The sequence below is a fragment of the Gluconacetobacter diazotrophicus PA1 5 genome, assembly GCF_000067045.1.
Lineage (GTDB): Bacteria > Pseudomonadota > Alphaproteobacteria > Acetobacterales > Acetobacteraceae > Gluconacetobacter > Gluconacetobacter diazotrophicus.
In genome coordinates this window covers 2,864,462-2,922,132 of record NC_010125.1, presented here as the reverse complement: position 1 = coordinate 2,922,132, position 57,671 = coordinate 2,864,462, and the positions used below count along the sequence as shown (strand labels likewise).

Genomic DNA, 57,671 nt, shown 5'->3' with positions numbered 1-57,671 from the left:
ATGGGCGGTTCCGCTCCGACATCGATCGGCCTGGCGGCTTCCGCGGCGAGGGCCGGCGTCAGGCTGGTCTGATCGACCTCGCGGATGTCGAGCGGCACGCGGCAGCGCGGATCCTCCGGCTCGAGGATCTGCTGGCAGGCGATGCCGTCGATCTCGGGGAAGAGGGTGCGCAGGCTCTCGTGACGGGCGACGACATCGCGCAGCGCGGCCTGCATGGCGACGACGTCGAGCGGGCCGTCGAGGCGCAGAGAGAGCGGCATGTTGTAGGTGGGCGAGGGTCCCTCGAGCTGATAGAGGAACCACAGGCGCTGCTGGGCAAAGGACAGCGGCAGGACCGGCGGGCGGGCCATGGGCGCCAGGGCCGGCCGGCTGCTCTGCCCGCGGCCGGCGTCGATCCTCTCCGAAAGACCTGTGACGGTCGGTGCCTCGAAGAGGGCGCGGATGGGCAGGTCGGCGCCGAGGGTGGCGCGGATGCGGCTGACGAGGCGTGTGGCGAGCAGGGAATGCCCGCCGAGATCGAAGAAGCTGTCGTCGATGCCGACGCGGTCGACGCCGAGGATTTCGGCGAAGAGTGCGGCGAGGACGGCCTCCTGCGGGGTGCGCGGGGCGCGTCCGTCGCCGGCCGGGGTGAAGTCCGGGGCGGGGAGGGCCTTGCGGTCGAGCTTTCCGTTTGGCGTGAGGGGCAGGGCGTCGAGGACGAGGATGGCGGCGGGGACCATGTAGTCGGGCAGGACGGCGCCGAGGGCCCGGCGCAGGGCGGCGGGCTCCAGGGCGGCGTCGTCGTCCGGGACGACATATCCGACGAGACGCTTGTCGCCTGGGCTGTCCTCGCGGGCGATGACGGCGGCGGCGCGAATGCCGGGCTGTTCGCCGAGGCGGGCCTCGATCTCGCCGGGCTCGATGCGGAAGCCGCGGATCTTGACCTGCTGGTCGGCGCGCCCGAGGAACTCGATGTTGCCGTCGGGGAGGTAGCGGGCGAGATCGCCGGTGCGATACATGCGCGCGCCGGGCTCGGGGCTGAAGGGATCGTCGAGGAAGCGCTCGGCGGTGAGGTCGGGGCGGTTCAGGTAGCCCCGCGCCACGCCCGCGCCGCCGACATACAGCTCTCCAACCATGCCGAGCGGTACCGGTTGGCCGTAATTATCGAGTATGTAAACGCGGAGATCGGGAATGCGGCAGCCAATCGGACTGCCGGTCTGTTCGGCGTCGTCCGCTGTGAGCGGGCGGTAAGTGACGTGGACTGTCGTTTCGGTGATGCCATACATGTTTACCAGGCGCGGCGCATCGTCCGGGCGGACGGCATACCACTTCCTGAGCATGGATGGTTCCAGGGCCTCGCCGCCGAAGATCACGTAGCGGAGCTGATCCGTCAGTCCATCCTCGGCCTGGGCGTCGATAAATGCCTTGAAAGCCGATGGTGTCTGGTTGAGCACGGTGACACCCTGCTCGCAGACCAGACGATGGAACTCGGCCGCCGACCGGGCGACAGCGTGGGGTACGACCACCAAGCGGCCGCCATGGCGCAGTGCGCCCCATAGCTCCCAGACCGAGAAGTCGAACGCGAAGGAGTGGAACAGGCACCAGACGTCCTGCGCGTCGAAGCCGAACCAGGCCTGGGTGCTGTCGAACAGCCGGGCCACCTGGGCGTGTTCGACCATGACGCCTTTGGGCGTTCCCGTGGAGCCGGAGGTATAGATGATATAGGCGAGATTTTCGGGACGAAGTCCGATTGTCCTGGTGTCCGGATTCGTGTCTGGCCGTGAGGTCCAGTCACCCCGGTCAGCGTGTAGGTCGATGACCGTCAGCCCGTCCAGCGTTTCGGCACCGAGCGCGTTCCGGCCCGCAGGATCGAGGATCACCACTTCGGGTGCGGCGTCGGCAAGGATCAGGCCCAGCCGGCTCGACGCAGCCGCCGGATCCAGGGGCACATAGGCGCCGCCCGCCTTGAGGATGGCGAGCAGTCCCACCACCATCTCGATGCTGCGTGCCGCGCACAGGCCGACCCGCATGTCGGGCTCGATCCCGAGCGCGATCAGATGGTGGGCGAGCCTGTTTGCCCGTGTGTTCAGCTCACCATAGGTGACGGTCTGCTGCCCGAACGTCAGCGCGATCGCCGCAGGGTCGCGTGCCACCTGTTCCTCGAACGCCTCATGCAGGCACAGGTCCGGCGCAAGCGGAGCGGCTACCTCGTTCCACGTTTCCAGGAGCAGTGTGCGCTCATTGGGATCGAGGACGTCGATGTCGGCGATGTGGGTATCGGCGCTTTGGGCCATGGCATCGAGGACGCGCTGCAGGCGCTGGGCGATGCGTTCGACGGAGGCCTGATCGAACAGGTCGGTGTCGTATTCGATCTCGCCGTCGAGGGCGCTGCCGTTTTCGGCAAAGGTGAAGGTCAGGTCGAACTTCGCGCTTGCGGTCTCGGCGGGGAGGTAGGCGACATCGAGAGCGGGCAGGGCGATGTGCGTCTCGGCGGTGTTTTCCAGGGCGAGCATGACCTGGAATAGCGGATGGTGGTTCTGGGCGCGGGCCGGGTTGAGGACCTCGACCAGCTTCTCGAACGGCATGTCCTGATGGCCATAGGCGGCGAGGCTGGTTTCGCGCACGCGGGCGAGCAGTTCGGCGACGGTTGGATTGCCGGCCAGATCGGTACGCAGGACGAGGGTGTTGACGAAGAAGCCGACGAGATCGTCGAGGGCGCTCTCGGTGCGTCCGGCGATCGGGCTGCCGATGGCGATGTCGTCGCCGGCGCCGAGTTTGCCGAGCAGGATGGCGAGCCCGGCCTGGAGCACCATGAACAGGCTGGCGCCGCTGCGGCGGGCCAGTGCGTGCAGGCGTCGCGCAGCGCGCATTCGAGGCGGTACCAGCTGATTGATCAGTATATGGATCCCCGCGCAGGTGGCGGGCCCAGGCGGCGTGTCGTCCGGGACGACATATCCGACGAGACGCTTGTCGCCTGGGCTGTCCTCGCGGGCGATGACGGCGGCGGCGCGAATGCCGGGCTGTTCGCCGAGGCGGGCCTCGATCTCGCCGGGCTCGATGCGGAAGCCGCGGATCTTGACCTGCTGGTCGGCGCGCCCGAGGAACTCGATGTTGCCGTCGGGGAGGTAGCGGGCGAGATCGCCGGTGCGATACATGCGCGCGCCGGGCTCGGGGCTGAAGGGATCGTCGAGGAAACGCTCGGCGGTGAGGTCGGGACGGTTCAGGTAGCCCCGCGCCACGCCCGCGCCGCCGATATACAGCTCTCCCGCAACCCCTCCGGGAACGAGCTGCTGGCCATTGTCCAGAATATAGATCCGCGTGTTGGCGATCGGACGCCCAATCGGCACGCTCGAGAGTGCGCCGACATCGCCCAGGCAACTCCATGCGGTCACGTCGATGGCGGCTTCGGTTGGACCGTAGAGGTTGTGAATTCCTGCATCCGGCAACAGGCTGTGGCAACGTTGCAGGACGCCGGCCGGCAGCGCTTCGCCACTACAGATAACGCGCCGAAGCGAGCCGCATTGCTCCGGTTTACCCTCTTCGAGAAACAGTTCGAGCATAGACGGAACAAAGTGCAGCGTTGTCACCTGCTGTTGTTCGATCAAGCTCGACAGATAGGCCGCGTCCTTCTGTCCGTTGGGTGCAGCCAGTACCATTCTGGCGCCCGCCATGAGTGTCCAGAAGAACTCCCAGACTGAAACGTCGAACCCAAAGGACGTTTTCTGTAACACTGCGTCGGAGGCAATGAGGCAATAGGCGTTCTGCATCCAGGTGAGCCGATTAATCAGCGCTCGGTGCTCGTTGGGCACCCCTTTTGGCACGCCAGTGGAGCCTGATGTGTAGATGACATAGGCGACATTGCGCGATGTCAGGCCAAGTTGCCGGGGATCAGGATCGGTATCGGACCGGGTGTGCCATGTGGCGGCGTCGGCGTGGAGATCGATGATGCGGATGCGGTCGCGCGCATGGTCTCCGACGGCGCGGCGGCCCGTGTCATCGAGAAGGAGGATGGCGGGCCGGGCATCGTCCAGGATCTGGCACAGACGCGCGGTGGGATAGGCGGGGTCGAGGGGAAGATAGGCGCCGCCGGCCTTGAGGATGGCGAGCAGTCCGACGACCATGGCGACGGATCGGTCGAGGCAGATGGCGACCGGTTGGTCGGGTTGGACCCCGAGCGCGATGAGATGGTGGGCGAGGCGATTGGCGCGTGCGTTCAGGTCGGCATAAGTGATGCTGTCTTCACCGCAGACCACGGCGGTTGCGCCTGGCGTTGCGTATACTTGGCGTTCGACCATCTGGTGGATGCAGAAGTTGGCCGGGTAGGGCGCTGCGGTGTCGTTCCAAGTCTCCAGCAGGAGTGTTCGCTCATTGGGGTCGAGAACGTCGATACGTTCGATCGGTGTCTGCGGATTGTTCTCTAATGCCTCCAGCATTCCTTCAAGGGCACGCTGCATGTAGCCGCAGATCCGCTCGGGATCGAGGGGAGCGACCACTTGGGTGGTCAAGCCCAGCGACGTGCCGAAATCCTCGACCGAAAGGGTCACGGGGTAATTCGTCCGCTCGTCCGCCCCGAGGAATTCTACGCCGTCGAGCAGTGTGGCGAAGGCGTCAGCACTCCGGTCGATATTCTGGTTGTGTCGATAGTTGAGCAACGCGCTGAACAACGGTGTCGCGGGTGGCACTGCGCTGCACTGGCGAGCCAGCGACAGCGAGGCATGTTCGTGGCGGAGTAGCCCGGCGAGCGCGGCATGTGTGTCCCGCACGCCCTGCTCGGTTCCGGCCGCCTCGAGTTTCAAGCGGAGCGGCAGTGTATTGATGAACAGCCCCATTGCACGGTCAGCGCCGGTTCCCGCATCCATCCGGCCAAACAAGACGGTACCAAACACCACATCCTGTCGTCCGCTGGTAGCCGCGATGACGCGTCCCCAGGCGAGGTGACACAGACTTGCCAGACTGACACCGAGCCGCCGAGCCTGATGGCGCAGGCGGTCGTTGAGAGCTTGTGGCAGCATTCTCGTGGCTTCTGCTGTCTCTGCTCCATCGAGATGAACGTCCGCTAGACCGAAGGGAAGCGTGGGCTCATCCATATCGGCGAGCATGTCGCGGAAGAACGCTTCATGCTCGGCTTGGGGCACGCCAAGCCGGGTTTGGGCGACGAGATTACGGAACGGTTGTGGTGGTGCGAGGGCATCTGGGCGCTGGGACAGAAGTGCGAGCACCTCGGCATTCATGACATCGAGAGTTGAATGGTCGCCGATCAGATGATGGAGTTGCTCGACAAGGATCCAGCGGTCGTTTGGCTCATCACGTGCGATGGCGAAGCGGAGCAAGGGCGGTTGCCCTAAATCGATGCGGCTGACGCGCGGGTCAAAGCGCCGCACGAGTTGGTCGGTGACGGGACCATCGGTCGGATCGAGCTTCAGTTCGGTGACGGAAAGGTTGGCTTCGCGCAGGACGACCTGCGCGGCGTTGGAAATACCTTCCCAGATGAAGCAGGTGCGTAGGACGTCATGGCGGTCGACAATGGTTTGGATAGTTTCGAGATAGTGGTCGAGCTTCTCCCTGTCGGCAAAGGCCATCTGCCCGGCCAGCAGATAAGGGTCGCCCCGTTCGGCGAGCAGGTGATGGAAGAGGATGCCGTCTTGCAGGGGAGTGAGGGCGTAGATGTCCTGAATATTGCCGATGCCACCCGGTACTAGTGCGCCGATGCGGTTGATCTCGGCTTGGTCGAGATCGATCAGAGGTAGCATGTCAGGCGTTATGGCGTCCGTGCCATACGGAATGAGATTCGGCGGCGTAACGACGATATGGCTGTCGCCGAGGCAGCGGGCGAGATCGGCTAGGACGGGAGCCCCGAAGAGGGTTCGGACTTGCGTGGCCAGACCGATGCGGCGCAGACGCTCCATCATCTGGACGGCGAGCAAGGAGTGGCCGCCAAGTTCGAAGAAATTGTCGTATCGGCCGACGCGGGACAAGCCGAGCAGATCCTGCCAGATGGCCGCCAGGGCCATTTCCGCGTCACCTTCTGGCGCGACATACTCGCTTCGGTCGAAGGCGCTGTCGTCCGGGGCGGGGAGGGCCTTGCGGTCGAGCTTTCCGTTTGGCGTGAGGGGCAGGGCGTCGAGGACGAGGATGGCGGCGGGGACCATGTAGTCGGGCAGGACGGCGCCGAGGGCCCGGCGCAGGGCGGCGGGCTCCAGGGCGGCGTCGTCGTCCGGGACGACATATCCGACGAGACGCTTGTCGCCTGGGCTGTCCTCGCGGGCGATGACGGCGGCGGCGCGGATGCCGGGCTGTTCGCCGAGGCGGGCCTCGATCTCGCCGGGCTCGATGCGGAAGCCGCGGATCTTGACCTGCTGGTCGGCGCGTCCGAGGAACTCGATGTTGCCGTCGGGGAGGTAGCGGGCGAGATCGCCGGTGCGATACATGCGCGCGCCGGGCTCGGGGCTGAAGGGATCGTCGAGGAAACGCTCGGCGGTGAGGTCGGGACGGTTCAGGTAGCCCCGCGCCACGCCCGCGCCGCCGATATACAGCTCTCCCGCAACGCCAAGGGGAGCAGGTCTGCGTCCAGCATCAAGGATGTAGATACGAGCATTGAAGACGGGCCGTCCAATCGCAAGGGCCTGCCGCGCGTCTTTGATTCGCTTGGATACGATAGCGTCGACGGTGGTCTCAGTGGGACCGTAGCTGTTGAAAAGCTGGTGCCGCTGGAACCAGATTGTCGCCAAATCCAGTGATAGTGCTTCGCCGCCAACGTTGATCACGCAGTCTTCGGGCACGTCATGCGGCGAGATATTGGCAAGAAAAGCCGGTGTTGTATCGAGATAATTGATCGCATAGCGATGCAGAAGATCCGTGAATTGGCCGCGGTCCAGCAGATCACGCCGGTCGACGACAACAAGCGTGCCGCCCGTCAGCAGCGCGGAACAGATCTGACCGACTGAAGAATCAAAATTGATCGATGCGAACAATAGAACACGGCTGTCTGTCCCCAGATTGAAGCGATGCCGCTGACAGGCAGTGTGGCTTGCCAGGCCGCGATGGGTAACCACAACCCCTTTCGGGGTGCCCGTTGATCCGGAGGTATAGATGATGTAGGCAGCATTCTGTACGGATAGTTCGGCAATGCGTGAGCTATTGTCGGGGCTTATCTCTATACGGATATCCGATCTCGGCATGAGTTCTGGCGAATCGGGAAATAGAATTCGGTGATCGGATGAAAACCCGCCCTTACGCACGGCGCTTTCGGCCGTAATAATGGCATCTGGCGCGCAATCGGCGATAATGAACTGCAGTCGATCGGGAGGATAATTGGGATCCAGCGGGACGTACGCAGCACCTGCTTTGACAATACCCAATAGTGCGATGATCAGTTCATTCGAAGGGGGTAGGCATAGAGCGACGCGATCTTCCGGCCCGATACCCCGGGAGATTAGTCCGTAAGCAATCTGGTTCGCCCGTGTATTCAACTCCAAGTATGAGAGTGCAGAGGATCCGCATCGCAGCGCGATTGCCTCTGGAGTTCGTTGAACCTGCTGTTCAAACAGTTCCGGCAGTGTCGCGAACTGAACTGGGTAAGACGTTTCGTTCCACGTTTCCAGGAGCAGTATGCGCTCATTGGGATCGAGGACGTCGATGTCGGCGATGTGGGTATCGGCGCTTTGGGCCATGGCATCGAGGACGCGCTGCAGGCGCTGGGCGATGCGTTCGACGGAGGCCTGATCGAACAGGTCGGTGTCGTATTCGATCTCGCCGTCGAGGGCGCTGCCGTTTTCGGCAAAGGTGAAGGTCAGGTCGAACTTCGCGCTTGCGGTCTCGGCGGGGAGGTAGGCGACATCGAGAGCGGGCAGGGCGATGTGCGTCTCGGCGGTGTTTTCCAGGGCGAGCATGACCTGGAATAGCGGATGGTGGTTCTGGGCGCGGGCCGGGTTGAGGACCTCGACCAGCTTCTCGAACGGCATGTCCTGATGGCCATAATGCGGCGAGTGCTTGGGTTCGCGCACGCCGGGCGAGCAGTACGGCGAACGGTTTTTCGGGACGAAGTCCGATTGTCTGGTGTCCGGATTCGTGTCTGGCCGTGAGGTCCAGTCACCCCGGTCAGCGTGTAGGTCGATGACCGTCAGCCCGTCCAGCGTTTCGGCACCGAGCGCGTTCCGGCCCGCAGGATCGAGGATCACCACTTCGGGTGCGGCGTCGGCAAGGATCAGGCCCAGCCGGCTCGACGCAGCCGCCGGATCCAGGGGCACATAGGCGCCGCCCGCCTTGAGGATGGCGAGCAGTCCCACCACCATCTCGATGCTGCGTGCCGCGCACAGGCCGACCCGCATGTCGGGCTCGATCCCGAGCGCGATCAGATGGTGGGCGAGCCTGTTTGCCCGTGTGTTCAGCTCACCATAGGTGACGGTCTGCTGCCCGAACGTCAGCGCGATCGCCGCAGGGTCGCGTGCCACCTGTTCCTCGAACGCCTCATGCAGGCACAGGTCCGGCGCAAGCGGAGCGGCTACCTCGTTCCACGTTTCCAGGAGCAGTGTGCGCTCATTGGGATCGAGGACGTCGATGTCGGCGATGCATGCATTAGGACGCGCAATAATCTGCCGTATTACCGATCGGAAGATGCGTTCGAGTGACGCAATGCGATGCCCTGCGTTCGGCCACCGAGCAGAATCGATAATGATCTCAAAATCAGTCCCATCGAGACTCGGATACCTACAGAAAGTAATAGCGTAGTCTTCGTGCGGTCCGCTGATAAGCGTGCGTCCTATACTTTCTTCGCCGCCAAATTTTACCCTGTTGTCGAAATCGATAACATTAACGGAAGGTCCGAACGAGTGTATTCCTTTGGGCAGCATATCCCTGGCGATGCGCTCGCCACGAACCCGACTATGACGGAGAATACGCCGGGTATGACGTGCTACGTTGCGGACGACGTCGGCGAAAGTTGTTGATGGAGTAAACGTGGTCCGAAGCGGGACAACGTTACTGACAAACCCAGGCATGGTACGGGTTTCGCGCGTTCGTCCTGTCACCGGCATGCTTATCGCAATGTCATCGAAGCCGGAGATCCGATGGAGGAAAACCATGACGCAGGCAATGGTCCCGGTAGAGAACTGACTGCCAAGGCGTCGCACCAAGTCAACGAACGCCACACGCTCGGCTGTACTCAGTGTGAACCGTCGCTGATGCTCAGCAATCCCGGTTGTAGGTAGCCCATCAAGTAGAGCGCCTGGGTATTCCCAACCCGCCAGATAATCCCGCCAGAAGGCGCGGCCGGCTGTTTCGGCATTCGACTGATGGTAGGCGGCGTCCGCGCTCAGGAATGAGAAAAAATCACCGAACCACGGGGTTGGCGTCGGCTCGTTAGCTGCATAGGCACGATAGAGTTCGGCGAGCCGTCCCGAAATAAGACCAATACTCTGGCCATCCATCAACAGATGGTGGTAGCGCTGGTAGAAGATAAACCGCTCCCGAGCGATCCGAAATAGATTGAGAGTATAGAGGCGATCCTCCTCGGGATCACAAGTGTTGCGGGCATCGGCGTCCATCCATGTCCGGACGAACTGATCCGCATCATCTCGGTCGCTTAGGTCTGCATAATGGTATTTTAAAGAAGAAGCGTTCTGAAAACTCTGAATGATTCCGGATTCGGTTTCGACAAAGCGCGCGCGTACCGCAGTTGCTTCAGAGGTCACCCGGTGACAGGCTTGTCTGAAGATCTCCGGTTCGATCTTACCACGAATCTCAAGGAACCCAGCAATATTGTAAGTTTGCTCGGGCTGTAGCACAGTCGAGAGCCACATCTCGTGCTGGGGCTCGCTTAACGCGAACTCCACATCACCTTCATGTGCCCGCGTCGAATGCACGGCGGAATAATTGACATCGACCTCGCGTGATGCGCTGTCTGTTTCAGAATGGTTCATGCCCACAGGTGCCTCACGAGACACTCACCGCGAATCCATCGTTGTACAAGATCGCCTCTTGACCAGAGCGATTCGGCGCTCGGATATAGAAACAAATAGTAAGTGATAGATCTCATGTATTGTAGCGGTGAGAAGATAGGTCAATCATGCCAAGTGCGTCTTTATACACGGTAATGTAAATGATGCGGCATTGGCTCGATCGCTTATGTCAACTGACTACTGGAAAGCGTCCTCTAATAGCCAGTTTATACATACTAAATTCATGGCGGCCGATCATTCATACACGTGACCACTAATTGATTTCAATGCTCCTGTAACCCCCCAAAACCGGGGGGTTGACGCGACGTGGGGCCAGAGACCTTTTTATGGAAAGGACGTACTGGTTGTTTCAGATTTCGTGAAGTTTTGGCGTCACGCCTCGCCGAGGCGCGGGTGGCGAACCAAGAGGACGAACAGTGAAATATATTCTTGAGGATTCTGGCTTACACCCAAATAATTGCGTGATGTCCTCCATCCTTCCTCATGACGTTGTCGTCGAGGAACTGTGGGGAAACGCCCGAATAGATCCGCTTTTGGCGCAGGAGAGGGTCCTCGCCGAACGTATGAACTCTCGTCGCCAGCAAGAATTCTCCGCCGGTCGTGCTGTTGCACGGCGTGCCGTACAACGACTGGGATTGGAGCCATTGCCCTTGCTGAAGGGGGCAAATGGAGCGCCACTATGGCAGGATGGTGTCGTCGGGAGTATTACGCATTGCGAACAATATTGCGCCGCTGCGGTCGCTTCAAATTCGGCTTATAGGGGTATCGGAATCGATGCCGAACCCAATAAGCCACTCCCCGAAGAAGTGCGGCCTTTTATTTTGCATCCTTACGAGGTAGCGTGGATTGCGTCAGCGCCCGCTTCAGCCATGTCATGGGATACGATGATATTCAGTGCAAAAGAAGCATTCTATAAGCTATGGTCTTCCGTGACTGGATTTTGGTGTGACTTTAAAGACGGCTATGTACAAATAGACCGGGCGAAGCGGGCGTTCTCGCTGTCATTTCAAGACAATGGCAGAATGAACAGACTCACCAATTGTCATTCAATGTCGGGGATGTTTCATCTCTCCAATGGTATTATCTTAACGACTGTCGTTGCTAATTGGTGATGATTATCTTTGCTCCGCCATGTTTGGTAGCGTCGGAAAGCTCTGGGCTTGACGGCGACCCGAATTGTTGGCCACGTGCACAGGCAGCAGCGTGGGGGCTGTGTGGCCGCGCCACGAGCGAAAAGCTCGATTCACTGAATTTCGGTGCGGAGTGCGCAGCGGCACACGATGGCCCCTTGACCCCCGGGCCGCTCTACGTTCGCTTCGGCGTTATCGGCGGCGACTCGTGCGACAGAATACTTACGGAATTGCGCGCCACCCATCGGTTAGCGAGCGAGGTACCTGTGCGAATAACAGCAATACTGGTAGAGAAGGCCGCTGGCACTTCTCTCGATGTACGAAACGAAATTCTTTTGCGAGTCGCCGACGGTGGAGTCCTCGAGACGTTGCATCCAGATGAATAAAGGGTTGGTAAAGACCCGGAGCCACGAGCTAAACGTCGACATTGGCTTTGTGCACCTTGATAGCTTGGCCCGCCGACACCGCGTTCGGACTGCCTGTGTCAGGGGAAGTCGATGACATTCGCGCGCTCGGCTTCGCCGGACGGATCAGATTAATGGACGTTGCCTTCTAGGTCGTCTGAAGCGGAGGAGCAGTCTAGCGTCAACGACGCATGTGTGCACTGGGCGGCATTCCAGCTTTTCGACCTCTAAGCCGCCATCCGACGTGCCGACCCAAGGAAATTGGATAGATTCATGAACGACCGAGTTCACATTATTTGGGACAATTCGAATATTTTCCACTCTGGCCGATCAACTGGAGACATACTGGAACGGAGAACCGATGGTTTCAGAATATACTTCGAGAACCTAATTGATTTAGCAGCGGACGGCCGGCCGATTGAACAGGTGTTTTGCGTTGGCTCAGTACCGCCCCCAACGAATAGCGTTTGGGGGCATATTGAGAGGCTCACGGGTAAGAAACCTGAGCTATTTGAACGAGGCGCCGCCTCGGGCCGTGAGCAGGCGGTAGACCAGGCCTTGCAAGTGAGGATGTTACGTCTTGGTTTTGACTATCGACCGCCTGAGACGATCGTTCTTCTAACAGGTGACGGTAGTGGATACGAAGACGGCACGGGCTTTTTCGCCGATGCCGAGAGGCTACACAACTTCGGTTGGAAAGTGGAAGTCCTCGCGTGGCAAAATCATTGCAAACGGGAGATGCGTAACTGGGCGGAAACAAACGGCGTCTTCGTACCGCTAGATGATTTTTATTCGTCCATCACTTTTCTCGAAGAGAGGCGCCGAGCGAGGGCGTTAGATCTTAGGCATCGCCCGCGTCTGCACGAACTGTGACGGCGCGCCGGGAGGCTGCTGTATTCCCCGCGTAATTGGCGGTTCTGTGGAGTCCGACAGGAAGCCGATCCTGGGTCACCTCACCGGCCCACGCGAACTAGAAAGGGTTGAATTGGCGATCCACCAATGCGCCATAACACTGAGTTTTGCATTATTGGAGAGATTTCGTGGCGACTACGCTCGATATTTTTTTGCACTCCGTCAGCCATCGCAATGTCGTCTTGGAACGAATTTCATCGTCTTTACAAGAACAAGGGGGCGGTATATTGGTCGATCGTCATGATTTTAGTAAACTGTTTGGATACATAAACTTTTGTGACGGGACACGAATCCGGGCAGAGGAGTGGTTCAACGGTCTGGCGAGTCGGGCATGCGGGCAGCTCAGAATCAGCTATGCGTCACGTTATCCCGGCAGTAACGACCTTCTACATCTTAGCGTAGGCTAATCTGATTTATAATAACTCCCTCGTCATGCAAGAAGAGAAGAACGATGCCTGTCAATGAGCCGACCCTCGAAGTTCGTGCCGTGTCACAGGACACTCCGGACGCCGCGAACTTGGAGGATGATATTTCAAGAGCGATAGCAGCGGGAAGGCGGCGACTTAGTCGAGACGCCTCTCTCGGTGCAATTATAATAGCAGCAATGGTAATATTGCCTATTATAATTCCTTTTCTTGTTCTTGTAATTAGATGGGATGAGCAGAATCTTTACTATACCAATCCCGTGGTGGCAATTGCAATCGCACCATCCCTGCTTGCGATAATCGCTTTCTTTATGCACCGAGTGGAGCGCCCATCTATTAAAATAGCGGAAATTGTTGATATTGTCGGAAATATATGGACGTTCCTCGGCGCGTTGTATGTAGTTCATGCCGCCCTGGACCCCGCGTCAATGCATATTGACGCTCAGTTGGGTGCTATTGCCCGTACCAGCACAATATATTTTTCCATTGGTGTCTCGGTTTTGTTAACGAGTATAGCTATGAAAATTGGAGTATCATTTTCGAAACTTCTCCCGCCCCGACCCCGGTCACCTCTGGTTGCCTCTGAGTCTCGCGATTAAAGATGAATGACGACAGGGCGACCTGGCCGCTGCGCCGGTCCGACTGAAGCGGGCGACTGCGGCATCTGGAGCGATGCGACGGGCTAATCTACGACACCGGTATAGTACCGTTGATCGCATGTGACCGGGCGGTTCCCCGATCGCCATGCAGCGGGAGGACGAAGTGACCTGCTACCGTCTGCATAGCGAGCAAATCATGACTGACCAGCAGATGACCGGACCGGCCGACTAGCCGATCATCTCGGACACGTCGAGTATCGGCCTCACCACATTGGTGTGCGGGACACTGACTGTGCCCAGAACTTCCGAATGCGCTGCGCCGCTTCTCTCACATCGCGCCTCCGGAAATAAGCTGCTGCACTACGTCACTTATGGCACAATGAAAGTTTCGATGCACGTATGAGCTTAACGCCTAGGGAGGCGGAGAAACGGCTTCCTTTTCAATCCGGGGCGCGAAGTCTTCGCTTGAGGACGAATGGCGATCACTGGTAAATCGTCGTCCTTTACGACCAAGAACGTGACAAGTCGGTGATCCAATACCTCAAATTTGGAAAGGTCATTTCTTACCTGCCTCGCTAAAAAGAAAGCATATACATTCCACCCTTGAGTCTTCTCGTCATCGACTATCTTTTTCTGCTCTTGCCGCATTGCTTCGAATATGTCGATAAATGCCACGCGAGTGCGACGGGACCAGTTCTGGATTGGAAGAACGATCTTGTATGGTTCGATCACTGTCCGCTTTTTCTTATCGTCGTCGTTAAGACTTTCGTCCCATTCGGGCCATACGGCGGCGTTCAGAGCAATTTCCATCAGGTCCGAATGCTCATTCGTGTCATTCCTCCGGAAACTTATCGGGCAATAGAGTACTTTCTGAGGAAAGGCCTTATATCCATTTGAATGACCAAGTCTTTGAAAGCAGGTTCTATAGGAATGTCCTTCGCAGTCTCGAATGGAGAGGCCGTGATCTCTTTCGTCGGGGTAGCCACAGAAGACTTCCGCGACACGATGCAAAGACGATGCCGTCGATGCGTGCGACTGCCTCGTGTACAGCGCATCTGAATTGTGTCGATTGCTATTCGAAGCGCTGTCGGTCTCTTCGAATTCCTGTTCCGCAGAACTTGGCACTTGGGGGCGACGCGACGCAAGTCGCAAAATGGATGGTATAGCCTCCGGTACGCCAATTCGTCCTCTTACAGGTCGAATGCGCCCTCTTTTTGAAATGACGCGCATTCCGTCATACGCGCAATCCAATTCGTGGGCGCTTTCCGCGCGAAAATACGGCGAGACTTTGAATTTACCTTCTTTTCCGCATGCGACGGGGAACATCTCAACGTGACATCCTGGACATTGCCATGGTCCCGGAACTTCCTCCTCGCTTAGAGCAAGCGTCCTCGCGTCAAAAATCTCACCAGTCTCCACTTTTTGGGCCAAATCGGGCAAGGCGGCTCTCTATCCTGAAAAAATAATGGAACAAATCAAATCTATGTCGGAAGTCATGAGGCGTCCACCATTGTTTGCCGCGCCTCGCGAGATAGCTTCGCTCTCTGCCGCCGGTGGCCGAGAAGACAAGAATGCGCTTCTGGTCGTCGACGAAGGCGGGCGCCTCGCCGAGATTGGCCGACGAGGCCCGGTTCTCGGCCGTAAGACGCTCGCCCTTCCGAACTACGCGTCGCGGCCAGCCGGTGATGCGGGTCGCAGTCGTTCTTGGAGTGTCAATAGTCGGGAAGTGACCGCGCCTGAGCCTCGGCGGAAAGCGCGTTCCTGAACTCGTCGTCAACTCTATCCACGGGCCGCGTTAGTTCGGCCTGATCTTGACGTGCTCCCCGAAGATACAACCATTTTGAGTTGGAATTTTCCACGTATGATCCCGTAATCGGGATGATGAGAGTTTCATGAAAGCATCGAAGTTCGCCGAGGTGCAGATCGCGCTTGTTCTGAAGCGGGCGGAAGGGGAGGCCCGTCGCCGAGATCTGCCCGAAGGCAGGCATTTTGGATGCGATGTTCTACAACTGGCGGAAGAAATATGCCGGCCTGATGCCGTCCGAGATGAAACGGCTGCGGCAACTCGAGGACGAGAACGCGAAGCTGAAACGGATCGTGGCGGAGCTGTCGCGCGACAAGGCGATGCTGCAGGACGTGCTGTCAAATAAGCTTTGAGCAACCGTCTTGGAAATCAAGCAGTATGCCCAGAGGAATCCCAGGTCGCGCGATGTTTGGCGATGGCGTTGATCATCGTCAGCAGCTTGCGCATGCGCGCCACGAAGGCCACCTTCTTGCGCTTGCCTGCGGCGAGCAAGCGGTCGTAGCAGGCCTTGAGCGCGGGATTATGGCGAACAGCCGTGAGAGTGGCTGTGTACAGGGCCTGCGCACATCGGCACGACCGCCCCATATGGAGCGCTGCCCGCGCATCTGACGGGAGTCGCGGTTCCTGCGGGTCTGCCCTGCGCGCATTATATACTGGCAGCTATGCGCCTGGCTGGGATCATTCCACCTGTCAAAGCGACTAGTAAAAGCGGCCATTTGGCTGGCATACTGCTATAGCTAAAAAATCGGCTAATCCGAGTAAGGCACTCAAAGTCTTAATGTGGTTTGACGGGGCGGGGGGGGGCGATGAGCGAACCAATTGATGATATCACGAACTGGTCTACGAAATTGTCGCCTTGGCGACGTGACTGCTTGAGACGTTTAGCGCTCACCGATGATCTCGTCGCGGATGACTTAAGTGAATTGCTGGGAATGGTGAAGGCGGCTGTCGGCCTCCCCACCGGCGCGGGACAACCCGCACCAGTCCCCTTTGAGAAGGCTCACTTTCGCAGCGCCTCCAAGCACTCGATCGCCCTCAAAGGGGTCGCAAACGTTGAGAATATCAATCGGCTAATTCCCAAAGCAGGCCTAACCTTTTGTCCCAATAATCTGAGCGTCATTTACGGCCGCAATGGCAGCGGAAAGAGCGGATTCGTGCGAATCCTGCGCACAGCTTGTCGCACTCGGATCGAGAACGCCGCGAAGCTGCGGGTACTGGCTGATGTTTATGGCGATGCGCCGGGGCCCCAGTCCGCCGACATTCTCGTCGACGTCAACGGTGTTGAGACGACGGTTACCTGGACGCCCGGCATGATTGCCGATCCGGCGTTGATGCATATCTCTGTCTTCGATAGTGCGTCCGCGCAGCTTTACGTTGATGGCGGCAACCAGATTCGGTTCCTGCCTTTCGGACTCGCGCTCCCGCACCGTCTCAACGCCGTCGCACTTACACTGAAAGAAGAGTTGGAGCGTGAACGTGCGAAGGTTGTAGGCGACAAGGTCGCGCTTACCAACGTCGTGTTCAACCCTGTCCGCGATACCGCTGCTCAAAAATTTGCCCGCTGTATCACGAAGGCGACGACCGTCGAGGCAATCGAGAAGGCGTCCGACTTCTCCGCAGACGATGAGTCTCGGCTCACCGAGGTCACACGCACCTTGGCGGCCGGCGCAGTGGCGGTTGCGGATGTCTCTGCGCTCGCCGCTTGGTCCGCTTCGCTGCTTCAGGAAGCAAAGACCGCTCTCGCCTCCTTCAGCGACGAAAAGCTGGAGGAGTGGGCGGCGCTCAAGTCGACCGCTGTGGCAGCACGCGAAGCCGCCGCGCTTGCCGCAGCCACGCTCTTCACGGACGAACCCCTTCCTGGAATCGGAAGCGCGACGTGGCGCGCGATGTGGAAAGCCGCGCGCGATTTCTCGGTCGCGGAGGTATACAAGGAAACAGACTTCCCGGTGATCGCGGTCGATGGTGCGCCAGCATCCTGTGTGCTGTGTCAGCAGCCGCTCGGACCTGCTTCCGCTGAACGAATGACACGCTTTCAGGCCTATATGGACGACACGCTCGGTGCTGCCGCGACCGCGGCCGAGAAGGCGGTATCGGAGGGACAAAGCGGTCTTCCGGCATTCAAGCTCTTCCATGCGGCCGACTTTGCCGACCGGATCGAGCAGGTCCGCCAGCGCGATGCCCGGTTGGCAGACGACCTAGTTGGGTTCGGTAAGGCGCTTGCCGCGCGCCGATCAATAGCGATTGCGCGTCTTGCGGGCGAGGAAGCGCCGCCGCCGCCGGGACTCGTCATCCCGATTGCAGCAGCGTTGGGCGTGTTGACCTCTAGGCTCACCGGTGAGAAAGAGGCCCTAACCAAGGCGGCCGACAGTGAAGAGCGGGCCAAGCTTGCGCAGGAAAAAGCCGAGCTTGAGGATCGAAAAATCCTGTCGACCCACCGTATTAAGCTGCTCAAGCGCCGAACCCTCCTAATTTCGGACGCCGCCTATGCGGCCGCGCTCGCCGAGGTACAGACGACTGGGATCACCAAACGAGCGAACGAGCTCGTAGATACGCATCTCACCGCGGCGGTTGTCGAGCGCTTCGCCGCAGAACGCGACCGTCTCGAAATCAACCATCTCAAGGTTGGTCTCACCCGTAAGAGCGGCCAGACCAAAGCGGCCTTTGATGTCAACCCTCAAACCAAGCTAACGAAGGTGACATCGGAGATTCTGAGTGAGGGCGAACAACGGGCGCTTGGTCTGGCAGGTTTCCTCACCGAGGTAGCGCTAACCGAAGGCTCGGCTGCCATCGTCGTGGACGACCCCGTGTCCTCGCTGGATCGCGAACGCTGCATGCTCGTAGCGCAGCGTCTCGCCGAAGAGAGCATGCATCGCCAGGTCATCGTCTTCACCCACGACATCATCTTCTTTAACGAAATGTGCCGTGAGGCCGATAGGCTCGGCATCGAACCCGTTACAACCGCGCTTTTCAGCGACAAAAAGGCCGCCGGTCAGATCGATGCAGGTGGTGTTAGTTGGAAGGGGGCCAAGGTGAACAAGCGGATTGGCCGGATCAAAGACGCATTTGCGCCGCTCCCGAAGTTACATCAGTCGAGTCCCGCAGCCTATGAAATGGCCGTCAAGAACCTCTATGGTCGGCTGCGCGATACCTACGAGCGAATTGTCGAGGAGATTATCTTCTGCGAGATCGTCCAGCGCGGTGTCGATATCGTGCAAACGCAGAAACTCCGTATGGTGCATCTCTCGCACCCTTTGGCCATCCGCTTCCATGAGGGAATGACCAGGGCCAACACGCACAGCCATGACAATCCGGCTTCTGAGACGGTTGCCGTTCCTCAGCCATGCGAATTCTTGGCAGACATCGCGTTCGCCGAGAATCTGGTCAAGGACTTGAAGACAGAAAGCCAGACGGCCGAAGCAGCGCGGCCGCAAATGAAGCTCAAGGGGTGAACGCGATGGCGAAAGGAGTTTCACTCTCGAATGGACGAGATTGGTCTTCACAAAAGGGTGCAACTAAGTATTTTTGCCAAATTCGTAACCGGTATGCCGACAAAGTTCCAATTGATGCAGAACAGGACCATGCAGATCATCTCTCGCTGCTTGAGCGCTACGACGCGGCGCATGGCGAAGGAGACTCAAGATCGGCGGCGGTGTCGATTTCTCTGAAGTTCGCACCCATCATGGCTCAGGTGGACCGACACGCAGCTTTTGGGTGCACCGCGTCAATGGAACCGAGACCGACTTTAGCTTCCCGTGGGCGATTCGCGGCATTCTCAAACCTCAAGCTCAGGAATTCTCTGATGCTTGCAGGGTGTCTGTGGACCAAGAGCTGAAAGCTGCGAAGCGGCGCTTCTTTGCCACGTATGCCGACACCACTGGGCTAGTGCCGTGCGAACTTAGCGGAGGCCGCCTCGAAGCATTGGCGTCAGACCTGCGGCCTATGCTGTGCATGGCCTCCGGCGCAAGGCGCAACCTACGGCGGCTGTCCTAGACAGCCGAGCCGTGCGTTCGACGCCGGAGAGCGGATCGCGCGCCGGATATGATGGGGCCAAACGCAAAACGAGCTCGAAACTGCATATGGACGTGGAAACGTTTGGCCATCTGCTGGCCCTGCACCTCACGTCAGCCAACCGGGACGATCCCGCCGAGGGGCAGGGCGCCTTTCTGACTCGCAAATGGGCACGTGAGCGCGAGTATCGGTTGATCAAGGAGGTCGGGGCGGCCCGGGAGAACCGGATTGCGGTGCATTTTACTTATGAGTGGCACGACGAGCAGGGCCAGTGGTTCCGGTCGTACGGCAACGAGGGTCGGGAGTTCGACCAGAGTGGCCTGATGCGACGTCGCATCGCCTCGATCAATGACCTGTTGATCGATGCCGGTGCTTGGGTGTTCCGTTGGCGGCAGGGCGGGCGACCGGACGCGCATTCGGGCCTTTCGGATCTGGGGCTGTGACGGGCCATGCGGAGGAAGGGAAAAGTTTTCCATTTTTCAGCCGTTTAGCTGTAGAAGTTTGCACTTAATCTGACGGACGGCTTGAAGTGGCCGGCGTGGATGCTACGCGTTCATGTGGTGTTCGACGTGGCGCCCGATATCTTTTTCGCGGGCGTGGTGGGCTGCGTCAAGGAAGGTTTGCATCGGGGTTTTGCCGAAGCAGTATCGTCCCTGGTGGGTGCGATTGCGGTTGAAGTCATCCATCCATTCGTCGAGGTCTGCCTGGAGTTCGTGGATGCTGTCGTAGATCTTGCGGCGAAAAGTGACACGATAGAACTCGTCGAGCATGGTCTTGTGGAAGCGCTCGACGATGCCGTTGGTCTGCGGGCTGCGCGCCTTGGTGCGGGTATGGTCGATGTTCTCCACCGCCAGATAGAGTTCGTATTCATGGCGGTCATGAGAGCCGCAGAATTCGGTGCCCCGGTCGGTCAGCACGCGCTGGAGCGGGAGATCGTGCAGCTCGAAGAAGGGGATGACGCGGTCGTTGAGCAGGTCGGCAGCGGTAACCGGGGTCTTGCGGTCATAGAGCTTGGCGAAGCCGACCTTGCTGTAGGTATCGACGAAGGTCTGCTGGTAGACGCGACCGACGCCCTTCAGGGTGCCGACATAGAAGGTATCCTGGGCGCCGCAATAGCCGGGACATTCGGTCTCGAACTCGCCCCAGGCCTCCTTGTCGGCCTTGGCCTTCTCCAGGGCCGCAAGCTGGCTTTCGGTGAGGATCAGCCGTTCCTGGGCCATCTTGGCTTCGAGCGCCTTGAGGCGGAGCTTCATGGTAGCGAGGTCGTGGCGCAGCCAGATGCTGCGCACCCCGAAAGGAGAGACGGTGACGCCGCGCTTGAGCAGTTCGTTGGCCACGCGGGCCTGGCCCCAGGCCGGTTGTTCGATGGCGATCGCGACCACTGCTTGCTCAACCGCCGGCTCGACGCGGTTTTTCAGCAAGGGTTTGCGGCGGGAGAGTTCCTGGAGCGCGATTTCGCCGCCTTTGTCGTAGAGCTCCTTGAAGCGGTAGAAGCTGTCGCGCGAATACCCCATCATCTTGCAGGCCTGGGAGACGTTGCCCAGTTGCTTCGATAGTTCCAGCAGGCCAACTTTGGCGCGGATGATCTTCTGGTCACGGGTCATGAGGATATCCTCCGATGGCTGCGGCGGGGGCTGCGTCGCCCGGCCACTCCGCCCCCGCCGCAGCACTGGTTGAGCTTCAGCAGACACCATCCGTCAGATTTAGTCGAGACTTCTACACTTGATGATTTCGCGCGCCTCGCCGGACCAGTGGATGTCCGGACGCCAGGAATGGAACCAGTGATTGGCGTTGACGCCAAGGACGAAGCCTTTGCCTGCGCGGCGCAAAGCCATTTCCAGTTCACTGACGCCATAGACGCTGTCGCCAGCCACCCACCGGAACGGCACATCGGCCGCAAGCGCCCGGCCGATCATCGCGGTGGCCAGGGACGGTTTGCTGGCAAACGTGACATCGCCCGGCACATGGGCCGCCGCCAACCGCTCAGGCTTTTCAGTCCAGGCTTTCGGCAGATACAAAGCCCGGTCGAGAAAAGCATGCCCCTGTCAGAGACATAGGCCCGAACACGCCAATCGCCCGCCCACTCCGCCCCCGCCGCAGCACTGGTTGAGCTTCAGCAGACACCATCCGTCAGATTTAGTCGAGACTTCTACAGTTTAGCTACGCAGCCAAACGGGGAACACGGCGATCTATCAAACGCAAGAATCGTTGGTATCCTGCCCCCGCAACCATCTGAACTTGCGATGCGAACGCATCACGAACCCCAGCCCCGAAACGGGCTGGGGTTTTCGTTTGTCCGCTGCCTGACGCCATCGTCAGGATGCCGGCCAGATCGCCCCGGACATCAATCTGGAGGCCCTTGTCGGACGGCGTGAGGATGATTGCTTCGATCAGCGAGCGGATCACTTCGGCCGCCTCCTGGCGCTTTTCGTCCAGCTCGGAATGCAGCATGTCGTGCAGGCGCGCGAGCTGCCGGTGGTAGAACTCCGCCATCTGCGGATGGAGCAGGGGCGGGGGTGCCTCGGCGGTCGCGAGGAAGTCGGTCAGTTCCGCCTTGCGGGCTTCGAGCTTGGATCCGCGCTCCTTGACCGTCTCGATCGAGATTGCTTCCGAGAGGTAGAGATCCATCAGGCGCTGAATGTCGCGTTCCACCCGCTTCAGTTCTGATTCAGCCGCGCCGATGTCGGTGGAGGCTTCCATGCGCAGCCGGTTCATCTCCGTGGTGAAGGCAGTACAGAATTCGGCGAACAGGGCCGGATCCATCAGGTGGTGACGCAGGGCGTCGAGGACGCGGCGCTCCAGTTCTTCGCGCCGCATATTGGTCCGGTTGTCGCAGGTGCCCTTGTTGCGCGCCGTCGAGCAGCCCAGCAGGGTGCCGGAGATCATGGAATAGCCGCCACCGCAGCAGCCGCATTTGCTCAGGCCGGAGAAGAGATAGCGGGGGCGGCGCTTCTCTCGGAAATGATCGGGCGATGACGTGTCGCGCGTGTCCCGGCTGGCGCTGACGCTGGCCTGCCGCGCCTTGACCGCGTCCCACAACTCCTGATCGACGATCCTCAACTCCGGCACCTCCTGGATGACCCATTCGGTGTCCGGGTTGGGGCGGGCCTGGCGCTTGCCGGTGTCGGGATCCTTGATGAAGCGTTGGCGGTTCCAGACCAGCCTGCCCACGTACATCTCGTTATTGAGGATGCCGGTGCCGCGCGCCCGGTTGCCATTGATGGTCGAGAAGCCCCACGCACCACTGCCTGGTGCCGGGATACCCTCGTCATTGAGACGGAAGGCGATGGCGCGCGGTCCCAGTCCAGCCGCGAAGTCGCGGAAAATGCGACGGACCACGTCGGCTTCCACCACGTTGACGGTCCGGTCGCCACGGATCGGCTCCCCATTGGCGTCGAGCCTGCGCACAACATCATAGCCGTAGGCGTTGCCGCCGCCGGACTTGCCCTGTTCCACCCGCCCGCGCAGGCCACGATGGGTCTTCTCGGCGAGGTCTTTCAGGAAGAGGGCATTCATCGTGCCCTTGAGGCCAACATGCAGATGCGACACCTCGCCCTCGGAGAGGGTGACGATCCGCACACCGGCATAATTCATGCGCTTGAAGACGCCGGCGATGTCCTCCTGGTCGCGGGAGAGCCGATCCATGGCCTCGGCCAGCACGATCTTGAACCGTCCGCGCTGTGCGTCCGCGATCAGCGCTTGGATGCCGGGTCGCATTAAAGACGCGCCCGAGATGGCGTGATCAGTATATTCCTCGACGACGGTCCAGCCCTGTTTTTCCGCGTGGGTGCGGCAGACCCGAAGCTGGTCGGCGATCGAGGCGTCGCGCTGGTTGTCGGACGAATAGCGGGCGTAGAGCGCGACCTTCATGGCGAGGCATCCCTTACGGTCCGGAGCGGCGACGCTGCTCCTGTTGCTGCGACCGGAACCAGTCCCGTGCCGCACGGCGCGCTATGAGGCGGACCAGCGCTATCAGGCGCGGGTCGGGGGCGTTGGGTCGCAGGACGAGTCGCAACTCGGGCTCGGGCGGCCGATACGCCGGGGCAATGGACTGGCTGGGTCTGTCCGTCATCGTTGCTCTCTTCCGCGCGCATGGCAAGGAAAACAGACACACGATCCGGACAGATGACTGTTATTTCAATGGAAATACGCAATGCGGGAGATCGTGCCCGCGCGTGCCCGAGAGTGCGGAATCGTAGTTATGGGTAGTCCCGGCTACAGGCGCGTCGTACAAATACTGGCTTACGGCGGCGTCACGGAAGGGGAGGGCGAGTCATGAACGATACGGGAGTGCCGCTCCTCCGGCAGGCCGGATGAGCGGACGTGCCATCGACTCTTCGCCCACGGAAGCGCTGGCGGGACTGGTCGAGCGGGTGACGTTCCATAATGCCGAGAACGGCTTCTGCGTTCTGCGGGTGAAGGTGCGGGGACAGCGCGATCTGGTCACCGTCGTCGGCCATGCCGCCATGATCTCGGCAGGCGAGTTCGTGCAGATGTCGGGGCGCTGGTTCAACGACCACACCCACGGCCTCCAGTTCAAGGCCGAGTTTTTAAAGGCCAGCCCGCCGACCACGGTCGAGGGCATCGAGCGCTATCTGGGCTCAGGCATGATCCGGGGCATCGGTCCGGTCTACGCCAAGAAACTGGTGAAAGCGTTCGGCGAGGCGGTGTTCGACCTGATCGAACAGGAACCGCACCGCCTGCGGGAGGTGACGGGTATCGGCCCCAAGCGTGCCGAACGGATTGTCGGTGGCTGGGCGGACCAGAAGGTGATCCGCGAGATCATGCTGTTCCTGCACAGCAATGGTGTCGGCACCTCGCGGGCGGTGCGGATCTTCAAGACCTACGGACAGGACGCGGTCCAACTGATCAGTGAGAACCCCTACCGGCTGGCGAAGGACATTCGGGGTATCGGGTTCAAGACCGCTGACCAGATCGCCCGGAAGATGGGGATCGCGCCCGACGCCATGATCCGGGTACGGGCCGGGATTTCCTATGCCCTTGGCGAGGCGATGGAAGAGGGGCATTGCGGTCTGCCGGTCGGGGAGCTGCTGACCAGCACCGCCGAACTGCTGGAGGTCGCGGCACCCCTGATCGAGACGGCGCTCGCGCTGGAACTGGAAGCAGGGGACGTGGTCGCCGACAGCGTGGGCGATACGGACTGCATTTTCCTGGCTGGTCTCTATCGCGCGGAGCGGAGCATTGCGGAGCGATTGCGTGCCTGTGCCGTGGGTCGACCGCCCTGGCCCGAGATCGACGCTGCAAAAGCCATGACCTGGGTCGAAGGCAAGACTGGGCTTGCGCTCGCGCCCAGCCAGCAGGAGGCGGTGCGCCTTGCCCTGCGCAGCAAGGTGCTGGTGATCACGGGGGGGCCCGGTGTCGGCAAGACCACGCTGGTCAACGCCATCCTCAAGATCGTGACCGCCAAGGGCACGGACGTGCAGCTTTGTGCGCCGACGGGCCGCGCGGCGAAGCGCCTGTCGGAAAGCACCGGACTGGAAGGCAAGACCATCCATCGACTGCTGGAGACGGATCCGGCGAATGGCAGTTTCAAACGGGACGACACCAACCCGCTGACCTGCGATCTGCTGGTCGTGGACGAGGCCAGCATGGTGGACGTGCTGCTGATGCGCTCCCTGCTGCGCGCGTTGCCCGACAGTGCGGCGCTGCTGATCGTGGGGGACGTGGACCAGTTGCCGTCGGTCGGACCGGGGCAGGTGCTGGCGGATATCATCGGTTCAGATGCCGTGCCGGTGGTGCGGCTGACCGAGGTGTTCCGCCAGGCGGCGCAGAGCCGGATTATCACCAATGCGCACCGGATCAACGAAGGGAAGATGCCGGATCTGAGCGCGGAAGAGGGATCGGATTTCTATTTCGTGGAGGCGGCCGAGCCCGAGGCTGGGCTGCGCAAGTTGCTGGCCGTGGTGAAGGACCGCATCCCGGCGCGGTTCGGGCTGGACACGGTTCGCGACGTGCAGGTGCTGTGCCCGATGAACCGGGGCGGCCTTGGGGCGCGATCGCTGAATATCGAATTGCAGCAGGCGTTGAATCCGCCGGGCGAGGTGAAGGTCGAGCGGTTCGGCTGGACCTATGGTCCCGGCGATAAGGTGATGCAGATCGCCAATGATTATGACCGGGACGTCTTCAACGGGGATCTCGGCGTTATCGACATGATCGATGTGGAAGAGGGCGAACTGACGGTCTTATTCGATGGACGGGAAGTCGTTTATGGCTTTGGGGAACTGGATGAACTGGTGCTCGCCTATGCCACCACGATCCACAAGAGCCAGGGATCCGAATATCCGGCCGTGGTGATCCCGCTGGTGACCCAACATTACGCCATGCTGGCGCGGAACCTGCTCTATACCGGCGTCACACGGGGACGGAAGCTCGTCGTGCTCGTGGGCCAGAAGAAGGCGCTGGCAATCGCTGTGCGCAATCAGGGCGGGCGGCGGCGGTGGTCGAAGCTCAGGGAGTGGCTGGCCGGTAGCGTTGCATGATGGAGTGGCGGGGGTGACGGATGTGTCTCCATGTCGGCTTCCGCCTCTTTTGAGACGATACGAGCCGCTTTAATTGATTCTTGAAAGCGGACATCGATGTGATCTTGGGTAGCATGTAGTTACACAGTGATAAATGTACGGATTTTCTAACCTTCGAGATTGCAATAAGTTTGATAAGAGGGCCTGATGTGTAGATCACTATTTGTTCTGCGAGAAAATTCGTTATGAAGTTAACCAACCTTGAAATTTTCAACATCAAATCATTCAAAGAGGTTGTATCAATCAATTTTGATAATGACACAAAAATATTCTCGTTTTCGGGGATAAACGGCTCCGGAAAATCAACGATACTGAAATCCATTTCAATTATTCAGAAACTTTTCTTTTCTATAAAATCCAATGCATTGTCCGATTTCTACACAGAGCTTGGAGATTTTTTGTCGCGCGATGCAGCATACATCTCCTGCGAATTCGCACATAATGGTGATAAGGGAACAATAAAATTATTTAGGAGTTTCAGTGAATATAAATATACAATTGAAAACAATACACTTTTTGACGAAACATGGGGTAGCAACACACCGGATGGCATTATATTATACATAGATTCTAATAGGTTCATTCAAAACGATAGCGTAGAATTCTCATCTATTTCTTTGGATAATATGGATGATAAAAATGTATTAGAGGATATTGTTAGGTGTCCAGAAAAATTATTTTCTACAATATATAAGAAAATTATATCTGATTATTTATATGGTCGTTTGCTTCCTGCAAAACCGGATAGGTTGACCTATTTTCACGTAGCGCAGAAATTTTTTGAAAAGTTGATTCCTCATGTTTCGATTAGAAACTTCTCAGGGAAACATGTAGAGAGAGAGTTTGTCCTTTTAGGAAAAAATGGATCCGATCCGAAATCCAAACAATATGATATACGTAACTTTAGTTCTGGAGAAAAGTCATTATTTTCGATATTAAATCTACTTTTTCTCACAAACAAAATTTCTACTATTATAATTGATGAGCCAGAAAATAATTTTCATTTAACATTATTGATGGATTTTATGCGGTTACTTAAAGATTTTTGTGATGGGAGTGTATGTGATAAAATATCTGAGCTAAATACAGCGCAGAGTGGAAAAGTTATAAACAATAATTGGATAAATTCTTTATACAGTGAAATGAATTTGCACAATGTAATAATTGCAACTCATTCAAAAGAACTAATCTATAAAGTTTTCGCATATGGGAAAAATTTTCTTGTATCAGATGATGTTGTAGAAATCGAAGAAAAAAATGCAGAGATTGAACTGAGGAAACTTGGTTTATCTCAAGTGGACAAAAGAATATTGTTTGTTGAAGGTAGAACAGATCGCATATTTCTTGAGAATGCTCTATCAAATTACGATATTACAGTAAAAGATTTGAGCGGAGGAGAGAGCGTAATTTCTACATGGAAAAAAATCCAGAAAATAAAAAATGACATCAAGAATGTAGATTTTGTTTTCCTTGTAGACTCAGACAATAGAAAGCGGCAAATTCTTTCTGAAGCCAGCTCTATTGATCCAGAATTTTCGAACTTGACACTTGTGGTTCTAGATCGACATGAGGTCGAGAGTTATCTATTAGATATTGATAATATTTATATTTCTATTTATAAAATAACTAATGAACTAGGTCTGTCCAGAATAAGTAAGATTAAAGTGAAGACATATATAATTGAAAGTTACAAAAAAACTAGATCTACTTCCATTTTGAAAGATACTCTAAATAATACACGAGAATATGTAAACTATGAAATGTCTAATTTATTGTGGGGCAATAGAAAATTCAGAGAAAAAATCAAAAGCATGAATAGTATGTCTAAAGATGACATACTTGGCTATCTAGGGAACGATTTCTTAGAAAATATTGCTACTGAAATATTGGATATAGTAAATACTACAAGAGATGATTATGACGAAAATCTTACTTTTGATGAATTTGTCTCTAAATGCGACGGGAAAAGTGTATTTAATACCTTTTGCAGTAAAATAAGCGCGGAAATCGGTGTTAAAAAAGACATTATCTATGGGAAAATACTATCGCATGCTTTGTCTTCTGATACGTCGCTTCTAAAATATCAGCTGGATTCTATCATCGAAAGATTTCCTGATTTTCAAACTAACGGATATAACACTTCAGTCGATTACTCTAATGACGAAGAGTAAAAAATAAATGTTTCGAAAAGACTCTATGAAAAATTTTCATTCTTGATAGTAAAAATCATATGGGCGTGCAGAAAAGTCTGCTTCTGCACGTCTTTGTTTGAGGAGTGGACGGTCTGCTTCCCCCCGATTGTGTTGAAAAAGTCAGGTTGAGGTGTCTGCTCAGGATTGCGTATGCAATTGGGAATGACAATTCCCCATGATTACAGTGCTCTATACGTTGTGATATCGAACCAAAATATTGAGTAGAAGCTGCAGCAGGACTTTTTCAACACAATCCCCCCATTGCCGTCGTTTCCTGCCGGGAAAAGGCTGCGGACTTTAGGCGGCTCTGGGGCCTTTAGAGTCAGAGAGTTGCGCGGATTTTCGTGACGGGTTGAGAGGGTGGGAGAGAGTCTCCTGTCCGCCCGTCATGGAGTGTTTCGCCATGGCGACCGCCATTCCCAAAATCAGCCTGAGTTCGTCCCGTGACATCCCGTTCAACCGACTGGTGCTGTCCCAGTCCAATGTCCGGCGTGTGAAGTCCGGCCTGTCAATCGAGGAACTGGCCTGCGACATTGAGCGCCGCGGGCTGCTGCAGAGCCTGAATGTCCGTCCCGTTCTCGACGATACCGGGGCCGAGACCGGTACCTATGAGGTGCCTGCTGGCGGACGACGCTTCCGTGCCCTCGAACTGCTGGTGAAGCAGAAGAAACTGGCGAAGACGGCACCCGTGCCGTGCGTCGTGCGCGAGCCCGGATCGGCCATTCTCGCCGAGGATGATTCCCTGGCCGAAAATGTCCAGCGCGTGGCCCTGCATCCGCTGGACCAGTTCCGCGCCTTCCGGGACATGCTGGAAAAAGGCATGTCCGAGGAGGAAATCGCTGCCGCGTTCTTTGTCGCTCCGGCCGTGGTTAAACAGCGTCTGCGCCTCATGACCGTGTCCGACAAACTGCTGGATATCTACGAGCAGGATGGCATTAAGCTGGAACAGTTGATGGCCTTTTCCATCAGTGATGACCATGCCCGTCAGGAACAGGTCTGGGGCATCGTGTCCCAGAGCCATAACCGTGAGCCCTATGTCATCCGCCGCATGCTGACAGAAAAGACCGTGCGGGCCTCGGATCGTCGCGTGCGCTTTGTCGGGCTGGACACGTATCTCGCGGCCGGTGGGCCTATCATGCGCGACCTGTTTGAGGCCGATGATGGCGGCTGGTTGCAGGATCCGGCCATTCTGGACCGGCTGGTCATGGAAAAGCTGCACACAGCCGCAGAGGATATCCGTGCCGAGGGCTGGAAATGGGTCGAAACCGCCCTGTCGTTCCCATGGGGTCACACACGGCAGTTCGTCGAGATCGAGGGCACAGAATTACCTCTGACCGATGAAGAGACGGCCCGTCTCGAGGCCCTTCATACCGAGCAGGAAACTATCGAGGCCGAATATGCGCAGGCGGATGAATATCCGGACGAGGTCGATGCACGGCTGGGCGAGATTGAGAGTGCCATTCTTGCTCTGGAGGAACGACCTCTGGCGTTCGATCCCGCCGACATGGCGCGAGCCGGGGCTTTTATCAGTCTCGACAACGATGGCACGCTGCAGGTCGAGCGGGGTTTCGTCCTGCCCGCGGATATGCCGGCTGAGCCGGAAGAGATCGATAACGCCGATAGTTCAGATGAATACGATCACTCCGCATATGATGGGCGGGATGAACGTCTTGCTGGTTCTGGCGGCGATACGGGCGGTGAGGGTGATACTACCGCTCCCGATGTTGAGCCCGAGGAAGAAGACGGGATCAAACCACTGCCTGACCGGCTTCTCGCCGAATTGACGGCCTGGCGCACGCTGGCCCTGCGGGATGCTTTCGCCAGCAACCCGCACATTGCCCTGACCGAACTGCTGCACACATTGGTGCGGGATGTGTACTGGCAGACACCGGGGGCTGACTGCCTTGAAGCCTATGTCCGCGAAATCTCCCTGCCGGTCCATTCCCCCGACATGCCGGGCAGTGTGCCCGCCCACGCTCTGCGCCAGCGCAACGAGGGCTGGAAGCATGATCTGCCGGAAGACGAGGATGCATTGTGGCGCTGGATCGACGGGCTAGACGACGCCAGTCGCATGGCACTGCTGGCCCATTGCCTGTCCTTCGGGGTCAACGCGCTCTACGAGCGCATGCCCGCCTATGGCGCGGTGTCCCAGCGCAGCGTCACCGAACGTCTCAAGCGTGCAGACCGTCTGGCATCGGCCCTCAGCCTCGATATGGTCGAGGCGGGCTGGCAACCCACGGTCGAGAACTATCTCGGCCGGGTGACCAAGGCCCGTATCCTCCAGGCCGTGCGCGAAGCACGCGGCGATGAGGTGGCAGAGCGCATCGCCCACCTGAAAAAACCCGACATGGCGCGCGAGGCAGAGCGGTTGCTGGAGGGTTCGGGCTGGTTGCCCGAGGCGTTGCGGACCGTAGGGCTGGCCGATCAGGCACAGGTTGAAACAGTGACGGCAGGCGAGAATATGGAGGCCATTGCCGCCGAATAGTGCAATGGATTTTTGGAATGGTGAGACAGCGGCTTCCGGTGCCCGGAAGCCGCTTTTTTCATGTCTGGCGCCCCGGAAAGAGGGAGAGGTCGGCTTCGCCTCTGGTGCCGAATAACCGGCATCAGAGGAGAGTTTTCCATGACCACAACCACCATCCTGCCCGCTGCGTCCCGTGGGGCCGCGTCTGGCGGCTTCAGGATTGATCCCTCCCGTGGCGAGCGCAATGCCCGTGTTTCGTCCGAATGGTTCTCGCGCCCCGATGACGAGCGCTACCTGTCCCTGTCCGAGCTGCATGCCGCGACCCTAGCGCGCGCGGATCGGGCCACCGCACGCACGGTGGAAAGCCGCGCCATTCGCGTGGAGGCGTCCCGCGACAATGCCGAACGCCTGACCCTAACCGTGCCAGGACAGAATGACCCGATCGCACCCACACACTGGTCCTTCGGCCAGATGTGCAGTCTGGTGGGGGCGCCTTCATCCTATCTTCGAAACCTTCCGGCCCCACTGGCGGCGATTAACCTGCAGCACGGGCTGCTGTCGCACCGCGCCGAACTGGTGAAAACGCTGGAGACCGAAGATGGCCGCGTCGAACTGCGCGCCGTGACCGGCCCCGATTACGGTCGTATCTGGGACCATGAACTGGTTGGCGCGGTACGCAAAATCGCCGGCGACGGCACAGGCGATACCAACTGGAAGGTGCCGGGTGTGATCGACTGGGCCACCATGACCCATAATCCTTTTGTCGACATCACAAAGGAAACGACGACGCTGTATGCGTCGGACCGCGACGTGTTCCTGTTCCTCGTGGACGATACACACCCGATCGAAGCCGGGCGTCTGCCCAACGGTGATCCCGATCTCTATTTCCGGGGCTTCTATGCCTGGAATTCCGAAGTCGGCAGCAAGAGCCTTGGTATTGCGTCATTCTATCTGCGCGGAGTGTGTCAAAACAGAATGCTCTGGGGCGTAGAAAATTTCGAACAGATCACGATCCGGCATAGCAAGTTTGCAGCGTCCCGTTTCGTGCATCAGGCCACACCGGCCTTGCGGAATTTCGCCACGGCCAACCCAGCCTCGTTCGTCTCCGGCATTCAGGCTTCGCGCAAGGCGCTGGTGGCCAGAACCGATGAGGATCGTGAAAGTTTCCTGCGCCGTCGCGGGTTCTCGAAACCGGAAACCACCAGGATCATCGAAACCGTGCTGAACGAGGAAGGCCGCAAGCCCGAAAGCGTGTTCGATTTCGTGCAGGGTATTACCGCACTGGCGCGGACGAAGGCCAACCAGGACACACGGCTGGATCTTGAGGGCAGGGCACGCAAGCTGATGGAGAAGGTCGGATGAACGCGTCTATCATCAGAAACTGGCATGATGGGGAAGGGGCGGCGGACAGGGTCCGCCGCCTTTTGCCTGTCGGCAGGTCAGTCGTTCAGGCTGTCCTTGAGTGCCTTGGCTGGCGTGAAGGCCAGCTTGCGCGAGGCTGCGATCTGGATGGTCGCACCCGTGGCCGGGTTGCGGCCTTCGCGGGCGGCGACTTCCCTGACCTTGAACTTGCCGAAGTTCGGCAGGGTGATTTCGTCACCCGCTTTGGCGGCAGCGGTCATCGCCTCGACCAGGGCGTCCAGCACCTTGCGGGTATCGGTTTTGCTTATGTCGGTGGTGGTGGCGATATGATCGACCAGATCGGCAATCTTCATGAAACTATCCTTTTGCATTCGGGCCTGTGCCCGTTGCCTCTGCCGTTACGGGGGAATCATGGCGGCATCAAGCCTGCAGGGAGGGGGAGATGACCAACGCGCAGTCATGGGATGCTGGCGATCTGGCCCGCAGGCTGGCCGAGAACGCCGAGGCGGTCTGTCGGCATTACCTCTCGGTCGGGCGGCGGCACGGCAATTACTGGCTGGTCGGGGATGTTCATAACACCCCGGGGCGGTCGCTCTATGTCCGCCTGCATGGTGGACCGGACGGGCGTGGCCGCGCGGGCAAATGGACGGATGGCGCGACGGGGCAGCATGGCGATCTGCTCGACATCATCCGTGAAAGCCTCGGGCTGCTGGATTTTCGTGATGTCGCCGACGAGGCCCGGCGCTTCCTCAGTCTGCCGCAACCGGAGCCACGACCGGCCTCTGATCGTGGTCGTTCTCATGCTTTCAGCCACGATACTTCCGGGCAGGCATCTGGCACCGCAGACGCCGCGCGTCGGCTCTGGGTCATGTCCCGCCCGATTGCGGGCACCTTGGCGGAAACCTGGCTGCGCCATCGTGACCTTACCCGCCTGACGGACCTGTCATCCCTGCGTTTTCACCCGGATTGCTACTACCGCGCCGATGCCGATAGTCCGACCGAGACCTGGCCCGCGATGATTGCCGCCGTCACCGATCTTGATGGTCGCGTTACCGGCGTCCATCGCACTTGGCTGGCGCCGCGGGACGGCAAGGGCAAGGCCCCCGTCGCCATGCCCCGTCGGGCCATGGGCGACCTGCTCGGCCACGCCGTGCGCTTTGGTGCGTCAGCCGACGTTCAGGCGGCGGGCGAGGGCATCGAGACGGTGCTCTCGCTCCATGAGATCGTGCCCGATCTGCCGCTGGCCGCCTGCCTGTCCTCGGCGCATCTCGCCGCGATGACGTTTCCGCCCACGCTGCGCCGCCTCTACGTGCTGCGCGATGACGATCCGGCCGGAGACCATGCGGTGACGACCCTGCAGACCCGGACGCAGGAGGCCGGGATCGAGTGCCTTGTGCTCTCACCGCGTCTGGCGGATTTCAACGATGATCTGCGCTATCTCGGGCGTGGGGCGATGCGGGCGATCCTGCATCCCCAGCTTGCCCCGCAGGACGTGGTGCGGTTCCTGCATCCGGTCACGCACTGAGGCGGGCCGGGAAGAGGATGTGAGGTCCGTCTTCTTTCCGGTGTAGCGCGGGGCTGTCCTGTTTCCGGATGGGGCGCGTCCGCGGCCTTTCAGGAAGGGGAGCGGGCGTCAGCCAGACCGGGCCTGCAATGGCGGAGACGGTTATTTTCCGCCGCGCGTGCCGCGCTTTGCATCGCGAAGCAAAATAGCCGTCTCCCTGCCATCCTCCACTGCGTTCCGGCCGCGCGTTGCGCGGTTCCGGCCCGGCCTTCGTCTGCCGCTGTCCGCCCCCGGAAAGGCCGCGAGGGGCGCGGCCAGAACCGGAGGACAGACCCATGACCCGCCCACAGGACGATTTCGACCCGCCCACGCCACCTCTTCCGCCGCCCACGTGCTGGCGGAACTCCAGCTTTACGGCCACCGTCCCTTCGAGGATGAGCCGGATCCGAGGCCCTTGCCCGACGCCAGCCAGATCGAGGGCGCGGTCGCTGACATCTTCGATGCCCTGTCAGCCACTCTGACCGACACAAGGCTGGAACCCGATCTCGAACCGCTGCTCTGGTCCACCGTCAATGTCTTTCACCGTATGGTCGGGCAGGTGGAGCGCGATCTTGACCGCAACGAGACGGCGCAGAAACGCAGCCAGCAGGAACAGGATGGCAGCGAGATCCGCTCGGTGGAACTGGAACGCCTCATCGCCGAGGGGCTGACCCTGCTGGAACGACGCAACGCTTACGAGATCTTCCGCGACCTCGCCTGCGACCAGTTCGAGCGCCTGACGATGTCGCCCTGGCGACCGCGCTCAGGTTCGCTGGTCAGCCGCAGCACCCTGACGGCGTCCATGATCGACAGCCGTGATTTCCTCAACGCCCGCCGCAAGGCCGAAACCGAACTGCTCGTGCCTCCCGGACCGAAGGTCGCGGTGACCGGCGGTCTCGATTACGAGGACCATCACCTGATCTGGAATCGTCTCGACAAGGTGCGCGAAAAGCACCCCGACATGGTGCTGCTGCATGGCGGCTCACCCAAGGGGGCGGAATTTATCGCCTCCCGCTGGGCCGATCATCGCGAGGTCGCGCAGATCGCCTTCAAACCGGACTGGAACCGGCACGGCAAGGCCGCCCCGTTCCGGCGGAACGATGCCCTGCTGAAAGTCCTGCCCGTCGGCGTCATGGTGTTTCCGGGATCGGGCATTCAGGACAATCTGGCCGACAAGCCAAACAGACCGACCGGGGCCGATGAGGCTTGGCTTCACGCTCTGGGGATTTCACAGTATTTGCGCTATCTCGGCTTGGGCAAATCGGCGATCCGCATCCCCAGCTTGCCCCGCAGGACGTGGTCCGGTTCCTGCATCCGGTCACGCACTGAGCCGGGCCGGGAAGAGAATGTGAGGTCCGTCTTCTTTCCGGTGTAGCGCGGGGCTGTCCTGTTTCCGGATGGGGCGCGTCCGCGGCCTTTCAGGAAGGGGAGCGGGCGTCAGCCAGACCGGGCCTGCAATGGCGGAGACGGTTATTTTCCGCCGCGCGTGCCGCGCTTTGCATCGCGAAGCAAAATAGCCGTCTCCCTGCCATCCTCCACTGCGTTCCGGCCGCGCGTTGCGCGGTTCCGGCCCGGCCTTCGTCTGCCGCTGTCCGCCCCCGGAAAGGCCGCGAGGGGCGCGGCCAGAACCGGAGGACAGACCCATGACCCGCCCACAGGACGATTTCGAACCCGCCCACGCCACCTCTTCCACCGCCCATGTGCTGGCGGAACTCCAGCTTTACGGCCACCGTCCCTTCGAGGACGAGCCGGACCCAAGGCCGCTGCCCGACGCCAGCCAGATCGAGGGTGCTGTGGCTGACATCTTCGACGCCCTGTCAGCCACGCTGACCGACACCCGGCTGGAACCCGATCTCGAACCGCTGCTCTGGTCCGCCGTCAATGTCTTCCACCGCATGGTCGGGCAGGTGGAGCGTGATCTCGATCGCAACGAGCAGGCGCAGAAACGCAGCCAGCAGGAGCAGGATGGCAGCGAGATCCGTTCGGTGGAACTGGAGCGCCTCACCGCCGAGGGACTGACCCTGCTGGAACGACGCAACGCTTACGAGATCTTCCGTGATCTCGCCTGCGACCAGTTCGAACGCCTGACGATGTCACCCTGGCGGCCACGCTCAGGCTCGCTGGTCAGCCGCAGCACGCTGACGGCGTCGATGATTGACAGCCGTGATTTTCTCAACGCCCGCAGGAAAGCTGAAACGGAGCTGCTGGTGCCGGCTGGCCCCAAGGTCGCGGTCACCGGTGGACTCGACTACGAGGACCATCTCCTGATCTGGAACCGTCTGGACAAGGTGCGCGAGAAGCATCCCGACATGGTGCTGCTACATGGCGGCTCGCCCAAGGGCGCGGAATTCATCGCCTCCCGCTGGGCTGATCACCGCGAAATTCCGCAGATTGCCTTCAAACCCGACTGGAACCGGCATGGCAAGGCAGCCCCGTTCCGGCGTAACGACGCCCTACTGAAAGTCCTGCCTGTCGGTGTCATGGTGTTTCCGGGATCGGGCATTCAGGACAATCTGGCCGACAAGGCGAAGCAGATGGGCATCCCGGTCTGGCGGTTCCGCAAGGAGGCTGGCGCGTGAGCGCCATTCCCATGACTGTTTCATGAAAGCGGCCTGACATCTGCTGCCAGATCCCTGGGCCGCAATGACGTCGGGCTCCCCAGACGCTGCGCGTCTGATGGCGGAAGGCACGTTTGCCCACCCCCCGGAAGGCCCCGCCCGGAGAACCGGCGGAACGGAGTTCGATGGCAGCCCCGTGCGCCTGCGGGGACGGTCCATGGATGGAAAGCCCATGTCATCCCCATCGGTGAAAGGGCCGGGACGGCAGACAGCGAACGAGGAATCATCCGGCCCGCTTTGAAGGGATGCGCCTGTGCCGGGAGCCGGGGCCTGTCGCACCGCACAACGCAACCCTGCCCATGAGCGGGTGAAAAGGGGGCGTAACATCGGGGACGGCAAAAACGACCACCGGACGGAGCCAGTTTCCCACAATGTCAGCGTGACAGTCTCGCACCAGATCGCATCGTCACCCTCTGAGGGACCGGTCATGCCGGCATCGTATCTCCTTGGGGGCTGTCGGGTCCGCACACCATGGCCTCTGTCGGATGGCTGATCTAGCCGAAGACCGGCTGCGCCTCGATCGGCTGGCCGCAACGGCGTTCCAGAACTTTCTTCCCCTGTCGGCTGCGCCGCCATTCCTCGCGAGACAAGAAAGTTCTGGCCCTGCCGTCCTCCGCTGCGCTGCGGCCCCTGCGGGGTGCTCTGCCGCTCGCCTCCGGCTGGTCGATCGCCATCGAGGCCACGGTGGTCGCGGCCCGATAACAGCATGGAGATACGACAATGGCTAACATCGGTTCCTTCAAGAAGGTGGGCGAAGGCTTCGAAGGCGAAATCGTCACCCTGGCCCTGCAGGCCCGCAACGTCCGCCTGGTGGCCGAAACCAACCGTCCCAACGACAACGCCCCCAACTACCGCGTCTATCTGGGTAGGGTTGAACTCGGTGCGGCCTGGACCCGCCGCTCCAGCGAGGGTCGCACTTATCTGAGCCTGAAGCTGGACGATCCCTCCTTCGCCGCCCCGATCTTCGCCAACCTGTTCACCGACGAGGACGGCGAGGGCTACTCCCTGATCTGGACCCGGCCCCGCAGCCGGAACGGGGACTGAACCTCCCACACCCAACCCCGCCCGGTCTCTCCGAGCGGGGCCTTCCGGGTCTTTTTTTCGCGTGATCTTCCGGGGTGCGGACGATCGTGCTGGTCGCCCGACGTGAGACGCAGGAGAAACGCGAGGCTTTCCCTCAGCCTTCCCATTGTACCATGCGCGAGGGCGAACCGCGTCAAGGACACGTGGTCCCCCCAATTTTGCCCGACGCACCCGTGCCGGGCACGCCGAACAAAATCGGCTCCCCCACGCGCCGGCGAGCCGGTCGCCTGCGGCGATCCCTGACCCGGTCCGCCCCGGCATGAGCCGTCCGTCCTGTCTTCGAGAAACGAAAGGAACAGGACGATGACCACGCTACACGACCACATCCAGATGCTGCGCGCCGAACTGACCAGCTTTCATCTCAGCAAACGCGAGCGCCGACAGATCGAGCGCGAACTGAAAGAGGCGCTTGTCCGGCAGGGTAACGTCGAAGCAGACAGGCCGACACCGCCCCATTGAGGGCGGAGAGGGTGGGTCAAGGAACCCTATTTCTGATCGTCCGCCGGAACCTGATTTTCATCCAGTAATGCCGCCGGGCGTACGTTGAGTGCCTGTGACGCATGCCATAACGAAAGCAGCGTCGCGTTCTGGCGCCCGGTCTCGATCCAGCTGATATAGGCGCGGTCCACGCCCATCCGTTCCGCCAGGACTTCCTGGCTGAGACCGGCGGCGCGTCGTAGGCGCCTCACGTTCGCGCCGAAAAGTCCTCGGATGTCCATCCGCAGGATAGGAACGATTTGTGTATTATCGCGCTACGTATTATAATACACGGACGGTTTCTCTCCCGCCGGAGTGATGTGCCGCGCGCATCACGTAATGCCGGAAAAGCCGGCCTTTCACGCTCATGCTGCCTGAATCCTTCATCTCCCTCCAAATGATCCCGATCAGGCCGGATATTTGCGGGATCACCTCCCTGAGTCTTCGGGACTACCCGTTCCGGTTTCGCACCGGATACTGGGTCGAATCCATGACATATCGGGGGAGGGGGGCGTGCCGACAATCCGGCCGTGGGATACCGCACCCCTTCGTCGCGCCTACGCCGGGCTCGACCCTGCCGGTCTCGCCCAGGAATGGCTGCGGCACAACCCGGCCTACCGGCGCGATCATGCAGCAACCATGACGATGGGAGAGGTTGACGCGGAAGCATGGCGCGCCTTCGCCCGTCGCTGGGGGTTGCGTTTTCCCTGTCGACCCTGATCTTCCCGCCTGGCTCGTTCCCGCATTCTGGGATCCGGACATCGCGCCGGAGGTGGCCGTGCGTGGTGACGGGGGTGACATTCTGTCCCGCCTCGCGCCACACGCACGGGCACGACATGATGGTCCGGATGGCATCCATCTCGTGCTGGATAGCGCAGCAGGTCCGCTGCGCCTTGTAATTGTCGTCGATCGACAGCCCGACGCACCAGGAACCTGGTTCATCATCGATGACAGGCACCTCGCGACCCGTGTGGCATGCGTTGCACGCTTCGGCCGCCTGCTTGCTGGTCAGACGCCCGGTCCTCTTCCCTCCACCTTGCGGCTGAGTCCCCAGCAGAAACTCCGGCAGGTTCGCATGCTCTGTATCGCCGAAGGCCGGCGCACCGGGGTGACAGTACGCCGGATTGCAGCTGGTCTCTATGGCGCCCACACCCTGCGGCTCTCAAATCGCGAGTGGCACGCCAGCTCGTGGCACCGGGCCTTCTATCGCGATCTCAAAGACGCCTCCTTCTACCTGAACGGCGGCCACATCGCGCTGCTTCAGGGGCTGAAGCAGGGGGGTGACATTTTGGCGGCCTGAACTTTGTCATCCCTCCCCGCGTCCCATTCTCCGGCAGCGTCCTCCCATGAGCCGCGATATTCCGCACGCGGCCCGATCCAACGGGAGGAAGACCCCATGCGTGTCCAGCCGACACTGCCACCGCGCTATCTGCGCACCCCGGACGCAGCCAATTTCGTTGGCCTGTCCATCCGCACCCTCGAAAAACACCGGAGTTGCGGTACCGGTCCGCTCTACCGCCAGCTTGGCGGCCGGATCGTCTATGCCGTGGAAGACCTCTGTGCCTGGGCCGATCTGAACGTCAGGCTGTCCACAGGTGACGGTGGCGGCATTCCGATGCCATCCGACCCGCGCGCCTATATCATCCGCTTGCAGGCCAGGGCTCGCAAGGCGCAGCGGAGTGCCGGACGATGATGCCGGCTGCCGATAGCTGGCGTCAGCCCGACCGACGCTTTGTGGTCACGGGGTCGGCACGGCCCCGCGACATCCGCGATCTGATGGGACGCCCGTTCTTCGCGCTGGGGCACATGGCGCGCCTTGAACCCCTTCGATACCGCTCGCGTCAGATGGAGATCGTTGTCGAAGCCTCGGCTCCTCTGGGCATGGCGACGATCCGGGACGCCGATATCCTGCTCTGGCTGACCGGCCAGATCGTCGATGCCCTCAACCACGATCTGTGGGTGTCGCGGCATGTGCGCTTCACGCCCTGGCGGCTGTTCCAGGATCTGGGATGGGCTGATGGCACCCATCAGTATCGCCGACTTTATGGCGCCCTCGCGCGTCTGGCGGAAACGCGCGTCACCACCAGCCTGCGGCAGGGGCCGGAGTGGCGCGAGAAGCCGTTCGCCTGGATCAGTGACGTCCGGATTTCCCGTGAGGACGGGGTGGCCCTGACCCTGCCGGACTGGCTCATGGAGATGGCCTGTGATCGCTCTCATGTCCTGAGCGTCGATCCCGCCTATTTCCGCCTTTATGGCGGTCTGGAGCGGTGGCTGTACCGTCTGGCGCGCCGACATGCCGGTCGGCAGAAAGACGGGTGGCGTTTCGATCTTCGTGATCTTCATGCCCGGTCCGGCACCCTCTCTCCCTGGCGGAATTTCGTGATCGACGTCGCCGGCATTGCCCGTCGTCAGGTCGTCCCAGGTTATGACTGCAAGGTCATTTATGGCGGAAAACAGCCAGTCCTGCGTATCTCCCCAACGGTATTACCCACCGTTTCTGTGGATAACCGTGTGAATCCTACCGTTGGTCAGGATGCGGATCATACCATTGCTCACGGTGCGGAAATACCGTTGCTGACGGTGCAGAAAACGTCGCAGTGCGTTGTTTTCAAAAGCGGAATCAGCCCCGTAACTTATATAACTAATATAATAACTTATTATGTAGGGGATTCCGGTCTTTCGGTTTTCCTTCCGGCAGTCCGGTCGGGGCATGGAAAAAAGGCTCGGGAAGCGGTCGCGGATCGCATGGTCGGTGCCCCATGACCGCGCGTTCTTTCCCGCCGCAAGGCGATGTGCTCACAACGGTCGAACTGACCTGGATCGAGAAGCGCATCGAGCACTGGATACGCTTCGGCCGTCCCGTCGAGGATCGTATTCTCGACCGTCGGCGTAGGCTGATGAGCTTCACGCCGGACAGCGTGTTCGCGTTCATCCGCTGGGCTGCGAACGATTTCGGCACCGTGGTGTCCTGCATCGACATCGTGCGGGCCGTGGGGGCTCAGGAAGCCTGCCAGACGGTGCCCTTCGTGCGCCCCGGTGGTGAGAGTCTGCTGCGCCAGAATGGCTGGCCGAAGGTGCGTCGGGTGCTGGAGGTGATCGACGGCGTGGAGGCGCTGGGGATCGATCCCACCGCTGCCTGTCCCGATCACTGGCGGCATCTGCATCACCGGCTCACGGCAGCGCAGGAGCCACGTCCCTATACGCGTGAACGCCACGAGGCGTGGCTGCGCAGGAGGGTCGCGTCATGACCCGTCGCGCCTGGTTTTTTACCACTTATCTCGCCGTGCTCGGTGTGGGCGCCTCGCTGTCGTTTCATCCCACACCGCGCTGGGTCTGGAACGAGACGGCGAGCGTTCCGGTCGGGCTGTATCGCATCCAGCCCACAGTCCCGGTGCGCGTCGGCGACATTGTCGCCATCCGCCTGCCAGAGCGCGAAGCGACGCTGCTGGCGTCACGCGGCTACCTGCCGTTCGGCGTGCCGCTGCTCAAGCCTGTGGCAGCACTGGCGGGGCAGAGTGTCTGTCGCATCGGCGTCCACGTCACCATCGACGGTAAGGCGGTCGGCGACGCGAAGACCGTCGACCATCGGGGCCGCAAGCTGCCCGTCTGGCAGGGCTGTCAGCATCTCGGGCTGGGGCAGGTTTTCGTCATGAACGCCGCTGTGCCAACCAGTCTGGATGGGCGGTATTTCGGTGTCCTGCCGATGGATATCGTCATTGGCCGTGCGGTGCCGGTTCATGTCCGGACTGGTGAAGCCGAGCCACCACCGCCGCATTTCGCTCCCTTTCCGGAACCGCCCGAGCCGATGCGGGAGCGACCGCTTCTGGCGCCGCCCATGATGCCCATGAAATCCGGTGAACCACCCATCCAATGATGGTCGCCAGCCATTGAATTTTCATACACCCGAAAGGACTTCTCTCATGAGCCAGATCGGTTTTTTCACCCGGACGTCGGATGGTTTCGCCGGACGGGTGCGCACCCTGTCGCTGGACGCTGAACTGACCTTCATGCCGGCGGAAAACAATGGCGCGGAACATGCACCCGATTATCGCATCCATCTCGGTGAAGGCGATTCAGCATTGGAGATCGGTGCCGGGTGGAAACGCACCGGGGAACGTGCTGGCGAGTATGTTTCCGTTGTCTTGGACGATCCCTCTTTCATGCAACCGATCCGCGCCACGCTGTTCCAGGCCGGGCGCGGCGGGCGTGAGTGGCAACTGGTCTGGAACCGGCCTGCAAAACGTCCGGGAGGTCGGGAATGAGCCGCCGGTTTTTCATGTCCGTCGGCATGCTTGCCATGCTCGCGCTGCCGCTCTCGCCAGCCATCGCCCGCGCGCAGGATTTCGACGATCTGGTGCGTCAAGCGGCGGAGCGGAACGCGATCTCGCCAGCATGGGTGAGGGCCGTCCTCCATGCCGAAAGTGCTGGCGACCCGCACGCAGTTTCCGGCGCCGGTGCGATGGGGCTGATGCAGCTCATGCCCGGCACATGGAAGGATGTCCGCCGCACGCTCAATCTGGGTGCCGATCCCTTCGATCCGCACGACAATATCGCGGCTGGTGCAGCCTATCTGCGATGGCTGCACGACCGCTATGGCGATGCGGGATTTCTTGCCGCCTACAATGCCGGACCTGGTCGCTATGACGATCATCTGGCGACTGGTCGGCCATTGCCTGCCGAGACGATTTCTTACGTGGAATTCGTCACACGGCTGATGAAAAACCGATCGTCTGACATTCATCTGCACGTTTCCTTTTTGTCCTTTCCAGCTCGCTCCTGGGTGACGGCCGCGCTCTTCGTTTCAGGCCAGCCCGATGCGTTTCGGGGCACCACGTTGCGTCATGTTTCTGCTCCCGAGAGCCTTTTCGCAGGGCATGCCGGAGGTAGGTCCGACATGGTCCCGTTGAGGGGATGGGATCAGATCCAGTGAGGCGTGAAAACCCCGGAAAGCCAACAGAAAAGGGAGTGCCAGCCGTAATCGGGCCTGAGCGGTCGTCGTCGATTGGCGGTCTCCCGGGCCGGAAAGAAGGTAGAGTTGCCGCGGTGAAACAGCAGCGCGGGAGGCGTGCGATGGAATTCTTTTGCGGTCTCGATGTGTCGATCGACGAAACGGCGGTCTGTGTGGTGGACGAGCAGGGCACCGTGCATCTGGAAACGACGGTGGCCACGGACCCGGCTGCGCTCAGGGATGCCGTGAAGCCGTTCCTGCCGCGCCTGCGCCGTATGGGTCACGAGGCAGGTTCCCTGTCGCCCTGGCTGCATCCGGAGATGCTGGCGCTGGGCCTGCCGGCGGTCTGCCTGGAGACGAAACACGTGCGGGCGGCGATGTCGGCGCAGCGCAACAAGACCGACAAGGCGGACGCGCTGGGGATCGCGCATATCGGATCCCCGGTACCGTGATCGATGCCTGCCGTCGTTTTGGATCCCCCGCTGCGGTTCCCTACCGCATCCATACCGTGCTGACCGATAACGGCACGCATTTTACCGATCCGGCCGGCAATGGATGGACACCCGAAGACATCAAGGCCATGCGGGCGGATGGTGTCCTGTTCCGGTGCCACTCTTTTGAACTGGCCTGTGCTGATCTCGATATCGAGCATCGACTGACAAAGCCGCGACATCCCTGGACGAATGGCCAGGTCGAGAGGATGAACCGCACGATCAAGGACGCCACCGTCAAGCGCTTCTACTACGAAACACATGACCAGTTGCGTCAACACCTCGCCGACTTCGTTACCGCCTACAATTTCGCCCGCAGGCTCAAGACCCTGCGCGGCCTCACTCCATATGAATTCATTTGTCAGCAGTGGGAAAAAGAACCATCACGGTTCATACATAATCCGCACCACCAAATCCCGGGACCAAACATCTAGGATGCCGGCCGCGCCCCTCGCGGCCTTTCCGGGGGCGGATAGCGGCAGACCAGGGACGGGCCGGAACCGCGCGGCACGCGCGGCCGCAGCGCAGCGAAGGATGGCAGGGAGCAGGCTATTTTGCTTCGCGATGTAAAGCGCCCCCACAGGGGCGCGACGGAAAATAGCCGGCTCACGCCATTGAAGGCCTGACCCGGCTGACGCCCGCTCCCCTCCAGAAAGGCGGAGGCGCGGACCAGCCGGACGGGAGGCACAACAGGACCGCCAGACGAAAACGGAAACCGCCCGCCCCTCTTTCCGGCCTGCTCAGGTGCCGGCAGTCTCGAGAAAGCGTGCGACGTCCGACGGCGCGAATTGCGGATGCAGGATTGCCCGCAGCGCACCGCGTCCAAGGGCACGGAGATCATCGTTGAAATCGCCCAGCCGTGGCGACAGACCGATCAGCTCGATCCCGGCGTCATTTGCGCGGGCATGCAGCGTCGCCAGCGCCTGATCCCCGGCCGGGTCGTCATCGCGCAGGACGTAGAGACGGCGCAGCAGTGGCGGAAAGATCAGTGCAGCGAGATGCGCCGAGGACAGGCAGGCGGCCAGCGGCAGATCTGGCAGGACCTGCCGCAGCGACAGCACCGTCTCGATGCCTTCGCCGGCAGCGAGCACGTCGGATGCCACCCCGAAGCGCACGGCATGGCCGAGCAAGCCGCCCAACGCACGGCGCGGATGATCAACCGGCGCCTTGCCACGGCCGTCCTCCGCCAGCCAGGTGCGATGCACACCGGTCAGGGTGCCGTCGAGATCAGTGACGGCGGCGATCATGGCGGGCCAGGTCTCGGTCGGACTGTCCTCGTCCGGGCGGTAAAAGCAGCGCGGATGGAAGCGCAGGGCTCCGCTTCCGTGCAAAAGCGTAATCTCGCGTCTACGGAAATACGTTTCCACGGGCGTGCCCGCGATCGGCCCGGACATGGCCCAGAGTCGTCGCGCCGCTTCGGAAGAGTTGGCAGGACCGCGTTCCTGCGCGGGACAATCCCTTGAAGAAGGTGCCGGATCGGGATGCGGCAGGCTGAGAAAGGCACGAGCCTCGCCGGCCACATCGTGGAAATCCACCAGGCCGAGGCTTTCGCGGATCACGTCGAGCAGGTCGCCATGCTCGCCCGACTGTGCGTCCGTCCATTTTCCCGCCCTGCCGTTGACGGTGTCGTGCAGCCGGACGAACAGCGACCGGCCAGGCGCATTCCGCACGTCGCCGACCAGCCAGTAATTGCCGTGACGGCGACCAGCAGACAGATACCGACGGCACACTGCCTCCGCATTCTCCGCCAGACGACGGGCCAGATCGCCCACGTCATGCAAGGTCATCGCCTTGCCCTCCTGTGTCGGGACCGCCTGCGTCGAGGGCGATCGCCAGCCAGCGATCGGTGGTCATCCATGAAATCGTCTTGCGCCGGCCAAGGTCAAGCAGATGTGCACCACCACTGAAGGTCCCGATCCGGGGACGTGAACAGCTATTGGCCCACTGGAATCCCCATCGGCCCCGCAACCGGAAGGCGCGTGCGCAACGCATTACGAATTCCACCACCTGCTGCGGATCTCCGGTTGTCTCGTCGTGCATCCAGAGCTTGGTTCCACCATATTTCGGTTCCACGGAAAGCCGGAACCCGTCAGACGGCGGGTCTTCCGCCGCCAGTTCGTCCATGAACGCGTTGTAGAGGTCGAGCGCCTTGGCAGCGTTTTCCACCGTGCCCACGTCGAGAACGCAGGAAAAATGCGTGAAGAAATCGGCCATCGAAATGACTCCCGAAACGAAAAAACCCGGCACAGTGGCCGGGCTCGTAAAAACGTCTTTACGGAAAAGCGTGCAGTCGTCTTTCAGGAAGCACGCTCCATCAGCCTGCGGGCCTTCTCTTCCACATCCAGCCGCGTGTCCTGATTGGCCTTTGTCCGCGCCAGCGCCGTGATCCCCTGCACGAAGTCGAACACGCTCTCGGGCTTGCGCCCTTCCTCGTGCAGCACAGTTTCGATAATCTTCGCGGTTTCCGGTTTCGAGAACCCGCGACGACGCAGGAAGGTCTCACGATCCTCATCGGTCTTAGCCACCAGCGCTCGACGCGAGGCCTGAATGCCGGAGACGAACGAGGCCGGGCTGGCCGTTGCAAAATTCCGCAGCGCTGGTGTCGCCTGATGCACGAAACGGGATGCTGCGAACTTGCTATGCCTGATCGTGATCTGTTCGAAACTTTCCACGCCCCAGAGCATCCTATTTTGACACACTCCGCGCAGATAGAAGGAGGCAATGCCGAGGCTCTTGCTGCCGACTTCCGAATTCCAGGCATAGAAACCCCGGAAATAGAGATCGGGGTCGCCATTGGGCAGGCGTCCTGCCTCGATCGGATGCGTATCGTCGACCAGAAACAGGAACACATCGCGATCTGACGCATACAGCGTGGTCGTTTCCCTGGTGATATCCACATAGGGATTATGGGTCATGGTAGCCCAGTCGATGACACCGGGCACTTTCCAGTTGGTATCGCCCGTGCCGTCGCCGGCGATCTTGCGCACCGCACCGACCAGTTCGTGGTCCCAGATGCGGCCATAATCCGGACCGGTCACGGCGCGCAGTTCCATCCGCCCGTCCTCGGTTTCCAGCGTTTTGACCAGTTCGGCGCGGTGCGACAACAGCCCGTGCTGCAGGTTGATCGCCGCCAGTGGAGCCGGAAGATTGCGCAGATAGGACGATGGTGCCCCCACCAGGCTGCACATCTGGCCGAACGACCAGTGCGTGGGCGCGATCGGGTCGTTTTGCCCCGGCACGGTCAGGGTCAGGCGCTCGGCATTGTCGCGCGAGGCCTCGACGCGAATGGCGCGGCTTTCCACTATGCGGGTGGTGGCCCGATCCGCACGGGCGAGCGTGGCGGCATGCAGTTTGGACAGGGACAGGTAACGCTCGTCATCGGGGCGGGAGAACCACTCCGAAGACACGCGGGCATTGCGCTCCCCACGCGAAGGATCGATCTTAAAGCCGCCGGACGCAGCACCATGGGACGCAGGGGGCAGGATGGTGGTCGTGGTCATGGAAAACTCTCCTCTGATGCCGGGTATTCGGCACCAAAGGCGAAGCCGCCCTCTTCCTCTGATCACCACTTCCCACGCGGGATCCCGTTTAACCGCAGAGACACCGTGCCCCTCGTTCCGGAACACGGCGAGGCCGCCGCCTCGCCGAAATCACGATAACGATTGGAAGAAACCAGAAAGTTGGGTTTGGGTGAGAAAGACAGCCTGTCATTCCGTGAGGGGCATACATCATAGTAGCCGATCGTAACCGCCCATAGTGTGTCATTCGGGCGATACGGACCGCCCTGCGAGAAGCTCCGCATGGGTACCGAGCCTTCGAGATACGAACTCGGTAAAGAGCCTTACACGCTTCGTCTTGCGTGCCTCTCCCTGTGTGAGAAACCAGAGCGTTCCGTGTCCGTGCAACTTGGTGCCGGGGACTCTCGCCAGCAGCGGATCGGCATCGCCGACGAAGCACGGCAGTTTCGTCATCCCGATCCCTTGCCGCGTTGCGACGATCTGCGTTTCAGCGTCCGGCGTCCTGAACGGAGCCCCTGTCGTGTGAATCTCTCCTTCGCGGGCCCAACCCGGAAGTCCATCAGTGTTTATGACGATCCAGCGGACAGGATCGGCCACACCGGCACGCCACGCGGTCAGGCGATCGCGTGCCATATAGATGCCGCTGGACAATTCGGGGCCTGGCAGGCCGTGAAGATTGGGCGGCAGTGTTTCCCGGTCCAGCACGATACGGATCGCAACGTCGGCTTCCCGGTTCGTCAGGTTCGCGACCGCGCCGGTCGGCAGGATCTCCATCTCGATATCCGGATGCATGCGGGAAAAATCAGCAAGATCCGGCATCAGCAGATGTGTCGCGAGGAACGGAGGCAGCGTCACGCGCAAAAGCCCGCGCACGCTCTGGTCGCGACCGAAAACGCGCGTTTCCAGTTGGTGCGACGACGCTTCCATCTGGTTCGCGAACTCGAGGATCTCCTCGCCCGCCGCCGTCAGGCGATAGCCCGTAGGCAGCTTTTCGAACATGTGCGTCCCGAGCCTCTCTTCAAGCTGAGCGATCCGCCGTAACACGGTTGAATGGTTTACCCCCAGATGCCCGGCGGCAGCCCGCACCGAGCCACCGCGCGCGACGGCCAGGAAGTAGCGAACATCGTCCCAATCGATCATGGTGCACTCCGGCACCGCACGGTGCGCCTTCCAAAGCCCATATCCGCCACATCGTGCGACATGACGCGCCGTCATCATAGCGTATAGCGATTAATTTTCCTCGGCTTTCAAGAGGCGACTACCGATCGTTCGACCGACGTCAATCGTCCGGCCGGATCGATTTCGCACCACCGATGTGCGCACTTTCGCACTCAACGCCTGCCCTCGGCCGGCCCATGTTGAGACCATCGGGAACCTCCCCGAACGATCAAAGATGAAGTCTGAAGGGAAAAATCATGGGAAAGCTTGAGGGCAAGGTTGCCGTCATCACAGGTGGATCGAGCGGCATGGCGCTGGCGAGCGCCCGGCGGTTCGTTGAAGAAGGCGCCTATGTGTTCATCACCGGACGACGACAGGAGACGCTGGACGAGGCCGTCAAGCTAATTGGCCGGAACGTGACCGGCGTACGCGGTGACGCGGCCAACCTCGACGACCTCGACCGTCTGTTCGATACGGTCAAGCGGGAAAAGGGCAGGATCGACGTCCTGTATGCGAGCGCGGGCACCGGCGAAGCGGCCCTACTGGGCGAGATTACCGAGCAGCATTTCGATGCGACCTTCAATCTAAATGCACGCGGTACGCTGTTCACGGTCCAGAAGGCGTTACCGCTGTTCAACGATGGCGGGTCGATCTTCATGACCGGATCGGTTGCCTCGATCAAAGGTTTTCCCGGTTACAGCGTGTACGCGGCGAGCAAGGCGACGCTGCATGCCTTCGCACGTGGGTGGCTCAACGAACTGAAGGACCGGAACATCCGGGTGAACGTGCTGCACCCGGGGCCGATCGCCACACCGATGCAGGACCAGGTTCTCACCGCGGAAGCAAAGCAGATGTTCGAATCCCTGATCCCGCGGGGAACGATGGGTCGTCCCGAGGAAATCGCGGCAGCCGCGCTGTTTCTTGCTTCAGACGATTCCAGTTTCGTGAACGGAATGGAACTCTGTGTCGACGGCGGCTTCTCGGCCATCTGAACCCACTATCGGAGGACGGGACGCGTTCGTTGCTGAACATTTCCCGCTCTCTGCGATATCGCCGTGAATAAAGATTGGAAACACGCCAATGAGCTACGCAATCATCGGTTTTGGCAGGATTGGCCAAGCCCTCGCTCATGCCTTCGCCCGCAAGAACATCGACGTCACCGTCGCGAGCCGTCGTCCGCCCGAGGCGTTGGCGCCACAGGCTCAGGCAATTGGACCCACGATCCTCGCGAAGTCGTTGCGGGAGGCGCTCGAGACCGACACGATCATCCTGGCGGTTCCGTTTGAGCAGCACGGCGAAGTTGCGAAGGCCCTGCCGGACTGGACAGGCAAGACAATCGTCGACGCGATGAACTCGCTTGCTCCCCTTGAGGAAATGGATGGCCTCCTGTCCTCTGTCTTCGCCGCAAAGGCATTCACTGGTGGCAGGTTTGTAAAAGCGTTCAATCACCTGATTGCCACCACCCTGGCCACCGACCCGGTCGTCGAGGGTGGGCACCGGGTCGTCTTTCTGTCGAGCGACGACGAGGGTGCGACCGCTCCCGTCGCGACGCTGGCCAGGGAACTCGGGTTCGCTCCGATTAATCTGGGGAAACTCAACGAAGGCGGCACGCTGGTGCATGCACGCGGTCGCGTTTGGGGACCGCTCATTTTCCAGGATGTGTTCAAGAAGGAGCCATGAGTGCGCACGGGCCGGGCCTCGCCCCCTATTCGGCCCGCAGATGAAACTGTGTGATTTCGGCTGGCACGCCCAGTCGAAGCGCAAAGCCGGGCCATAGGCCGGTCCCGTTACTGACATACAGCGTCATGCCGCCCACCTGGTAGCGCCCGGAGACAAAGCCGTTATTGCCACGCGCGACGAGCCGGTCGAGGCCACGGATCATCCCGCCATGCGTATGACCCGAGAGCTGAAGCGCGACCCCACGCGCCGCCGCGGCCCGGGCGTCGCCGGGCTGATGATCGAGCAGCACGACCGGTGCATGTGTCGGCGCGCCTGACAGCGCGGCGTCGAAATCCGGCTCCATCTCACCGTGTCGACGCGCCGAGCGATCCGTTACACCCGCGATCACCAGATGAGCAGTTTCGCGCGTTATAACCTTGTGCTGGTTTTCCAGCATATCGAAACCCAGTGCCGACAGGTTCCGTATCCAGGCAGCGTAATCGAAGAAATATTCATGGTTGCCCGGAGCGGCCAGTACGCCATCGGGCGCATGCAGGGCTGCGAGCGGTGCGACGTCGGCACGGCGCATCTCTACCGACCCGTCGATGAAATCCCCCGTCACGACAATCAGGTCGGCGCTCGCCGCGTTCGCCCGCTCCACGACACGAGCGGCCCACTTAGCAGAGAAGAGCCGCGTGATATGCAGATCGCTCAACTGGAGCAGCCGATATCCGTCGAATTGCGCGGACAAACCGCGTATGCCGACGGTCACGTCCCTGACGAGGGGTACCCGCAGCGCGTTCGCGACGCCGATGGCGGCAAGCAGCCCGGCCAGTGCGCCCACGACAACCCGGGCCGGCGTGCCGATAAAAACCGGTTGCCACTCGACCAGCGCGATCACCAGCGCGCCGAGATCAAGCGCGAGCTGCAGCAGCGTGAGAAACAGAATTGTCCCGACTGCCCAATTGAACAGGATGATGAGCGGTCGCGGAAATTCAGGCGCGAACACCGAGCCTGAAGAGAGCCTGCTCCAGAACTGGTATTGCGACGCCACGATGACGAAGACGGACGCCAGGAGTTTCACAGCGATCGGAAGAGGGAGTGGCCACAACCAGTTCAGAATTACGATCGACAGGAGCAGGCCGAAAACGATAACGCGCACCAGTATGGATATCCTCATGGATAGGTGGGCCCGACGGCGTGTGTTGGCCGTCGGCGCCCTGGGCCAATCTGCGAGCTTGCCCTGTATCGAAGCGCTGTTCGCGCGATCGTGTCATGCGAAGCGTTCGCCGACCATCTCCTCGCTTTTTGTCCACAGGGCTTCGGCGTGTGCCGGATCAAGAGCGTAGGCGCGTACGCCCGCGTTGACCAGACTGATCGGCTGGTCGTTCGGCACGACATCACTGACGTGGCAATCCTCGCAGTAATGAGCGCCTACCGCACCGGCTTCAGCCACGACGCCGGCCCAGACCGAGGTTGCAGCCCCCTGCGGAATGCTCTTGAACTGGAACGGCTTCTGGCCCTCGGCGGTGGCCTGCTTGTTGATCTGGTCCAACATGGCTTCGATCTCCCCGGGTGCCATGTGCCGCGCCAGTTCCGTCACAATCCCACCGGGGTGAACCGCCGTCGCCCGCACGCCCCGTGCGCGATGCCGCGCATCGAAGGCAACGGCGAAGAGAATATTGGCGGTCTTGGAACGTCCATAGGCCACGAACGGCACGTACGGCGTGTGCTCGAAATTCGGATCGTCGAGATCGACATCGGCGAAGCGATGTCCGGCCGAGGACACATTGACCAGTCGTGCGCCGTCGCGCAGTAGTCCGGCAATTCGGTTGACCAGAACGAAATGTCCCAGATGGTTGGTGCCAAACTGCGTCTCGAACCCGTCCTTCGTATGCCCGAATGGTGTCGCCATCACGCCCGCGTTGGCGATGACCAGGTCGAAGGGCGTGCCTTGCGCATTCAGACGGTCGGCGCAGGCACGCACACTTGCCAGATCCGCAAGGTCGAGCGCGGTGAGTTCGAACGCTCCGCCTCCTTGCGACGCGGCCACGCGAACCTGATCGGTTGCGCGTTCCGCTTTCGCAAGATCGCGCGCCGCGCCCACGATATGCGCGCCATGACCTGCCAGTGCCCGGGCCGTTTCAATGCCCAGTCCGGCGGAAACGCCGGTCACGAGAACGCGCTTGCCTTTCAGGGATATGCCGGAGAGAACATCGTCGGTCGTCGAGGTCGCGTCAAAGATCTGAGTCATGGGTAGAACTCCCTTGGAACGGTGCGGGCACTTCTTGCCGATATGGCAACATTGGCTCTATGTGGAGCATCGCTCCGTTTGATATATACGGAGGATAACTCCGTTTAACAAGAGGGGGTCCGGTGACCGACGTGAAAAAGCCTCGCCGTCGACCGCGCAGCGACGGTCAGCGCAATAGGGAACATCTCCTGGCAGTGGCCAAAGCCGCGTTTATGATGGGTGAAGTCGACATCGCTTTGGATGAAGTCGCACGCCGCGCGGGCGTGGGGATTGGCACGCTCTATCGTCATTTTCCCAGCCGCGACGCTCTCATCGAGGCGGTTTATCGCGTTGAACTGGACCGCCTTGCCGAAGCGGCTCCTGTTTTGGCTGCGCAACATCCTCCAGTGGAGGCGCTTCGCGCATGGATGCGACTGTTCGTGGATTACATCGCTGCCAAGCAGGTCATAGCCCCGGCACTCAACGGACTGGTGAGCGGCACGGGAGCCCTCTATGCGCAATCGGGCGATATTCTCAAAGCCGCAGCCAACGACCTAGTGTCGACTGCCGTCGCTGCAGGAGACCTACGCGACGATATTGAACCGCTGGATCTGCTGCGGGCGCTGGCGGGCGTGTCGAATTTCGCGGCCGGTCCCGGGTGGGAAAGTAGTGCAAAACGCTTGGTCGATATCCTCATCGCGGGCTCGCGACCATCGGTTTCCTAGATCGCCCGCGTCGAGATTTTGCCTGCTTCGCGACGCCGCACATGTGTGTTGCGCCGTCCAATAAGCAGGGGCTAGCGGAATGTCTTCTACTGGTCTCAAGCGACGTTCATTTAAAGATACGCGTGTTGATCATAGAACACCCGGCGGCGGTTGGCACGCGCAGTGATGACGGTCCACAGAATCACTCGTCGTTCGAACCGAGAGCAAGATGTACCGCTCGCCCAGTTAGCGTTTGGCGACGGCGGCCCGGTTGCGGAGGGCTTCGTAGATAGGCGCCTCCTGCATGCCGTCCGCGACTAGCATCGCGGCGAAGCTCCCGGAGAGAAGCGGCAGCAGCAGGCTGGTCGCATTGGTCATCTCCGTGACGAGAATGATTCCCGTCAGGGGCGCACGGACGGACCCAGCGAACATCGCGGCCATTCCGACAATAACGAAGGGAGCGGTATCGCCCGCCAGACGCGGTTCAAGCACATGTGCGATATCGCCGCAGCCGAGCCCGGCAAGTGCGCCGAGCGCCAGCATGGGCGCAAACAGGCCGCCCGGCGTCGCGGCCGCATAGGAGAGCGCTCCCAGAGCCAGACGCAAGACGAACAGCCCCGAGATGACCGACCATGCGATGGTGCCATTGATCGCGCTTTGCGTCAGCCAGTCTCCGCCTCCCGCCAGATGCGGGGTCAGCCAGACGACGACGCCTGCCAGAGCGCCGATCAGCGCCGCGCGCGTCTCCACTCCGACCGGCAGACCTTCCGCGAACCGCAGTGTTGTAAGGACAGTCCGGTTATACAGGACGGAGAGGACACCCATCGCGAGCCCGGTCAGCAGAAACAGGAGCTGGGTCGAAACGTCGATCACTGCGGGCGCTACAGAGACCATGAAATCCGGGTTCCCACCCAGCATGGCGCGGGCCACGAGAATGGCGGAGACGGAGGCTCCCAGTGCCGAGCAGACAGTGCGGGCTTCGAAGCGGCCGACGAGTTCTTCCAGAACGAAGATGGCCCCTGCCCCCGGCGCGTTGAACGCGGTCGCGAGACCCGCCCCGGCGCCCGCCGCCAGCAAGACCCGACAGTCCGACCGGCCGAGCCGGAGCACGCGGCCGATTGTGTTCGCAGCCGTTGCCCCCATCTGCACGCTCGGTCCTTCGCGCCCGAGTGCCAGCCCGCCACCAATCGCAAGCAAACCACCGACGAATTTCACAGGTATCAGACCAGCCGAAGCGGGCGTGGTCGATCCGGCCAGGACAGCCTCGACATGCGGAATACCGCTGCCAGAGGCGAGCGGGGCCAGCCGCCGCACCATCAGCGCCGCAAGGAAGGAGGCAAGGCTCGATGCCAGAATCAGGAGCAGGCCGGCCGGAAAGCCGTGCCACGGACCAAGAGCGAACGCCGTGCGCAACCCGTCAGACCATTCGAGGAGCAGCCGGAACGATCCGCAGATCACGCCCGCGACGAGGCCCGTCAGGATCGACAGCAACGAAAGAACCGTCAGGCCGCAGGGAGGATCGTTTTCAGGCGTTTGTATCACGGGGTTTTTCCAAGCCGCAGCGCGTTGGTGATGACCGTGACGGAGGAGAGCGCCATGGCCGCGCCTCCGATCATGGGCGACAACAGAAGCCCGAATACCGGGTAGAGGACGCCCGCCGCGACCGGGATGCCGATCCCGTTGAACAGAAACGAGAACGCCAGATTCTGCCGGATGTTGTGCATCGTGTCATGCGCCAGAGTCCGGGCACGAACCAGCGCGCCGAGACTGCCATGGGCCAGCGTAATCCCCGCGCTCTCGATGGCAACGTCCGTTCCCGTACCCATGGCAATGCCGACGGACGCGGCGGCGAGCGCGGGAGCATCGTTCACGCCATCCCCCGTCATCGCCACATGCGCCCCCGCTGCCTCAAGCCTCCGGATAATGTCCGCCTTGTCCTGCGGCTTCAGTCCGGCGTGGATTTCGGCAATATTCCCAGCAGCCTTCGCCACAGCGGCGGCGGTCGCCTCATTGTCGCCCGTGAGCATAACGATGCGCAACCCATCGGCGTGCAGGGCCGCAAGCGCCGCCTTCGTATCCGCCCGCAGGGGATCGGCCACCGCGATCAGCCCGGCCAACCTGCCATCGATGGCGACAAACATCACGCCCGCGCCGTCCTGACGCCGCGCCCCGGCCGTCGCCTCCAGCGGCGCGGTATCGACCCCCGCCTGCTTCAGCCGTTCGGCATTGCCGATCACCACCTGATGCCCGTTCACCGTTCCGCTGACGCCCAGACCGGGCTGCGAGGCGAAATCCCCGACCGGCGCGGGTTCGCCGTGGCGCTCCTTCAGCGCCCGGACCACGGCCTGCGCCAGCGGATGCTGCGACTCCGCCTCGACCGACGCCGCCGGACGCAGCACCTCATCCTCCCGCCAGCCCTCCGCGACGTCCAGCGCGATCAGCTTCGGGTGCCCTTCAGTCAGCGTGCCGGTCTTGTCCACGACCAGCGTGTCCACCTTGTCCACTGCCTGCAATGCGCCCGCGTCGCGCACCAGCACACCCTCGCGCGCGCCGCGCCCGGTGCCGACCATCACCGACATCGGCGTCGCCAGACCCAGCGCGCAGGGGCAGGCGATGATCAGTACCGAAATCGCGTTGAGCAGCGCGTGACCGAAGCGCGGCGCCGGACCGACGGCATACCAGACGATGAAGGTCACGATAGAGACAGCAAGCACCAGCGGCACGAACCAGCCCGAGACGCGGTCTGCGACGGTCTGGATCGGCGCGCGCGAGCGCTGGGCCGAGGCGACCATCTTGACGATGCGCGCCAGCATCGTGTCGCTGCCGACCGCCTGCGCCTCGATCTCCAGACTTCCTGTGCCGTTGATGGTGCCCCCTGTCACCGGATCGCCGGCTTTCTTCTCGACGGGCGCGGGCTCGCCGGTGATCATGGATTCATCGACGCTCGACGCGCCGTCCAGCACCGTGCCGTCAACGGGGACAGATTCTCCCGGCCGGACGCGCAACCGGTCGCCCTTCATAACGTCCTCGACCGGAACATCCTGCTCCCTGTCGTCGGCACCGATGCGGTGCGCCTGTTTCGGCGTGAGGTCCAGCAGCGCACGGATGGCGTTGCCGGTCGCCGCACGAGCGCGCAGTTCCAGCACCTGGCCGAGCAGCACCAGCGCCACCACGACGCCCGCCGCCTCGTAATAGACGGGCAGCGTGCCATCCGGCGTCCGGAAGGTCGCAGGGAAGACATTGGGCGCGAAGGTCGCGGCAAGGCTGTAGCCGAAGGCCGCGCCGACGCCGAACATGATCAGGGTGAACATGTTGAAGTGCAGCGTAGGCAGCGAGGCGAGGCCACGCTGGAAGAATGGTAGTCCCGCCCAGCAGACGATGGGCAGCGTGAGCGCGAGTTGAACCCAGGGCGAAAGAACGGGCGGAAGGAGGCGCAGCCCGACATCTCCGCCCATCGAGACGATCAGCAGGGGAACGGCGAGCGCCGCGGCCACAATCAGGCGCCGCGTGAAATCCTTCAGTTCGGGGCTTTCCTCGGACTGACCCGCCGGTTCCTCCGGCTCAAGCGCCATGCCGCAGAGCGGGCAGTTTCCCGGATCGTCCCGCCGGATCTGCGGATGCATCGGGCAGGTCCAGATCGTATGTGAGCCGGCGGAAGGAAGCGCGGCCTTCATTGAAGTCGGCGACGCATGCTCCGGATCGTGGCGCGTCATAGCATGCCGCATCTGGTGATTGTTCATTCCCGGCATCGACGGCATGGCGCCGGTTTCGTCCGCCTGCTGAAGCGTCATGCCACATTTCGGGCATTTGCCAGGCTGCGTCTCCCTGACTTCCGGATGCATCGGACACGTCCAGACGGTTCCAGGCGAGGATGGGCGCTGGTCGCCCGGCTGATGCGTCTGTGACATGCCATGTCCCTCGATTGGAGCCGCAGGAGGCCTGACCACTGTAATCGGCCGGCAATTATCCAGTAGCATGTTTCAGCAAAAATGGCGGAATGAACGCTATCAAGAACGGATCGTCTCTATCTCTGATGTCCGCGATGCTTGCGCTAAGTCGCTTCCTGTCGCCACGCTGGGCTGTGTCCCGAGGTGTGGTGTAGGAGCGAGTCTGGCTGCTGAGGCGGCCATCGCCGGTCTTTGATAGGGTTCGGGTGCGAACTGAACCTGAAGGACCTGACGATGACCGACGAGAAGATGGCGCTGCTGGAGCTTGTGGAGCAAGCGTCGGATGGCGATTTTGTTCGTGAGATGCTGGCGTTCGCTGCCGATCGGATGATGGAGATGGAGGTTGAGGCCCGGACCGGTGCGCCGCTTGGCGCGCGTTCGGCCTCCCGCTCGACCCAACGCAACGGCTACCGCGCTCGGAACTGGGACACCCGGGCGGGCACGGTGGAGCTTGCGATCCCGAAGCTACGCAAGGGCAGCTATTTCCCGACCTTCCTGGAGCCGCGGAAAACGGCGGAAAAGGCACTGCTGGCGGTCATCCAGGAAGCCTACGTCCAGGGTATTTCCACGCGATCGGTCGATGATCTCGTCCGCGCGATGGGCGCCGGGGGCATCTCCAAAAGCCAGGTCAGTCGTCTGGTGGGCGAGATCGACGAACGGGTCAACAGCTTCCTGTCTCGGCCGATCGAGGGCGAATGGCCGTATCTCTGGATCGACGCCACCTATCTGAAACTGCGCCAGGGTGGCCGGATTGTCTCGATTGCCGTGATAATCGCCGTGGGCGTAAATACGGACGGCCGTCGTGAGGTGCTCGGCGTGGCGACGGGACCGTCCGAAGCGGAAGCGTTCTGGACGGATTTCCTGCGCTCCCTGGCCGATCGCGGCCTGCGCGGCGTGAAGTTGGTGGTGGCCGACGCGCATGCCGGACTGCGGGCCGCGGCCGGTCGCGTGTTCAATGCGACCCTGCAACGCTGCCGGGTGCACTGGCTGCGCAATGCGCTCGCCCATGCCCATGCGAAGCAGCGTCCTGCCATCTCGGCCCTGTTGCGCACGATCTTCACGCAGGAAACCGCCGAGGATGCGTCACGCCAATGGCGGCACGTCACCGACAAGCTGCGCGAAGGCTTTCCGAAGCTGGCCGAATTCATGAAGCGGACGGAAGTGGACGTGCTTGCCTACATGGGCTTTCCTCGGGAGCATTGGACGCAAATCTCGTCGACGAACCCGATCGAGCGGGTGAACAGGGAGATCAAGCGTCGCTGCGACGTCATCGGCATTTTCCCCAACGATGCCGCCATTATCCGCCTCGTCGGCGCGCTGATGCTCGAACAGAACGACGAGTGGGCGGTCTGCCGACGTTACATGACGCTGGAAGGACTGGCCGCCATCAGCCATAATCCCACAATCAGCCTGCCCGCCGTGGCCGCCTGATAACCTCGAACCCTTCGAGGAACGGTGCTCCTACACCACACCTCGGGACACAGCCCCACGCTGCTGTCCGTTCAAGATGCCCGATTT

The 57,671-nt window shown here is 60.8% G+C and carries 41 protein-coding genes and 7 pseudogenes (1 of these 48 cut by a window edge); 31 read left to right on the top strand and 17 right to left on the bottom strand.

What is annotated here, in order from left to right; translation table 11 throughout:
• Positions 1 to 9,896 carry the 5' portion of a non-ribosomal peptide synthetase gene (locus tag GDI_RS13405; protein WP_081482891.1) on the bottom strand. The gene continues 3,586 nt to the left of window position 1, outside the view, so only the first 9,896 of its 13,482 coding nucleotides appear in the window; the start codon lies at positions 9,894 to 9,896; the stop codon falls past the left edge of the window.
• Positions 9,897 to 10,351: 455 nt separating this feature from the next.
• Between GDI_RS13405 and GDI_RS19250 the strand changes: the two genes are divergently transcribed.
• The 3 genes from GDI_RS19250 (at position 10,352) to GDI_RS19830 (ending at position 13,405) form a co-directional block, all read left to right on the top strand.
• A complete protein-coding gene (locus GDI_RS19250; RefSeq protein ID WP_157871051.1) occupies positions 10,352 to 11,047 on the top strand; it encodes a 4'-phosphopantetheinyl transferase family protein in 696 nt (231 codons plus the stop codon).
• 695 nt (positions 11,048 to 11,742) lie between these two features.
• A complete protein-coding gene (locus tag GDI_RS19245) occupies positions 11,743 to 12,342 on the top strand; it encodes an NYN domain-containing protein (protein ID WP_012227003.1) in 600 nt (199 codons plus the stop codon).
• 490 nt (positions 12,343 to 12,832) lie between these two features.
• Positions 12,833 to 13,405: a hypothetical protein gene (locus tag GDI_RS19830; RefSeq protein WP_012227000.1), complete on the top strand. Its 573-nt coding sequence runs from the start codon at positions 12,833 to 12,835 to the stop codon at positions 13,403 to 13,405.
• Between the two features lie 405 nt (positions 13,406 to 13,810).
• Here GDI_RS19830 and GDI_RS20320 read toward each other — a convergent pair whose 3' ends face one another.
• Positions 13,811 to 14,215 carry a hypothetical protein gene (locus GDI_RS20320; RefSeq protein ID WP_041249469.1) on the bottom strand — a complete coding sequence of 135 codons (405 nt, stop codon included), beginning with the start codon at positions 14,213 to 14,215 and terminating at the stop codon, positions 13,811 to 13,813.
• 1,082 nt (positions 14,216 to 15,297) lie between these two features.
• Here GDI_RS20320 and GDI_RS13390 point away from each other — a divergent pair.
• Positions 15,298 to 15,556 (top strand): annotated as a pseudogene (locus GDI_RS13390) (transposase); the annotation flags it as partial.
• 22 nt (positions 15,557 to 15,578) lie between these two features.
• Here GDI_RS13390 and GDI_RS20645 read toward each other — a convergent pair.
• Complete coding sequence (locus tag GDI_RS20645) at positions 15,579 to 15,701, bottom strand: hypothetical protein (protein ID WP_012226994.1); 123 nt, start codon at positions 15,699 to 15,701, stop codon at positions 15,579 to 15,581.
• 314 nt (positions 15,702 to 16,015) lie between these two features.
• Between GDI_RS20645 and GDI_RS13380 the strand changes: the two genes are divergently transcribed.
• From GDI_RS13380 to GDI_RS13370, 4 genes and pseudogenes are all read left to right on the top strand, one after another.
• Positions 16,016 to 18,658, top strand: a complete 2,643-nt coding sequence (locus GDI_RS13380; RefSeq protein WP_012226992.1) for an AAA family ATPase — start codon at positions 16,016 to 16,018, stop codon at positions 18,656 to 18,658.
• A 190-nt stretch (positions 18,659 to 18,848) separates the two neighbouring features.
• Positions 18,849 to 19,199 (top strand): DUF3223 domain-containing protein, encoded by a 351-nt coding sequence (locus tag GDI_RS20640; RefSeq protein ID WP_081482890.1) that lies wholly within the window; start codon positions 18,849 to 18,851, stop codon positions 19,197 to 19,199.
• Positions 19,151 to 19,357: pseudogene (locus tag GDI_RS20310) on the top strand (transposase); the annotation flags it as partial. The gene GDI_RS20640 and the pseudogene GDI_RS20310, both read left to right, overlap by 49 nt.
• Before the next feature lie 9 nt (positions 19,358 to 19,366).
• A pseudogene (locus tag GDI_RS13370) lies at positions 19,367 to 19,660 on the top strand (DUF1348 family protein); the annotation flags it as partial.
• Between the two features lie 102 nt (positions 19,661 to 19,762).
• Here the strand turns inward: GDI_RS13370 and GDI_RS13365 are convergent.
• From GDI_RS13365 to GDI_RS19235, 4 genes and pseudogenes are all read right to left on the bottom strand, one after another.
• Positions 19,763 to 20,821 (bottom strand): IS481-like element ISGdi10 family transposase, encoded by a 1,059-nt coding sequence (locus GDI_RS13365; RefSeq protein ID WP_012226986.1) that lies wholly within the window; start codon positions 20,819 to 20,821, stop codon positions 19,763 to 19,765.
• A gap of 117 nt (positions 20,822 to 20,938) precedes the next feature.
• Positions 20,939 to 21,276 (bottom strand): annotated as a pseudogene (locus GDI_RS13360) (transposase); the annotation flags it as partial.
• A 101-nt stretch (positions 21,277 to 21,377) separates the two neighbouring features.
• Complete coding sequence (locus GDI_RS13355; RefSeq protein ID WP_041249467.1) at positions 21,378 to 23,087, bottom strand: recombinase family protein; 1,710 nt, start codon at positions 23,085 to 23,087, stop codon at positions 21,378 to 21,380.
• Positions 23,088 to 23,100: 13 nt separating this feature from the next.
• Complete coding sequence (locus GDI_RS19235; RefSeq protein ID WP_081482888.1) at positions 23,101 to 23,289, bottom strand: hypothetical protein; 189 nt, start codon at positions 23,287 to 23,289, stop codon at positions 23,101 to 23,103.
• A gap of 241 nt (positions 23,290 to 23,530) precedes the next feature.
• Here GDI_RS19235 and recD2 point away from each other — a divergent pair, with 241 nt between their 5' ends.
• The 4 genes from recD2 (at position 23,531) to GDI_RS13340 (ending at position 31,774) form a co-directional block, all read left to right on the top strand.
• Entirely contained in the window at positions 23,531 to 25,717 is a 2,187-nt protein-coding gene (recD2, locus tag GDI_RS13350; protein ID WP_012226982.1) for an SF1B family DNA helicase RecD2, read from the top strand.
• A gap of 224 nt (positions 25,718 to 25,941) precedes the next feature.
• Positions 25,942 to 27,927, top strand: a complete 1,986-nt coding sequence (locus GDI_RS19230) for an AAA family ATPase (protein ID WP_081482887.1) — start codon at positions 25,942 to 25,944, stop codon at positions 27,925 to 27,927.
• Between the two features lie 424 nt (positions 27,928 to 28,351).
• Entirely contained in the window at positions 28,352 to 30,433 is a 2,082-nt protein-coding gene (locus GDI_RS13345; protein WP_041249829.1) for a ParB/RepB/Spo0J family partition protein, read from the top strand.
• A gap of 138 nt (positions 30,434 to 30,571) precedes the next feature.
• Positions 30,572 to 31,774 carry a hypothetical protein gene (locus GDI_RS13340; protein ID WP_041249466.1) on the top strand — a complete coding sequence of 401 codons (1,203 nt, stop codon included), beginning with the start codon at positions 30,572 to 30,574 and terminating at the stop codon, positions 31,772 to 31,774.
• Between the two features lie 77 nt (positions 31,775 to 31,851).
• On the opposite strand, the gene GDI_RS13335 is transcribed toward GDI_RS13340, so the two are convergent.
• Positions 31,852 to 32,127, bottom strand: coding sequence for an HU family DNA-binding protein (locus GDI_RS13335; protein ID WP_041249465.1), 276 nt, complete (start codon positions 32,125 to 32,127; stop codon positions 31,852 to 31,854).
• 89 nt (positions 32,128 to 32,216) lie between these two features.
• Between GDI_RS13335 and GDI_RS13330 the strand changes: the two genes are divergently transcribed.
• The 5 genes and pseudogenes from GDI_RS13330 to GDI_RS20055 all read left to right on the top strand — a co-directional run bounded on the left by GDI_RS13330 (position 32,217) and on the right by GDI_RS20055 (position 37,477).
• Positions 32,217 to 33,299 (top strand): DUF7146 domain-containing protein, encoded by a 1,083-nt coding sequence (locus GDI_RS13330; protein WP_012226974.1) that lies wholly within the window; start codon positions 32,217 to 32,219, stop codon positions 33,297 to 33,299.
• Positions 33,300 to 33,613: 314 nt separating this feature from the next.
• Positions 33,614 to 34,494 (top strand): annotated as a pseudogene (locus GDI_RS13325) (DUF2493 domain-containing protein); the annotation flags it as partial.
• Positions 34,495 to 34,960: 466 nt separating this feature from the next.
• On the top strand, positions 34,961 to 35,896 hold the full coding sequence (locus GDI_RS13320) for a DUF2493 domain-containing protein (protein WP_041249464.1): 936 nt from the start codon (positions 34,961 to 34,963) through the stop codon (positions 35,894 to 35,896).
• A gap of 759 nt (positions 35,897 to 36,655) precedes the next feature.
• Positions 36,656 to 36,979, top strand: a complete 324-nt coding sequence (locus GDI_RS13315; protein WP_012226966.1) for a DUF736 domain-containing protein — start codon at positions 36,656 to 36,658, stop codon at positions 36,977 to 36,979.
• A gap of 342 nt (positions 36,980 to 37,321) precedes the next feature.
• Positions 37,322 to 37,477 (top strand): hypothetical protein, encoded by a 156-nt coding sequence (locus GDI_RS20055; RefSeq protein WP_173363382.1) that lies wholly within the window; start codon positions 37,322 to 37,324, stop codon positions 37,475 to 37,477.
• 26 nt (positions 37,478 to 37,503) lie between these two features.
• Here the strand turns inward: GDI_RS20055 and GDI_RS13310 are convergent, their stop codons facing one another.
• Positions 37,504 to 37,737: a helix-turn-helix domain-containing protein gene (locus tag GDI_RS13310; protein WP_012226960.1), complete on the bottom strand. Its 234-nt coding sequence runs from the start codon at positions 37,735 to 37,737 to the stop codon at positions 37,504 to 37,506.
• A gap of 271 nt (positions 37,738 to 38,008) precedes the next feature.
• On the opposite strand from GDI_RS13310, the gene GDI_RS20305 reads away from it, so the two are divergent.
• The 10 genes and pseudogenes from GDI_RS20305 to GDI_RS13265 all read left to right on the top strand — a co-directional run.
• Positions 38,009 to 38,215 carry a transcriptional regulator domain-containing protein gene (locus tag GDI_RS20305; protein ID WP_081482923.1) on the top strand — a complete coding sequence of 69 codons (207 nt, stop codon included), beginning with the start codon at positions 38,009 to 38,011 and terminating at the stop codon, positions 38,213 to 38,215.
• Between the two features lie 142 nt (positions 38,216 to 38,357).
• Complete coding sequence (locus GDI_RS13305; RefSeq protein ID WP_231854126.1) at positions 38,358 to 38,795, top strand: DUF2285 domain-containing protein; 438 nt, start codon at positions 38,358 to 38,360, stop codon at positions 38,793 to 38,795.
• Between the two features lie 96 nt (positions 38,796 to 38,891).
• Positions 38,892 to 39,188 carry a helix-turn-helix transcriptional regulator gene (locus GDI_RS13300; protein ID WP_006560342.1) on the top strand — a complete coding sequence of 99 codons (297 nt, stop codon included), beginning with the start codon at positions 38,892 to 38,894 and terminating at the stop codon, positions 39,186 to 39,188.
• Entirely contained in the window at positions 39,185 to 40,258 is a 1,074-nt protein-coding gene (locus GDI_RS13295) for a replication initiator protein A (protein WP_041249463.1), read from the top strand. The genes GDI_RS13300 and GDI_RS13295 overlap by 4 nt, the downstream gene beginning before the upstream one ends.
• On the top strand, positions 40,255 to 40,743 hold the full coding sequence (locus tag GDI_RS13290; protein ID WP_041249462.1) for a DUF2840 domain-containing protein: 489 nt from the start codon (positions 40,255 to 40,257) through the stop codon (positions 40,741 to 40,743). Before GDI_RS13295 ends, GDI_RS13290 begins: the two co-directional genes overlap by 4 nt.
• Positions 40,740 to 41,369 carry a S26 family signal peptidase gene (locus GDI_RS13285; protein ID WP_041249461.1) on the top strand — a complete coding sequence of 210 codons (630 nt, stop codon included), beginning with the start codon at positions 40,740 to 40,742 and terminating at the stop codon, positions 41,367 to 41,369. Before GDI_RS13290 ends, GDI_RS13285 begins: the two co-directional genes overlap by 4 nt.
• A 46-nt stretch (positions 41,370 to 41,415) precedes the next feature.
• Positions 41,416 to 41,757 (top strand): DUF736 domain-containing protein, encoded by a 342-nt coding sequence (locus GDI_RS13280; RefSeq protein ID WP_010668429.1) that lies wholly within the window; start codon positions 41,416 to 41,418, stop codon positions 41,755 to 41,757.
• Positions 41,754 to 42,425 (top strand): lytic transglycosylase domain-containing protein, encoded by a 672-nt coding sequence (locus GDI_RS13275; RefSeq protein WP_012226954.1) that lies wholly within the window; start codon positions 41,754 to 41,756, stop codon positions 42,423 to 42,425. The genes GDI_RS13280 and GDI_RS13275 overlap by 4 nt, the downstream gene beginning before the upstream one ends.
• Before the next feature lie 140 nt (positions 42,426 to 42,565).
• Positions 42,566 to 42,877 (top strand): annotated as a pseudogene (locus GDI_RS13270) (IS110 family transposase); the annotation flags it as partial.
• A gap of 47 nt (positions 42,878 to 42,924) precedes the next feature.
• Positions 42,925 to 43,368 (top strand): annotated as a pseudogene (locus GDI_RS13265) (IS481-like element ISGdi9 family transposase); the annotation flags it as partial.
• A 306-nt stretch (positions 43,369 to 43,674) separates the two neighbouring features.
• Here GDI_RS13265 and GDI_RS13260 read toward each other — a convergent pair.
• From GDI_RS13260 to GDI_RS13245, 4 genes are all read right to left on the bottom strand, one after another.
• Entirely contained in the window at positions 43,675 to 44,721 is a 1,047-nt protein-coding gene (locus GDI_RS13260) for a DUF7146 domain-containing protein (RefSeq protein WP_041249459.1), read from the bottom strand.
• Positions 44,708 to 45,148, bottom strand: coding sequence for a hypothetical protein (locus tag GDI_RS13255; protein ID WP_012226952.1), 441 nt, complete (start codon positions 45,146 to 45,148; stop codon positions 44,708 to 44,710). The genes GDI_RS13260 and GDI_RS13255 overlap by 14 nt, the downstream gene beginning before the upstream one ends.
• A gap of 83 nt (positions 45,149 to 45,231) precedes the next feature.
• On the bottom strand, positions 45,232 to 46,434 hold the full coding sequence (locus GDI_RS13250; protein WP_012226951.1) for a hypothetical protein: 1,203 nt from the start codon (positions 46,432 to 46,434) through the stop codon (positions 45,232 to 45,234).
• Positions 46,435 to 46,695: 261 nt separating this feature from the next.
• Positions 46,696 to 47,592, bottom strand: a complete 897-nt coding sequence (locus tag GDI_RS13245) for a LysR family transcriptional regulator (protein ID WP_012226950.1) — start codon at positions 47,590 to 47,592, stop codon at positions 46,696 to 46,698.
• 275 nt (positions 47,593 to 47,867) lie between these two features.
• On the opposite strand from GDI_RS13245, the gene GDI_RS13240 reads away from it, so the two are divergent.
• The gene (locus GDI_RS13240) at positions 47,868 to 48,602 is read left to right on the top strand and encodes an SDR family NAD(P)-dependent oxidoreductase (RefSeq protein WP_012226949.1); all 735 of its coding nucleotides are present in this window, start codon (positions 47,868 to 47,870) and stop codon (positions 48,600 to 48,602) included.
• Between the two features lie 88 nt (positions 48,603 to 48,690).
• The gene (locus GDI_RS13235; protein ID WP_012226948.1) at positions 48,691 to 49,290 is read left to right on the top strand and encodes an NADPH-dependent F420 reductase; all 600 of its coding nucleotides are present in this window, start codon (positions 48,691 to 48,693) and stop codon (positions 49,288 to 49,290) included.
• A 25-nt stretch (positions 49,291 to 49,315) separates the two neighbouring features.
• Here GDI_RS13235 and GDI_RS13230 read toward each other — a convergent pair whose 3' ends face one another.
• The gene (locus GDI_RS13230) at positions 49,316 to 50,431 is read right to left on the bottom strand and encodes a metallophosphoesterase (protein ID WP_081482886.1); all 1,116 of its coding nucleotides are present in this window, start codon (positions 50,429 to 50,431) and stop codon (positions 49,316 to 49,318) included.
• Positions 50,432 to 50,542: 111 nt separating this feature from the next.
• Positions 50,543 to 51,523, bottom strand: a complete 981-nt coding sequence (locus tag GDI_RS13225; protein WP_012226946.1) for an SDR family NAD(P)-dependent oxidoreductase — start codon at positions 51,521 to 51,523, stop codon at positions 50,543 to 50,545.
• Positions 51,524 to 51,645: 122 nt separating this feature from the next.
• Here GDI_RS13225 and GDI_RS13220 point away from each other — a divergent pair, with 122 nt between their 5' ends.
• Positions 51,646 to 52,227, top strand: a complete 582-nt coding sequence (locus GDI_RS13220; protein WP_012226945.1) for a TetR/AcrR family transcriptional regulator — start codon at positions 51,646 to 51,648, stop codon at positions 52,225 to 52,227.
• A gap of 225 nt (positions 52,228 to 52,452) precedes the next feature.
• On the opposite strand, the gene GDI_RS13215 is transcribed toward GDI_RS13220, so the two are convergent.
• Together GDI_RS13215 and GDI_RS13210 are read right to left on the bottom strand one after the other, a co-directional pair.
• Complete coding sequence (locus tag GDI_RS13215; protein WP_231854125.1) at positions 52,453 to 53,697, bottom strand: chloride channel protein; 1,245 nt, start codon at positions 53,695 to 53,697, stop codon at positions 52,453 to 52,455.
• A gap of 47 nt (positions 53,698 to 53,744) precedes the next feature.
• Positions 53,745 to 56,183: a copper-transporting P-type ATPase gene (locus GDI_RS13210; RefSeq protein ID WP_012226943.1), complete on the bottom strand. Its 2,439-nt coding sequence runs from the start codon at positions 56,181 to 56,183 to the stop codon at positions 53,745 to 53,747.
• Between the two features lie 204 nt (positions 56,184 to 56,387).
• Here GDI_RS13210 and GDI_RS13205 point away from each other — a divergent pair, with 204 nt between their 5' ends.
• On the top strand, positions 56,388 to 57,584 hold the full coding sequence (locus tag GDI_RS13205; RefSeq protein ID WP_012226942.1) for an IS256-like element ISGdi8 family transposase: 1,197 nt from the start codon (positions 56,388 to 56,390) through the stop codon (positions 57,582 to 57,584).
• Positions 57,585 to 57,671 lie beyond the last annotated feature (87 nt).

Coding starts and splice junctions, on each gene's coding strand:
- GDI_RS19245 (WP_012227003.1), top strand. CDS start 11,743: ATGAACGACCGAGTTCACATTATTTGGGACAATTCGAATATTTTCCAC.
- GDI_RS19830 (WP_012227000.1), top strand. CDS start 12,833: ATGCCTGTCAATGAGCCGACCCTCGAAGTTCGTGCCGTGTCACAGGAC.
- GDI_RS20320 (WP_041249469.1), bottom strand. CDS start 14,215: ATGGAAATTGCTCTGAACGCCGCCGTATGGCCCGAATGGGACGAAAGT.
- GDI_RS13380 (WP_012226992.1), top strand. CDS start 16,016: ATGAGCGAACCAATTGATGATATCACGAACTGGTCTACGAAATTGTCG.
- GDI_RS13365 (WP_012226986.1), bottom strand. CDS start 20,821: ATGACCCGTGACCAGAAGATCATCCGCGCCAAAGTTGGCCTGCTGGAA.
- GDI_RS13355 (WP_041249467.1), bottom strand. CDS start 23,087: ATGAAGGTCGCGCTCTACGCCCGCTATTCGTCCGACAACCAGCGCGAC.
- GDI_RS19235 (WP_081482888.1), bottom strand. CDS start 23,289: ATGACGGACAGACCCAGCCAGTCCATTGCCCCGGCGTATCGGCCGCCC.
- recD2 (WP_012226982.1), top strand. CDS start 23,531: ATGAGCGGACGTGCCATCGACTCTTCGCCCACGGAAGCGCTGGCGGGA.
- GDI_RS19230 (WP_081482887.1), top strand. CDS start 25,942: ATGAAGTTAACCAACCTTGAAATTTTCAACATCAAATCATTCAAAGAG.
- GDI_RS13345 (WP_041249829.1), top strand. CDS start 28,352: ATGGCGACCGCCATTCCCAAAATCAGCCTGAGTTCGTCCCGTGACATC.
- GDI_RS13340 (WP_041249466.1), top strand. CDS start 30,572: ATGACCACAACCACCATCCTGCCCGCTGCGTCCCGTGGGGCCGCGTCT.
- GDI_RS13335 (WP_041249465.1), bottom strand. CDS start 32,127: ATGAAGATTGCCGATCTGGTCGATCATATCGCCACCACCACCGACATA.
- GDI_RS13330 (WP_012226974.1), top strand. CDS start 32,217: ATGACCAACGCGCAGTCATGGGATGCTGGCGATCTGGCCCGCAGGCTG.
- GDI_RS13320 (WP_041249464.1), top strand. CDS start 34,961: ATGACCCGCCCACAGGACGATTTCGAACCCGCCCACGCCACCTCTTCC.
- GDI_RS13315 (WP_012226966.1), top strand. CDS start 36,656: ATGGCTAACATCGGTTCCTTCAAGAAGGTGGGCGAAGGCTTCGAAGGC.
- GDI_RS20055 (WP_173363382.1), top strand. CDS start 37,322: ATGACCACGCTACACGACCACATCCAGATGCTGCGCGCCGAACTGACC.
- GDI_RS13310 (WP_012226960.1), bottom strand. CDS start 37,737: ATGGACATCCGAGGACTTTTCGGCGCGAACGTGAGGCGCCTACGACGC.
- GDI_RS13300 (WP_006560342.1), top strand. CDS start 38,892: ATGCGTGTCCAGCCGACACTGCCACCGCGCTATCTGCGCACCCCGGAC.
- GDI_RS13295 (WP_041249463.1), top strand. CDS start 39,185: ATGATGCCGGCTGCCGATAGCTGGCGTCAGCCCGACCGACGCTTTGTG.
- GDI_RS13290 (WP_041249462.1), top strand. CDS start 40,255: ATGACCGCGCGTTCTTTCCCGCCGCAAGGCGATGTGCTCACAACGGTC.
- GDI_RS13285 (WP_041249461.1), top strand. CDS start 40,740: ATGACCCGTCGCGCCTGGTTTTTTACCACTTATCTCGCCGTGCTCGGT.
- GDI_RS13280 (WP_010668429.1), top strand. CDS start 41,416: ATGAGCCAGATCGGTTTTTTCACCCGGACGTCGGATGGTTTCGCCGGA.
- GDI_RS13275 (WP_012226954.1), top strand. CDS start 41,754: ATGAGCCGCCGGTTTTTCATGTCCGTCGGCATGCTTGCCATGCTCGCG.
- GDI_RS13260 (WP_041249459.1), bottom strand. CDS start 44,721: ATGACCTTGCATGACGTGGGCGATCTGGCCCGTCGTCTGGCGGAGAAT.
- GDI_RS13255 (WP_012226952.1), bottom strand. CDS start 45,148: ATGGCCGATTTCTTCACGCATTTTTCCTGCGTTCTCGACGTGGGCACG.
- GDI_RS13250 (WP_012226951.1), bottom strand. CDS start 46,434: ATGACCACGACCACCATCCTGCCCCCTGCGTCCCATGGTGCTGCGTCC.
- GDI_RS13245 (WP_012226950.1), bottom strand. CDS start 47,592: ATGATCGATTGGGACGATGTTCGCTACTTCCTGGCCGTCGCGCGCGGT.
- GDI_RS13240 (WP_012226949.1), top strand. CDS start 47,868: ATGGGAAAGCTTGAGGGCAAGGTTGCCGTCATCACAGGTGGATCGAGC.
- GDI_RS13235 (WP_012226948.1), top strand. CDS start 48,691: ATGAGCTACGCAATCATCGGTTTTGGCAGGATTGGCCAAGCCCTCGCT.
- GDI_RS13225 (WP_012226946.1), bottom strand. CDS start 51,523: ATGACTCAGATCTTTGACGCGACCTCGACGACCGACGATGTTCTCTCC.
- GDI_RS13210 (WP_012226943.1), bottom strand. CDS start 56,183: ATGCTACTGGATAATTGCCGGCCGATTACAGTGGTCAGGCCTCCTGCG.
- GDI_RS13205 (WP_012226942.1), top strand. CDS start 56,388: ATGACCGACGAGAAGATGGCGCTGCTGGAGCTTGTGGAGCAAGCGTCG.